Below are 57671 nucleotides of genomic sequence, written 5' to 3' on the forward strand. Positions count from 1 at the left end.
GGCTTCAGTGCGATCAAGCACAGGGATACCCGAAGAGTGGTCACGATCTACTCTGTACTTTCTCCCGGTTATACAGATGCCGGCGCCGCAGTTGCTCAGATCCAGAATGAAATGAGAAATTTTGACGGTGTCCCAGATGAGATCAAGGTAGATTATACAGGACAGATCGAAGAACAAAATAAACAACAGGCGTTCCTGGTTGGAGCATTCTTCAGCGGACTCGGACTCATATTCCTTATCCTGATCTTTCAGTTTAACTCTATCTCGAAACCATTGATCATTATGATTGCAATTTTCCTGAGTTTTATTGGAGTATTTGGAGGAATTGTAATTAGCGGTTCAGCCTTTGTGATTATGATGACCATGATGGGAATTATCTCCCTTGCAGGTATTGTGGTGAATAATGGTGTGGTACTGCTCGATTATGCACAACTCCTTATAGACAGGAAAAAACTGCGGTTGGGAATACCAGAATCTGAATATTTATCACAGGATGAACTCTTGAAAACGATCATTCGATCTGGGAAAGCACGTTTAAGGCCTGTATTGTTAACGGCTATCACCACCATTCTTGGATTGATTCCACTGGCGATCGGGCTTAACCTGGACTTTTTCAGTTTGTTCAGTGAATTTGACGCCAACATTTACTTTGGGGGTGATAACGTGATATTCTGGGGTCCTTTAGCCTGGACGGTGATATACGGCTTGATTATAGCGACCTTCCTAACACTTATCATCGTACCTCTATTATTCTATATCGCGATACGAATTAAGATGTGGATACATTCCAAAAGAAGCTCTTCGGAAGTAACTGAAGAATCAAACAGAATCGAGACATCCAGCTAGATATTTCGAGATCGTACCCAACAAAAAACCCGAAGCAAATGCTTCGGGTTTCTTATTATTTGTGATAAAACGTTTACTCGTTGCTAACCAGTGAGCTTTCGCTTTTCCAGCTATTAACGCTAGCAATTACGCTATCTTTATAGTCCACTTCAGTAAGTTTATCTTCAGTCCAGAAGAACCATTTTCCATCTTTCTGGCCATTTTCGTAATTGGCGATGGCCGTCTTCTCACCGTCTTTATTGTAAGAAATCCATTCTCCGTGGAGTCTGCCGTCCTTGTACGTACCTTCCTGTTTAATATTTCCATCTTCATAATAAAATGTTCCTTTAATTAATTCACCCTGCTTCTCAAAAGCGGGTTTTGGATCATTATCCTGCGCCATTACAACACTTCCTGTTGCCAGAATTGCTGCTACGAATATATTTTTCAAAGTCTTCATGTCTCAATCGGTATTAACGTTTACATCACAAATATACAAAAAGTTTACTTTATAGAAGCATTCAGGTAACATTGAGTTAACATTGAAATTATATTTAGTTGTCTTACAGCGGTTTATATCTTTATTCAAAGTTTACTTTTGGTAACATTTGATGAATTTTCATGCAGAAAAGGTTCAGTAAAACTGTTTAACTTCTTACTTTTGTGCCCATTCAAAATTTATAAGAATTCATGTACAGAAGTCATACCTGCGGCGAACTTAATGCCGGGCATATTGGAAATACTGTAACCCTTTCCGGTTGGGTGCAAAAAGTTAGGAATAAAGGTTTTATGATTTGGGTAGATCTTCGTGATCGCTACGGTCTTACACAACTCATTTTTGATGAAGAGCGATCTTCCGCAGAACTTATGGATAAGGCAGGTAAACTGGCGAGGGAATTCGTCATCCAGGTGACCGGGGAAGTGATCGAGCGCGAAGCTAAAAATCCTAATATCCCAACGGGAGAAATAGAACTGCTGGTACAGGATTTTCAAATTTTGAATTCTTCCAAAACACCACCATTTACTATTGAAGATGAAACTGATGGTGGCGAAGATCTTAGAATGAAATACCGATACCTGGATATTCGTAGAAAACCAGTTCAGGATAAATTAATGTTTCGCCACCAGGTGGGAATGAAAGTAAGAAATTATCTTTCCAATGCTGGTTTTATAGAAGTGGAAACTCCATATCTTATAAAATCCACTCCTGAAGGTGCCCGCGACTTTGTGGTACCTAGCCGAATGAACGAAGGTCAGTTCTACGCACTTCCACAATCTCCGCAAACTTTCAAGCAGTTGCTTATGGTAGGTGGAATGGATAAATATTTCCAGATCGTAAAATGTTTTCGTGATGAAGATCTAAGAGCAGATCGTCAACCTGAATTTACACAGATAGATTGCGAAATGGCATTTGTGGAACAGGAAGATATTCTGAACATTTTTGAAGGTTTGACCAGGCATTTACTGAAGGAAATTCGCAACGTAGAAGTGAACGAATTCCCAAGACTGACCTATGCAGACGCCATGCGTAAATACGGGAACGACAAGCCAGACATTCGCTTTGGGATGGAATTTGCCGAGCTGGATGATGTAACGAAGAACAAAGGTTTTAATGTCTTTGATCAGCAGGAATTAGTAGTAGGAATTGCCGTGCCGGGAGCCGCATCCTTTACCCGTAAAGAAATTGATAAACTCATCTCTTGGGTGAAGCGACCTCAAATTGGGGCAACAGGCCTGGTTTGGGCCAAATACAATGAAGATGGTAGTTTAAAATCTTCAGTAGATAAATTTTACTCTCAGGAAGATCTAAAAGCCTGGGCTAAAGCTTCTTCAGCTAAACCTGGGGGTCTAATTCTGGTAATGGCTGGAGATGCTGATAAAACAAGAAGTCAGTTAAGTGCCTTGAGAATGCATCTTGGTAATGAAATGGGACTTAGAAAATCTGACGAATTTGCACCACTATGGGTAGTAGATTTCCCTCTTCTCGAGTGGGATGAGGAGACTGAAAGGTTCCATGCTATGCACCATCCATTTACAAGTCCGAAGAAAGAAGATTTCGCACTACTTGAAACAGACCCTGGGAAGGTTCGTGCCAACGCGTATGATCTTGTACTTAATGGAAATGAGATTGGTGGTGGTTCCATCAGGATCCACGATAAGGAAACACAATCGCAGATGTTCAAGTATCTTGGATTCACTCCGGAGGAAGCTGAAGAGCAATTCGGTTTTCTTATGGATGCCTTCCAGTATGGAGCACCTCCTCACGGAGGGATCGCTTTTGGTTTCGACCGACTGGTAGCTATACTGGGCGGACAGGAAAGCATCAGAGATTATATTGCATTTCCAAAGAATAACTCTGGAAGAGATGTAATGATCGACGCTCCGGCGAAACTCGACGAACAGCAACTTACAGATTTACACTTGCAGTTGAAATCATAAAAATTTAATCCCGCTTATTGCGGGATTTTTTATCTTCATCCGGTAATTCACTAGCGGTGGCAAATATTAGCAAAACCTTATTGCACAGGTTTCTAACCTGGAAATCCAAGAATCTTTCTCATCGACAGTTCCTCATGTTCCTGAGCGCGGTCATAGGATTTGTTGCAGGAATTTTTGCGGTGATGATCAAAAACCTCACGCATCTTATTCAAAGTTTGCTGGAAGGTGAATTTGTTGCCAATTATCACGATGCTTTTTATTTTATTTTTCCGGTACTGGGTCTTTTGATCGTATACCTCATCATAAAGTTCATACTGCGGCAGAAGGTTGGCCATGGAATTCCAACGACTTTATATGCTATTTCCCGAAAAAAGGGAATCATGAAAAGATTCCAGATGTATGCCTCTCTCATCACTGCACCAATTACGGTTGGTTTTGGAGGATCGGTTGGACTGGAAGGTCCAACAGTAGCCACAGGAGCATCTCTTGGTTCCAATATTTCGCGTATATTTTTAATGAACCAGGCTTCCCGAACCTTGCTGATTGGATGTGCCGCAGCTGGTGCAATGTCCAGCATATTCAAAGCTCCCATCGCCGCGATTATTTTCGCTGTGGAAGTATTTAGCCTGGATCTAACGCTGGCATCCCTTCTACCACTACTCATCGCTTCGGTATCTGCTATACTTACCTCCTATTTTTTCTTCGGAAGCCAGATTATTTTACCTTTTACTTTAGAAGATCAATTTACAATTTCTGAAGTGCCTTATTATATGGTACTAGGCGTGGTAGCAGCAGCATTTTCAGTTTATTTTTCAAAAATTTATTTTGGCACCACCAAATTGCTGGCAAAAATATCCTCACCCTTCGTGCGGCTTATATTTGCCGGTTTAGGGCTGGGAGTTCTTATTTATTTTATACCTCCATTATATGGTGAAGGCTATAATGTAATTAACAACCTGTTACAGGAAAATTATCTTGAAGCCCTGGGTACAAATTTATTTAATGCCTACCTAGAAAATATCTGGGTCGTGGTGATTTTACTGGCAGGACTAGTTATTTTTAAGATCATCGCTTCGGCATTGACCTTTAGTGCCGGCGGTGTTGGAGGGATCTTTGCACCGGTTATGTTTATGGGAAGTGCGATGGGACATTGCTTTGCATTAGTCGTGAACAATCTCGGGATATTTGAAAATAAGATCTCTGTAAGTAATTTTACGCTGGTAGGAATGGCCGGACTCATGGCTGGAGTATTACACGCTCCTCTTACTGCTATTTTCCTTATTGCTGAACTTACTCATGGCTACGAACTGTTTATACCACTCATGATTACGGGGGCGATTTCTTATTTGATCACCACTAAGTTCGAACCTCACTCTGTATATACGATGGAGCTGGCAAGACGTGGTGATTTGTTAACCCATGATAAAGACCAGACTGTGCTAACCCTGATGAATATTAGCCGTGTAGTGGAAAAGAATTTTATCGCCCTGGAAATTGACATGAACCTGGGAGATGTGATTCACAATGGGGTGATGAAGTCCTCTCGAAATATTTTCCCGGTCATTGATGAAAATCAAAATTTTATGGGTATCATATTGCTGGATGATATACGGTCTATCATGTTCAATGAAAAATTATACAATGAAGTCAAGGTACAGGAAATTATGCAGCAGGCTCCGGAAATTATTGACCTTGAAAACGACCGTATGAAGGTAATCATGCGTAAATTTCAGGAAAGTAATGCCTGGAATTTACCTGTGGTAAGGGAAGGAAAATATATTGGATTCATTTCCAAATCAAAATTGTTGACAGCCTACAGGCAGAAATTAATTGAAGTTACAGTATAGTATGAAGATATTTTTGAGAATTCTGGTGATCGCTATTATCATCGCCATTGGTGTAGGGTTCTATTACAGGCTTACAGATGATACGCTTACCGGTGACAGGATCATTGGAATTGCGGTGCTGGCAAGTGCTTTTATACTAATGCCCATATTTTTGGTGGTGCGTTGGCGGGGAAAAAAACTGGAAGACTATACCTTATCAGAAAAAAACATGAAGAAAATGAGGGATAAGGGAATTGACAGGCTCTAAAAGTTACAATATTCCCAAAAAATTCTGATTTCCAGTAGATTCTAAAAATTTTACTGTTATGTTTGTTCTTTATTAATTATCATTATTATGCAAGGCACAGTAAAATTTTTCAATGAATCTAAAGGTTACGGGTTCATTACAAACGACGACACCAAAAGAGACATTTTCGTACACATTACCGGTTTGAATGGGGAAACTATTCAGGAAGGTGATCGAGTAGAATACGAAGAAACTGAAGGAAAAAAAGGAGTGAATGCTACAGATGTACGCATCCTTGAGTAATTAGTTTTCCTGATTAAAAATTAAAAAGCCGCTATAAAGCGGCTTTTGTTATTTAATGGGCTTGCTCTGTAATTTGTCCTACACCTTTAAGCATGGTTTCGGTCATTTTATCCAGATCGAAATCATGATCCCAACCCCAATCCTTTCTTGCTGCTGAATCATCTATGCTGGACGGCCAGGATGCTGCTATAGCCTGTCTGAAATCCGGATCATAAGACATTTTAAAATCTGGCAAATGTTTCTTAATGTTCGCCGCAAGAACTTCGGGAGTAAAACTTATCGCTGATAGATTGTAAGAAGATCTAACTTTAATAGCTTCCGAAGGTGCCTGCATGATTTCCACTGTGGCTTTGATCGCATCATCCATATACATCATTGGTAATGCTGCATCTTTGTCCAGAAAACTGGTATATGCATTTTTCTTTAGAGCCTCATGGAAGATCTCGATCGCATAATCTGTAGTGCCTCCGCCAGGGAGCGTCTTGTAGCTTATGATACCCGGATACCTGATGCTTCTAACGTCCACACCAAATTTATTATGATAATACTCACACCAGCGCTCACCGGTTTGCTTGCTAATCCCATAAACCGTGGTTGGCTCCATCGCTGTGGTTTGTGGAGTATGATCCTTAGGAGTTGTAGGCCCAAACACAGCAATACTGGAAGGCCAGAAGATTTTATTGATCAAACCTTCCTTGGCCATGTCCAGAATATGAAAAAGTGAATTCATATTTAGGTCCCAGGCTTTCATCGGGGCTTTTTCTGCAGTTGCACTCAGCATCGCAGCCATCAGGTAAACTTCTTTAATCTGATAAGTCTCTATAATCTGTCTTATATGAACCTCATCGGTAGCATTCAGGATCTCGAATGGACCTGACCGCATCAACTCATCTGCTCCTTCACGAATATCACTGGCTACAACCTGTTCATTGCCATGGATCTCTCTCAATTTCAGCGTAAGTTCGGTTCCAATCTGTCCGCAAGCACCGATAATCAATATCTTTTCGGCCATAAATTAAATTTTGTGCAAATATATTTAATTATACAGAGGATTTCGTAATCTTAGCTTTTTCTTGATGCTATCCACTATGGATCCTGTAATCTAAAATCTGTTACTGCATTCGTAGAATTATGGATAACTTTGTGCATTCAACTTTTACTTATGAAGTTCCCACTATTCATGCTAATTCTTCTATGCCTCGCTTCCTGTAAGTCTGAAGCAGAAGATGTTCAAAATACCAATGATGCTAAGGATACTATTTCCTTCGACAAAAAGATCGCGATAGATACCCGGGGTTTTGACCTGGAGCCGCAGGCAAAAAAATATGCCTCAAACTGGCTGGAGTTTATCACAGCGCAAAATGAAGTACGTAAACTGGAAAATACTACCACTCGAAAAGTGATGGACAATGCCACGGCAATTTCCCAGATCATGAATTCACTAAGTATTTCCCTTCCCGATAGTCTTCGCGCGGTGCCCGTGGAAGCCAGACTGAATGTTTTAAAAACAAAAGCTAGTTTACTGGAGCAATACGCTAAAAAGCAACAGCCCGATGCACAAGCTGTAAATCGTACCACGCAGGAGATTTACCTGGAATTTAATAATCTCAAACTTCAGATGAATGAATTATTTCTGAAAACTCTGGAGGATTTTGAAAAAGAGCTGGACGAGTTTGAAAGGATGGAGAGGGAAATGGATTCCATATCCACTGAAGATACTGTTGAAAATATAGTATCTTAAAACAAATATTCGACCAATGAAAAATTCAGCTTTAAAAATTCTATTTGTTATCGCATTTCTCACCATGTTGCCATCCCATGCTCAGGTAAAAGATTCAGAAAAAAATAAAACAGCGATCAGGGAAAGAATTGATGAAACGCTGGACAGCTGGCACCTCGCCGCTTCTAATACTGAATTTGATAAATACTTTGGTCTCATGACCAGTGATGCTGTATTTATTGGAACCGATGCAACAGAGAACTGGACGGCAGAAGAGTTTAAAAAGTTTGCCAGGCCATATTTCGATGCCGGGAAGGCATGGAATTTCACTTCGCTCGAAAGATATATATATGTGCACCAGAACTCGAAGATTGCCTGGTTCGATGAACTGCTGGACACCCAGATGGGCATATGCCGTGGATCTGGAGTAGTTGCGAAAGAAAATGGCACCTGGAAGATCCATCACTACGTACTTTCCATCGCTGTGCCCAATGAAAATGTAGAAGAACTCACCAGTTTAAAATCTGAATTCGATAAAAACCTTATTTCAGAACTAAAAAATAAGTAGATCCCAGTCAGTCAAGACAAGATCACTATCACAAGCTTAATTGTTAATTTTCAGCTGATTGTTCTCGATTCAGCAGGGCGCGATTATGGATTATTTTGAGTGTTTTGCTACATTAGCCCTATTATTTTATAATTCTTAATTAAAACGATGAAAAGAATAAACAGAATTTTGTTTTTATCTGTTCTCAGCGTAGGCTTGTTTACCGCCTGTAATGATGACGAAAAAAGAACAGAGGAAAAAGACGATGAAATCCATGGTATCAACCTCGCATACATGGACACCTCAACCACTGCAAAAGAAGATTTCTTTCGCTATGTAAATGGTCGCTGGCTGGATAGTACAGAGATTCCAGGAGACAGAACCCGTTGGGGAAGTTTTGATGAACTGAGACAAAGAACCGATGAGGATGCTCTTGGACTTCTGGAAAAAACTGCTTCCAGTGATAGTCTTGACCCTTCCACAGACCAGGCAAAGGCGGTATACCTATACAAAAGCATTATGGATACCGTTGCCAGAAATGAGCAGGGAATCGATCCGGTAAAACCTTACCTGGCAAAGATCGATGCTATCCAGAACAAAGAAGATCTTCAGGATTTCCTAGTGGAAATGAGCGAATACGGAAGTGCCGGATTCTTTAGCTTTGGTGTTGGGGCAGACAGCAAAAATTCTGATATGAATGCTGCTTACCTGAATCCTACCGGCCTTGGATTACCTGAAAGAGATTATTATCTTCAAAATGATTCAGATTCCAAGGAAACCAGAACAAAATACAAAGCTTACGTAGCAGATATGTTACAATATCTTGACTACACTGAAGAAGAAGCGAAAAATGCTGCTGAAACGATCCTGAAATTTGAAACCAGACTTGCCGAGCCAAAACTGGATAAAGTAGAGCGTCGTGACGCAAGAAATACCTATAATCCAATGACCGTTGCCGAGTTGCAGAAGATGACTCCGGCCATGAACTGGAAAGCTTATTTTGACGGAATTGGCGCTAAAGATCTTGATACGATCATCGTTTCACAGCCAAAATACATGAAAGCTCTGCAGCAGATCATTGCTGAAAACTCTGTTGAAGACTGGAAAACTTACCTGAAGTGGGATCTTTTTAACGGAGCTGCCAGTGCACTTACTACAGATCTGGAAACTGAAAAATGGGAATTCTACAGCAAAACCCTTCAGGGAGCAAAAGAACAACGTCCTCGAAATGAAAGAGCACTTAGTTCTATAAACGGGACTCTGGGTGAAGCGCTTGGAAAATTATATGTTGAAGAGCATTTTCCGGCCCAGGCTAAGCAAAAAGCTCAGGAAATGGTGGATAATATCCTGAAAGCTTATGAGAATAGAATCAATAATCTTAGCTGGATGAGCGAGGATACTAAGAAGAAAGCGCTCGAAAAATTAAGTACTTTTAACGTAAAAATCGGGTATCCTGATGAATGGAAAGACTACGCTGATCTTGAGATCACTTCTCCGGAAGAAGGTGGTTCATATTTCCAGAATATGCTGAACGCTCAAAAATGGAGAGTTGCAGAAAATATGGCAGATCTTGGACAGCCCGTAGATAAGAGCGAATGGTTCATGTCTCCACAGACAGTAAATGCCTATTATAATCCTCGTTATAACGAGATTGTGTTCCCTGCTGCAATTCTTCAACCTCCTTTTTATGATTACAAAGCAGATGCTGCTGTAAATTATGGCGGAATTGGTGCTGTTATTGGTCATGAGATCTCTCATGGTTTTGATGATAGCGGCGCTAGATTTGATGCTGAAGGAAATCTGAATAACTGGTGGACCGAGAAAGATCTTGAAGAATTTGAAACTCTTGGAAACGATCTTGCAGAACAATATAGTGCCATTGAAGTTCTAGACAGTGTTTATATTAACGGGAAATTTACCCTGGGAGAAAATATTGGTGATCTTGGTGGTGTAAATGCTGCTTATGATGGGTTGCAGATTCACCTTCAAAACAATGAAAATCCTGGTAAAATAGATGGGTTTACACCGGAGCAAAGATTTTTCCTTTCATGGGCTACCGTCTGGAGAACCAAAATGAGAGATGAAGCTTTAAAAAACAGGATTAAAACCGACTCTCATTCACCTGGAATGTACAGAGCTTATGTGCCACTTCAGAATATCGATGCCTGGTATGACGCATTTACTATTGAAGAAGGAGATAAGATGTATGTAAAGCCTGAAGACAGAGTACGCATCTGGTAAGAGCTTTAAATTGCTATAACAAAAAGCCGGTCTATCGACCGGCTTTTTTCGTATTTTAATAGAAAGATTTTTAACATGGGAACTAAATTTTTTATTCTTTTTCTACTGCTTTTACCCTGTAAAGACGCGCAAACAAACCAGGATGATTTTAACTGGCTATTGGGGGATTGGATACGAGTGAATGAGGCCGAAGGACTGGAAACTTTTGAAAGTTGGAGGAAAAACTCTGGAAAGGAATATGAAGGGTTTGGCTTTACACTAAAAATGAATGATACCATTTTAAAGAAAAGATGCTTCTCCAGCAAGATAGGGGGCAATGGAGCTTAATAATTACTGGAGGAGATAACCAACCCACAACATTCAAAGTAATTGTTGTGGAGAAGAAAAAGTTTGTTGCTGAGAATTTAGCTAATGAATTCCCTCAAAAGATTCGTTACTTCGAAAATGCAGCTAATTTAAATGCCGTGATCTCTGGAAAGGAGAATGAAATAAGCTTTGAATTCAGAAAAATTCCAAACGATCAGAAATAAAGAAAAGCATCCTGAATATGTTCGATTTCGAAGTTGGATCCAGTTTTTAGGATCGCTATAATATCAAACCTGATCTCCAGATCTGAACGATGTTTTTCGGAATAGTGATTCATTGCCTCTACTAGCAATTTTATCTGTGCAGGTTTTACAAAATCTTCAGGATTCCCGAAATGTGTTGAAGTTCTGGATTTCACTTCTACCGCTATCAAAGTTCTATCGGCTCTGGCAATAATATCTACTTCAGCCTTTCGATAACGGAAATTTCGTTCCAGAATCTCAAAATTATTTTTCAGAAGAAACTGAACTGCCAACTCCTCCCCTTTCTTACCCAGATCATTATGAGCAGCCAATCGTAAAACTAGTTTACCTCATTCATCAACATCACAGAACCTACCTGAAGATCTAGGGCATCAATTTCTTCTTTACTGCCTTTAACGATCTTATCGCCATAAAATTTATTGGGAATGTCCTTGTTAGTTTCCAGGAAAACGCCAATGCCAGATTTCGCCAGTTTTCCACCATTCCAGTCCACAGCACCGCTATAATCCCATCCAAAACCGTAAAAAGACACTGGCTTGGCATTCAATTCGTTCAGATCCTCCAGGCTCATTCCAACCTTGATTCCATCAGCAGTGGTCCATCTACCTTTTCCCGAATAATTGATAGAACTCACCTTTTTCTTCTCCTCAGTTTGCCACGTGATCAAGACCTCGTCTTCAGTTTGAGGAAAAAGGATACTATATGGTTTGGTCTCGGTTCCTTCCTCAAATTCATCCACTCCTTCTTCTGTGTTTGATTGCGGATAATTACGCGAAATATCTTCCGCAGACATTCGGCATAAATTTTCAAGACTATAAATATTATTAGAGCCAGTTACAGCTTTATTACTATTACAGGAAACTATGGCCAGCAGGCCAACAATGGCTAGAATTTTACGCATTGGTTGTTTTTTGTAGTAAAAGTATACAGATAAGTTCCACAAGGTTCCGCTTTTACAAGAATTTAACGCGTAATCGAACGTCTTTGCTTAACTTTACCGCTCTTAAAAATTTACTTATTCTAATGAGCAAAAATCCTCAGAGATTTACGATCACAGCGGCTTTACCTTATACGAACGGGCCTATTCATATTGGACACCTTGCGGGCGTTTACGTGCCTGCAGATATTTATTCCAGGTTTTTACGAATGCAGGGACACGATGTGGCATTTGTATGTGGAAGTGACGAGCACGGTGTGCCAATTACGATCAAGGCTAAAAAGGAAGGTGTAAGCCCACAGGATGTAGTAGACAAATACAATGCGATCATCAAAACCTCTTTTGAAGACTTCGGAATTACCTTCGATAACTATTCCAGGACTTCAGGTGATGTTCACCATAAAACGGCTTCAGACTTTTTCAAAAAAATGTATGAGGACGGTAAGTTTATAGAAGAATCTACAGAGCAGCTATACGATGCGGAAGCAAATCAATTCCTTGCAGATAGATTTGTAACCGGGACCTGCCCAAAATGCGGGAATGAAGAGGCTTATGGAGACCAGTGTGAAAACTGCGGAACTTCATTGAATGCTACAGATCTTATCAACCCAAAATCTGCCATTACCGGTGCAGTTCCAACTCTAAAAGAAACCAAGCATTGGTTTTTACCATTGGACCAGTATGAGGACTGGCTAAAGGAGTGGATCCTGAAAGGCCATAAAGCCGACTGGAAAAGCAATGTGTATGGACAGGTGAAATCCTGGATCGACGATGGATTACGTGCTCGTGCTGTTACCAGGGATCTTGACTGGGGAATTCCGGTTCCTGTAGAAGGTGGCGAAGGCAAAGTACTTTATGTATGGTTCGATGCTCCTATAGGTTATATTTCCTCTACCAAGGAATGGGCTGAGAGAGAAGGAAAAGACTGGGAACCGTACTGGCAAGACGAAAACACCAAACTGGTACATTTTATCGGGAAGGATAATATTGTTTTTCACTGTATCATTTTCCCTACCATGCTAAAAGCTCATGGTGATTATATTTTACCCGAGAATGTGCCGGCAAATGAATTTCTGAATCTTGAGGGTAAAAAACTTTCAACTTCAAAGAACTGGGCGGTATGGTTACATGAATATTTGCAGGATTTCCCAGACCAACAGGATGTATTGCGTTATGTACTGACTGCAAATGCTCCGGAAACAAAAGACAACGATTTTACCTGGAAGGATTTTCAGGCCAGAAATAATAATGAGCTCGTAGCTATCTTCGGAAACTTTATTAACCGTGTGGTGGTTTTGACCAACAAATACTACGATGGGATCATTCCGCAGCCGGGAGAATATACTGAAGTGGATGAACAGACCATTGCTGAATTAAAAGCATATCCATCGGTCATTGCAAGTTCGATTGAAAAATACCGTTTTCGTGAAGCTCAGGGTGAAATGATGAACCTGGCCAGGCTTGGTAACAAATATCTTGCTGATGAAGAGCCGTGGAAACAAATTAAAACTGATGAAGATCGGGTGAAAACGATCATGTATGTGGCACTTCAAATTGCCAGCGCACTCAGCATCATTAGCGAACCTTTCCTGCCATTCACTTCTGCTAAGTTAAAGCGAATGCTGAATCAAACTGGAGAGAATACTTCCAAAACACCAGATTGGGACATTATTGGAAGTCGTGAAGCGCTCATTCCAGCGGGACATCAAATTGGAAAAGCGGAACTGCTTTTTAGTAAAATCGAGGATGAAGCGATGGAGCAACAACTGGAAAAATTAAAAGCGACTAAAGCCGCGAACGAAATGGAAAACCAGAAAGCTGAACCACAGAAAGAGATTGCCACTTTTGAAGATTTCACCAAAATGGATCTGCGTGTTGGAACTATTATCGAAGCTGAAAAGATGGCCAAAACCAAAAAGCTGATGATTCTTAAAGTTGATACTGGAATTGATCAGAGAACGGTAGTTTCCGGTATTGCTGAACATTTTAAAGCAGAAGAAATTATCGGTAAAAAAGTAACTGTGCTGGTAAACCTTGCTCCCAGAAAATTACGCGGAGTAGAAAGCGAAGGAATGATCCTGATGACCGAAAATAAAGAAGGAAAACTTGTTTTTGTGAATCCTGATGAGGAGAATGTCTCCAACGGAATTACGATAAACTAAAACTCAAATCGCCTGGAAATAACTTTCCGGGCTTTTTTTATGCTCAAAATCGCCTTTCATCCCATCTATAAACATCCATTGCCGGAAGGTCACAGGTTTCCTATGGAAAAATATGATCTGCTTCCCAAGCAATTATTGCATGAAGGTACCTGTGAGGAAGAGAATTTTTTTAAGCCTGAGATTATCGAAGAAAGTCTGATCTTGAGAGCCCATATCAGTGAATATGTGCAAAGATTAAAAAACCTGCAGCTAAGTAAAAAAGAGATAAGAGTTTCTGGTTTCCCGCTATCGCAAGAACTTGTGGATAGAGAACAAATTATAGCACAGGGCACGATCGATGCCTGTAAATATGCACTTGAACATGGTATTTCCATGAATATAGCCGGTGGAACTCACCATGCTTTTTCAGATAGAGCTGAAGCATTTTGCCTATTGAACGATCAGGCAATCGCCGCCCGTTATTTACAGGATCAAAATCTGGCTCAAAAGATTCTGATCGTGGACCTGGACGTGCATCAGGGGAATGGCACGGCTGAGATCTTTCAAAACGACGTTTCAGTATTCACGTTTTCCATGCATGGAAAGGGTAACTATCCGTTTCGTAAAGAAACTTCAGACCTGGATATTGAACTGGAAGATGGAACCAGGGACAAAGAATATCTTCAGAAATTAAAAAATACTTTGCCAGATCTCATTCAAAAGGTGAAACCTGATTTCATCTTTTACCTTTGCGGGGTAGACATACTGGATACCGATAAACTTGGCCGACTCTCCTGCACGATAGAGGGTTGTAAAGAGCGCGACAGGTTCGTACTACAAACCTGTCACGATCTTCAAATCCCTGTGGAGTGCAGTATGGGCGGAGGCTATTCAAAAGAGATTAAATATATCATTGAAGCGCATGCCAATACTTACAGAGCAGCCCAGCAAATTTACTTTTAAGTTCTACCGCTTATTTGCCAAGTAGTAAAAGTTCATGGCAAACAACTTCAGTTATATATCTTTTGATCCCATCCTTATCCTCGTAACTCCTGCTGGTTAGTTTTCCTTCAATTCCAATCTCCTTCCCTTTCGGAATATAATTCTCTACAAGCTCAGCAGTTTTACCCCAGGCAACAATATTATGCCATTGCGTATCTGTGATTTTCTCGCCTTTTGAATTTTTGTAACTATCATTGGTCGCCACTGAAAATTTGGCTAACTTCTTACCAGATTCAAGGTTTACGATTTCAGGCTCATTTCCTACATGTCCGATTAATTGTACTGTGTTTCTTAAAGTGCTCATAACTAAAGATTTTGTTGCAGTTGAAAATCATTCGTTCATTTCAACAGGACAAAGATGTAGTGAACTGCAACTAATAATCGGTCGTAAAGCACTTGTAGTTGTTTACTTTCGTTTGTAAGCATTTGAAAATGGGTAAAGCATAATTATAAACTACCACTAGCCACTTTTTGCAGATATGAAAACAATTCTAATTCTATTGGCAGTTTTGACGCTCAACGCTTGTAATTCGCAGGATGCAAAAGAAAAAAGTCAAAATAAAATACGTAATGAAGAACCCTCCTATAGAACTAAAACCAAGGTCTATGGTGATAGTTTAAAAATTAATTACACCTATAGTGGTGACACCATTTTTGAGCAACAAATTGATCTCCAAGCATCCTACGGTGATCCTGATGATAGTAGCCTTAAGATAACCACTGTATGGTCGACAAGAGAAATGCCCGCCCCGGAATGTGATCTAAAGTTATTCCTACCCCAGGATAATATGATCTTCTCTTATTGTTTAGGTGATGTAATACAAAAAATTGAAACCGACATTCAAAATTCCCAGGGAGAATCCTGGAATTCAGACCGCTTACAAAGGCTGAAAAAAGAACTCAAAGAAATAGAAAATGGAGAACGCGATAGTTTAACATTCAAACCATATCATCTCAATTTTATAGTACTAAAAGATTTGGACTATTCTGCATTTGATAAGGTGTCTAAGCAGAAAGCATACAAAATGAAGGTCGGAAAATACTTAATGGAGTTCTCCGGTGGCAATTCTTCCGGGGGCACCCACTACTATTTTATCACCAAAGAAAATGATACCATAGCCGAATTTAGGATTAGAGAGTGGATAACATAAACACTAACCTTGATATCTATCAGCGTCAAAAAAAAGTAACGATCCCTATTTAAAAGATCGATTTTATCAAAAAGTTTGCAACCCACCCGCAACACGTTCGGCAACCACAATCATATACTGCAAGGACATTTGCACGATAATTGTGATAGATAGCTGAAGCTAACCAATTACTCTTCAGTCTTATATTCACAAGATTATCTTTATCTGCCTGTTCACTTTCTTCGGAAGTGAGATGAACTCTCAAACTCATATACAGACATCCGAGGCGTTTTATATCAATATTTTTATTAATGCTGAAGAAGTCTACTATGTGGAATCAGAAAAAACTGAAATTGATAATATTGAGCAAAAGGTTTCGGCAATCATTCGTAACAAGCCCTTTAAAATTGATCAGCCTGTTATCTACAGGATTTTTGCAGACAGGAATTTGCCAATGGCAACACTAATCGACCTGGACCGGAAACTGCAAGAAGCTTACAGCGAAAATATAAGCCGGGAAAGATATTTACTGAATACTGTTGAAATGAATATCGATGGATAACTGGTTCAAATCTATAAATCTTAACAATCTAAACCAGAATGAAGAACTGCACGCACGCAACCTTTTTCTATAACATGGATCTATCTTATAGTGTAACAACACTAAAACCTAATCCCCATGAAAATTTCCACTTACCCAATTAGTAAAATCTTACTCCTATTTAGTTTTGCATTTATATGCAGTTGTGATACCGGGGACGACAGCAATTATGCCGAGTTTGATTATTCCGATGATTCAAAAATAGAGGCAGTGGAAACAGATCGCGGTTTTGACATATCTATTACTGAAGGCGATATGCTGGTTTTCGAATATATATTTGAAACCGAAGGCCGCGAAGAAGTGGCAGATGATGAATTCGCACAAAGGTTATATTTCGAAATTCCCGCAGGCACACAGGAGTTTGAACTTGATTCAGAAAGTTTTGCAACCGCCAGTGCATATTTGGGAAGAAGCTGTTTTTGTGGTATTACAGGTAACTACCCGGTAAATGCCGGATCTATTAGTGGTAGAAAAATCAGTTCCAATACTTTTGCAGTGACCATAGACATTCAGGTAAATTTTGAAGACGATTTTGATACATATCAATTGCAAACTTCCGCAAATTTTAAACGCAGGAATTAGAGTTCCTGGTTTTAGTTTTGCTCTATCGCCAGTGCAGTAAATAATCTGGAAGCCAACCGTTAGATTAAAGGTATCAGCTTTTAATTGATCAAAGTTCTATTTATTCTATCATACAACCTAATTCATCCACTCATAGGTTTACACTTATCACGATGATTGCTCATTCAGAAAAAGAATGTCTTTCCATTAAAATCCAATCTCACTATTTACTCTTAATACCTGACTTACAGTATGTAGTATAGTTCATTGGACTATAAATTTATTTTCAATACTTCATCACAAGTGTTTTGGAAATAACTTTTTTAGTATATTTCCCTATGCAAAAAACTTGCGAGGAGTGCAACGAGAAGATCGTTGGAAGAACAGATAAAAAATTCTGTAGTGATTATTGCCGTAATGCATATCACAACAGGATGAATAAGGATGCGAGTAACCTCATCAGAAACACGAATAATTCGCTGCGTAAAAATTACCGGATCCTGCAGGAATTAAATCCAGGCGATAAAACTTCGGTTGCTAAATCCAAATTACTTTCCAGGGGCTTTAACTTTGAATTCTTTACCAGTATCTATACCACCAAAACCGGGAAGCAATACTTCTTTGTGTATGACATGGGCTACCTGCCACTCGAAAATGACTTTTACGCTTTGGTAAAAAGAAGTTAGGCAGTATTAAAGAAACAATTTGATCAACACAACTCTAAAGTAAATGCGGAATCTAATAGTAATCATCATCTCAATTTTCTACGGAATGACCTTAACAGCGCAGGATCTGCAATCTTATAAATGGGAAAACCGAATCCTTGTCATCTATTCCTCGAAATCTAAATCAGATTTGCTAGCAACCCAATTTGATGTATTAATAAAAGAACCAAACAAGCTTTCAGAAAGAAAACTTTTGCTGATTCAAGCTTCTAAAGATCGATACCGAACTATTTTTCCTGAAGAATCGGCATGGATAAACTCATCTTTAAACGAAGATCTGAAAATTGCCCCGGATACTGGTTTTGAAATATTCCTAATTGGGCTGGATGGCGGGATTAAATTAAGGCAACAGGAAATTGTTCAAACCGAAAAATTATTCAGCCTGATAGATGGCATGCCCATGAGAAAGGCAGAAATACGGAAACAGGATCAATAACTCCAGGTGTGTGCTTTTAATCTTAGCGCAGCTTCCAGAACATCTCGTTGTGATATCTGACCTATTAACTGATTATTTTCTACAATAGGAAATCTCCGGAATTTCTTTTCAATAAATATCTTCGCGGCATCAAGAACATTCATGTTCCCGTCTATGGTCTCCACATCACAAATCATTCTTTTTCCAACCGTTTGATCTTTCATTGGCATATTGTAATACCTGCTGTCTGAAATCTGCTTCATACAATCTCCTTCAGAAATAATTCCCAGCAATTCATTCCTATCGTTGACCACACAACCGCCGGAGATCCTGTGTTTTATTAGTTTCTCCACAACATCCATGATGTTTTCATGTTCCCTGAAGGTGATAAGCTTTTGTGTCATATAGTCTCTAACCAGCATAGGGACTTCCGCAGGTTTTTCCGGCGCTGCTCTCTTACCTGTAAAACTTTTAATACCCATAATTTAATTATTTGATTATCAATTACTTAAATATAAGGCTTTTGAATTTGTTTCTTATGGCACTTATTCCCTTATTCATATTTCAAAAACTTAACTAACTTTAATACTTTGATTCTCATTGCATGAACTCTAAATTTTCAGGCTTAATTGCCTTCTTGCTTATTTTTGTAGCGGTTTGGTTAAGTTTTAATTTTGATGCTCCCCAGGCCAGGCTTTCCGAAGAAATTCCATTAGATCAATTTTCAACCAAAAGAGCTTTCCAGCATGTGGAAGCCATTGCACAGCAACCACATTATGTGGGGAGCAGTGAACATCCAAAAGTTCGAAATTACATCGTACAGGAATTGCAGAAAATGGGTCTGGAAGTACAGACTCAGGAAGGATATTTCCTAAACTCTGATGCTGTTTTGAGCAAACCCCAAAATATTCTCTCCAGAATTGAAGGTGCTCGAGATGGTGATGCGCTGGTACTTATGACTCATTACGACAGCGCCACGCATTCTTCACCAGGTGCAAGTGACGCAGGAAGTGGGGTGGCCACCATTCTGGAAGGCATTAGGGCATTCCGCGAAAAGGAAACTATACCACAAAACGATATCATATTGCTCTTTACAGATGCTGAGGAAATTGGTTTAATTGGCGCCGAGATCTTTGTTCAGGATCATCCATGGGCCAAAGATGCACGATTAGCTCTTAATTTTGAAGCCAGGGGAAGTGGCGGAAATCCTTTTATGCTACTGGAAACAAACGGCAAAAATGCGAAATTGATCGAAGCCTTTGCAGATGCTAAGGTCGAATACCCTGTAAGTAACTCTCTCGCTTACAGCATTTATAAAATGCTTCCTAACGACACAGATCTTACCGTCCTGCGTGCAAAAGGCAATATCAACGGTTATAATTTTGCTTTTATTGATGATCATTTTGACTATCATACGGCGAATGATACCGCCGCCAACCTGGATCCCGAAACCCTTGCTCACCAGGGCAGCTACCTTATGCCCTTGCTTGCTCACTTTAGCGAAGCCAATCTTAAAGATCTATCCAGTGACAGGGATCTTGTTTATTTTAATTTACCATTTGGAGAATTTGTAAAATATCCGTTCGACTGGATCATTCCGATGCTAATCTTCGCCATAGTGGTTTTCCTCCTCCTCGTTGTATACGGAATTCGAAGAGACCGTCTTAATATTACTGAAATCTTTAAAGGCTTTTTACCCATGTTCATCAGCATTGGTTTGTCAGGCCTGCTCAGCTGGGCATTCTGGCAGTTCTGTCTTTTTATATATCCGGAGTACTCTGAAATGGAACATGGTTTTACATACAATGGCTACTGGTACATTGCATTGATCATCTTTCTTGCCCTGTCGGTAAGTTTTATCACCTACCACTGGTTTCGCAAACGTTCGCACAAGGCTTCCGTTTTTATAGCGCCGCTTGCTCTGTGGCTGGTGATCTGTACGCTTATTGCTCTGTATCTCCAGGGAGCCGCTTATTTTATCATTCCCGTATTCTTCGGATTGCTGCAGCTCTTCGTTATGATTGGACAGAAAAGGCCCAACCGCATTTTCATGGTATTGCTAAGCTTCCCAGCGATTATTTTACTACTGCCATTCATCTGGAGTTTACCGGTCGCCCTGGGTCTTAAAATGCTTTTTATTACCGCTATTCTTGTAAGCTTAGTGTTTCTATTCTTATTGCCGCTTTTTGGATACTTCAGAAAACTTAAGTCTTTCGCGGTGCTTTGCTTCCTGGTATTTAATGTGTTGCTCTTCACTGCGCACTATTACTCAGATTTTTCTTCGGAAAGACCTAAACCAAATAGCCTGGTGTATCTGAAGGATCTCGATCTGCAGGCCAGTTTCTGGTATAGTTACGATCTCATGCCAGATCCATGGACGAACTCCTATTTTACTGAAGACTCAGAAAATTCGGGGACAGAGTCGAACTTCAGCAGTAAATATGGTAGTAATTTCCGAAGAAAATCTGCTGCTCCAAATATCGATATTCCGGAACCTACCATCCTACTGGAAGAGCTTGAGAAAGACAGCTTAACGAACCTGAAATCCTATTCTTTAAAGATCGCTCCAAACCGGGATATGAACCGCCTGGAATTGTACGAAACGAGGGATATAGATTTTAAGGATTTCAAAGTCAATGATCTTAGAGCTGAGGATGAGCAACTGGGAGAGCAGTATTTCAATATGCATACGCAGCGCTGGAAAGAAAGAATTCTTACTTACTATGCTTCGAACAGGGATACTTTGAGAATTGAATTCACGATAGCACCAGAAGATGAACCAGAATTTGTACTTTACGAATCGGCTTACGATCTTCTCGAAAATGAAGAATTGAAGCCTGAAAAAAGACCGGAGGACATGATTCCTCGGCCATTCGTTTTGAATGATGCTACTATATTAAAGAAAACAATAAGAATTAAGGAATAAATGAAGATTGCGATTTTAGGATGTGGATGGCTTGGTTTCGAGCTTGGAAAAGAATTGAGAGCATTGAATCATGAAGTAAAAGCTTCAGTAACAAGAAATGAGAAGTTTGTAGATCTTCACGCGGCGGGACTCGTTCCATATACTATCAAATTGTATGAAAAAGGGATACAGGGCGATATCAGGTCTTTTCTGGCGAAGTCTGACTGTATCGTGGTCAATATTCCTCCCGGCCTTCGAAAAAATCCTGAAGCCGACTTCGTTTCGAAAGTGAGGACCATTATTCCTTACCTTGAGAAAAGTTATTGTCCAAGGATCATTTTCGTAAGTTCCACTTCTGTCTATAAAAATGAACCGGGCTTTCCTGAAGTTAGCGAAAATACCGAGACCGATAACTCTTCTAATATCGCAGTACAACTACGCAATGCTGAGCTATTGCTGTTAAACAATGATAACTTTAAATCTGAAATTCTGCGCTTTGGTGGTTTAATTGGAGATGATCGTCATCCTGTGAATCAGCTTTCTGGAAAAAAAGACCTTAGTTCTCCTAAAGCCCCGGTAAACCTGGTGCATCGTCGTGATTGCATCAAGGCCATTCTGGCATTAATTGAAAAACCTGCTACGAATTCTATTTATAACCTTGTATATCCAGAGCATCCTACACGCGAAGAATACTACACGAAGATCGCACAGGACCGGCAACTCGAAGCGCCACATTTTAGTCAGGATAATGCTTCAGCAGGAAAGAAAGTAAGTTCAGAAAGATTTCAGAAGGAATTTGATTTCAAATTTGAGCACTCCATTTATTAGTTTCCGTAATAAGCTTCAGCATAAGATGACCAGATCTCTTTGATAGGATCACCCTTGGAACTTTTCCCTGAATGTACCCAGTTCCCATCCTCGAGTTCGTAATTGAACTCAAGACTCGCTCCCACTCTGCCAGCATCCCTGGAGAAAAATTCTATATTCTCTATATACTGGCCATCTTTTGCGATATAAGTTCCACCGCCGGTACCAAAAAATTCACCGGTGGCTGAGTTAAAGGCTACCCATTGGAAGCGATCGCCGCCCAGCATTTTTATCGTTCTTCGATCGCCTGGCGTTATTCGCTTCATTTCACCGTTTCTTTCTCTGGCTGTGATCAGCCAGTTGCCGGTGAGATCATTTGTATTTGCAGAGATGCGAGTCCATTTTTGAGTTGTTTTTTCATCTTCGATACTAAAGCTGTTTTCATCTTCGAACTCGATCTTATGTACAATGAGTGCTGCTGAAGGTTCTTCCTGCCTTGTGTCAAAATCAATTCGAACCTGAGCCGCTTCCTGGTCATACTCGCCACCTCGAGCCCAAAGGAATTCATCCGAATCCAGATCTTTGGCTCCTTCAGTAAAATAAGCATCAGCATAAATACGAATTACCTCTTTATCGGTCACGGCTTTGCCGTCTTCCGAAGTAAGTTTCCAGGAGCCCTGGTGTATTTGAGCCTGCGTATTCATATTAATTGCTAAAACGAGGAGAAATAGAATGCTTTTCATTGATATAGATTGTATCTTTTAAAAATAAGAAATAATTGATCTCCAGATCTTTCCGAAGTATTAAAAAAACATCGATGAACGAATATCAAAATTCTAATTCACGTCCTGATGAGACACCTGTAGCCATTGTAACAGGAGCTAATGCCGGCCTGGGTTTTGAAACTGCAAAAGCGCTTGCTGCTAAAAATTTCAAAGTGATCATGGCTTGCAGAGATCTTGAAAAAGCTGAACAGGCGCGTAACCAGATCATTGCAGCGCATAGCGATGCACTGGTTGAAATACAGGAACTGGATCTGGCGAGTCTGGATTCTGTAAGATCCTTCTCTTCCATATTTTTATCTTCATATAAAAAACTCGATCTTCTTATCAACAATGCCGGGGTAATGATGCCGCCATATCAAACAACTGAAGACGGTTTTGAGCTGCAATTAGGAGTCAATTACCTGGGGCATTTTCTACTTACCGGACTATTAAAAGAAGCTTTGACGTGTTCCCAGAATTCCCGGATCATATCCTTAAGTTCTATCGCACATAAAAATGCCGAAATTGATTTTAATGATCTTCAAAGTGAAAAATCCTACTCGAAATTTAAAGCTTATGGGCAGAGTAAGCTGGCCTGTCTTATCTTTAGTCTGGAACTGGAACGTAGATTGAAAGCGCATTCTATAAGCCATGTGAGTTCACTTGCTGCGCATCCAGGTGTTTCTTCTACTGAACTGATGCGACATTTGCCAGCATGGCTAATGCTTATTGCAAAACCAATGGAACCGTTCATCTCTCATTCTGCGGAAAAAGGAGCGCAACCTACGCTCAAGGCTGCTTTAGATAAAGAACTGGCAGGCGGTTGCTATATCGGGCCTGATGGTTTCAGAGAAATGAAAGGGCAGCCTGCAGAAGCTGAAATTGCCAGACAGGCTAAAAACAAAGAAACAGCCGCAAAATTATGGGCTGTTTCTGAAAATCTTACCGGCATCAAATTTCTAAGCTAACTATTCCTTAGCCTCGCCATATTTATCATATTCCGGGTATAGGAAATTATTGTACGGAAATCTTGTGATATGTATTTCTCGAACGGCTTCGTATACTCTTTTCCTAAAATGCTCGAAGTTCTCCTTTTCAGTAGCAGAAATAAAGACCACGTTGTTACCCATTTTATTCATCCAGGTTTTCTTCCATTCCTTTAGTGTATAGTGGGCTGAAGTGCGCTCTGTCACCAGATCATCTTCCTCGATCTCTTCAGGCTCGTAAGCATCAATCTTATTAAAAACCATGATGGTTGGTTTGCCCAGGGCTTCGATCTCTGTAAGAATCTGGTTTACGGATGCAATATGATCTTCAAAATTGGCATGAGAGATATCCACCACGTGCAAAAGAAGATCTGCTTCCCGTACCTCATCCAGTGTGGATTTAAAAGATTCCACCAGTTGAGTAGGCAGTTTTCTTATAAAACCTACGGTATCACTCAAGAGAAATGGCAGGTTTCGAATCACTACTTTTCTTACGGTAGTATCCAGTGTTGCGAACAATTTATTTTCAGCAAAAACCTCGCTCTTACTAATTGCATTCATCAAGGTAGACTTCCCTACGTTGGTATATCCCACAAGAGCTACACGAACCAGTTGTCCCCTGTTCCCCCTTTGCACTTCCATCTGCTTGTCGATGGTTTCCAGTTTTTTCTTAAGCAAGGATATTTTGTCACGAACAATACGACGGTCGGTTTCGATCTCTGTTTCTCCTGGTCCACGCATTCCAATCCCACCACGTTGTCTCTCCAGGTGAGTCCACATCCCGGCAAGTCTTGGTAATAAGTATTCATATTGTGCCAGTTCCACCTGTGTACGGGCGTAACTGGTCTTAGCTCTTTGTGCAAAAATGTCTAGGATCAGGTTAGTCCTGTCCAGGATCTTGGCTTTTAATATTTTTTCGATGTTCTTCTGTTGAGCCGGTGTAAGTTCATCATCAAAGATCACGGCACCAATTTCATTTTCTGCCACGAATTCGCGTACCTCTTCCATCTTACCGGTTCCTATAAAGGTTTTAGGATTCGGCATGTCCATCTTCTGCGTAAAACGTTTCTGCACTTCACCACCAGCGGTAAAAGTTAGAAATTCCAGCTCATCCAGGTATTCATCAAGTTTATCCTCGTTCTGGTCTTTGGTAACTATACCTACAAGAACAGCTTTTTCAAAGGACAGGTCGGTTTTTTCAATCATAAAAACAAAGATAATCATTAGATAGCTTCTGCATTAGAAGCCAACATACTTCAACAAAAATTTAACTGAAAAAGCCCGTGAACTTCACGGGCTTTTCATAAATCTATAGCTTTTTTCTAGAATCCGAAATTGATCCCAACTCCAAATACTTCCCGAATCTGGAAAGCTCCCACGGCATTATCATCATAGATCGCCTGGAAGATCAGGTTAGCAGAAAGGTAATCATTGATGCCCATGTTGAGGTTAAGTAAATAATCAATATCTACATTCTCCGGGTTCTCAAGGTAGTTTGAATATAAAGCAAGTGAATGCTCCATTTCTACGTTTTCAAGAATCTCATAGCTTAAGAATGCGGTAAGTGCAGCGCCTAGTTCGAACCTGGTGCTTTTTCCTTCATCAACTCCAAAGTAGTCCCCATCAACATAACCTGCACGACTCGTGAAATCACTGTCTACAAAGATCAATCTTGCCGTGGCCGGTGCAAGGTTCACCATGAAATTATCACCCTTCTTATACATCATCCCGGGCCCGGTTTGTAAATAACCTGGTGAAAGAAAATGAGTGGTTTCGGTTCGAATGGTTTCCCCGGTTTCGGCATCTTCTGAAAATTCATAACCTTTCGCAAACTGGGTTCTGAAATTCAAAAACCAGGAGTAATAAAATTTCGTGTCTTCCACTTGCTTCCCGGCAATACTGTTGAGTTCAAGTCGGTCACTGGTCTTTCTTTCGAATTCATCATCCTTTACTTTTGTAAGTCCGTAATTCGCAAGAATTCTATTATCCCACGTAAAATCATCTTTACGATAATTAAACTGATAGTCTACAGTGAGGTTTCCGGCGATGCTGGAAGTTCCACCACCAGTCCATTCTTTATTGAAGGCAGACTGGTTAAATAATAACTGTACATTTCCTTCTTTCTGCCATCCATTAGGAGGAATGGAATCGTTTTCTTCCTGTGCAAGGGAAGATCCAAACAAGAACAGCGTAAAAGCTGTGAATAAAACTTTCTTCATTACTATTTTCTTGGTTTTTTATAGAGCGGAACTGAAGAACAAGCCTCTCCATACATTAAGCTTTTAACTACAGGTTGTAGTTTCTGCATGATCATGATATAAGCATTCTTTGGAACTGGCTTATTGGAACACCCCTTGATAATAACCGGCTTATCCTCCAGGTCACTCACATCCAGGTGATCGATCACCTCCTGATACAAATGGCTTTCCAGGTTCTCCAGGTCTCCAATAATAGTTTTTTTTGCGATCCCCTGCAGGTAAGAACTTACCAGCATAAAAGCCCATGAAGGTACGATGGCATCTGTAGAACACACCAGTGCAACGTAAGCACCATTGTATTGCTCCCAATTATGATTCCTGGCCTGTTCTCTAAAATCTTTTTCTCTTAGTACAAGGCCTTCAAGTAGCCAGTCACTAATATCAAAAACGATACGTTCTCCCCTGGGATAAAAATCTTCCAGATTAAAGGTTACCAGTTTGCTCTCGGCTACTCTGTTTACAATTTCTTCAGCCATGTCTATGGTTTAAAGCAATCCTAACTCAAGTTTTGCTCCTTCGCTCATGAGATCCTGGCTCCATGGTGGATCGAAGGTAATTTCAACTTCAGCATCCTTAACCATGTCCAGTGACTTCACTTTTTCTTCCACTTCTAATGGAAGGGTTTCTGCTACCGGACAATTTGGTGTGGTAAGGGTCATCAAAATTTTTACGTCATAATCTGTAGATACCATCACGTCATAGATCAAACCTAATTCGTAGATATCCACCGGAATTTCCGGATCATAAATGGTCTTTAAAACAGTTACGATTTTTTCTCCCAGTTCCTGTGTATTTATTTCCTGCTCCATCTTAATTCAATTGTGTTTGATATGCCAAAGCATACATTTTTAATTGTTTGATCATACTTACAAGTCCGTTTGCTCTGGTTGGAGACAAATGTTCCTTTAGACCAATTTCATCAATAAACTGAGTGTCTGCATCAATGATCTGGGAAGGATGTTGATCTGAAAATACTCTTATCAGGATCGCGACAATTCCTTTGGTAATAATGGCATCACTATCTGCCGTGAACAACAAGCGGTCGCCATCCAGCTCTGCATGAACCCATACTTTGCTTTGACAGCCTTTTATAAGGTTCTCTTCGATCTTGTATTTTTCGTCTATTAGCGGAAGTGATTTCCCAAGTTCGATCATATACTCATAACGCTGCATCCAGTCGTCGAACATTGCAAACTCATCAATTACTTCATTCTGTTTTTCCTGAATCGTCATAACTCAATTTTGCACAAAAGTACGACATGCAGGCCTGCTATTCAAGATTTTCTGCCAATCTTAAAATAGCCTCAATCAATGGTTTTATTGCATTGGGTGGATTGCCGTGGTCGAAGGTTGAAGATTTATATTCAGAATCATCCAGTATGAGACTTAACTCGGCATGAGCAGCCGCATCACTGGCCCTGGATTCTGTTGGTGCCTCCAGATTTTCAATTTTAGATACGTCTATTTTCTTAACTTCTGAAATGATAGTATTCCATTGCTCTTCGGAAATTTTAATGGTACGTTCCCTCGCATCAAACCCAGTGCTTATTACTTTGATCACTTCCGGAGTAATAGTATAAGTTGAGGAAGATCCGCGGGTATAAGTTTTATAGCTTACAGATTTGATTTCTTCCTGAGCTTCATTAGAACAGTCATTAATAGCGAAGAATATTAGAATAAAAGATAATATTGAAAGTTTCATAACTGGAATTTTAGATAAGGCATATTACAAAAAAAAGCGCCACGCAGGCGCTTATTTGATGTATTTCAACGGAAGACATTAGGCTGCTGATAAAGATTTTTTCCCGATAATTAAATAAGCAATAGATCCTATGAACGGTACAATTAGGATTGCTAAAACCCAGGCCAATTTGAACCAAAAGGTAGAGTTCATTCTAAAAATAATATACAAAACCAGCAATAAAGCTATAAAGATGTGAGTTTGCTAGATGAATAAGAGAATTGAAGGATCCATAGTAATTATTCGTTCACTAAGATAATCAAATTACTGTAGCATCATCAAAGCCTTTTTCAACGCTTCCATAAATGTATCGATCTCTTCTTTGGTATTGTAAAATGCGAAGGATGCTCGTACTGTTCCGGGAATCTTAAAGAAATCCATTACCGGTTGTGCACAATGATGCCCTGTTCTAACCGCAATCCCCATTTTATCCAGCAAGGTTCCTATGTCGTATGGATGCAATCCATTTACGTTAAAGCTGATTACCGCCGTCTTCTCTGAGGCTTCGCCGTAAATTTTCACACCTTCTATTTCTTTCAATTTAGAAGTCGCGTAGTGAAGTAGTTCTTCTTCGTAAGCAGCAATTTCTTCAAAGCCAATCGCATTCATATAGTCCAGAGCAGCGCCAAAAGCTATACCACCGCAAATGTTTGGTGTACCCGCTTCGAATTTATGTGGCAAGCCAGCGTAAGTAGTTTTTTCAAAGCTTACTGTAGCGATCATTTCACCACCACCCTGGTAGGGAGGTAACTTTTCCAGCCATTCCTGTTTTCCGTAGAGCATTCCAACACCTGTTGGTCCACACATCTTGTGCGCTGAAACTACATAAAAGTCAACATCCAATGCCTGAACATTGGCTTTGATATGAGGTGATGCCTGAGCTCCATCTATTAAGACCGCTGCACCAGCAGCATGAGCAATATCGATAATTTCCTGAATAGGATTCACCGTACCCAATGCGTTGGAAACATGGTTTACAAAAACAAGTTTCGTGCGATCGCTAATCAGATTTCTGTATTCAGAAAGAACCAGTTCCCCTTTTTCGTCCATAGGGATGACTTTCAGCCTGGCTCCGGTCTTTTCTGCCAGCATCTGCCATGGCACAATATTCGAATGATGCTCCATGGCTGAAACCAGAATCTCATCACCTTCCTTCAGCAAAGAAGAAAAACCATTCGCCACCAGATTGATTCCGTGCGTAGTTCCTGAGGTCATGATGATCTCATGAGCATGTTCAGCATTAAAATGTCGCTGAATTTTTATCCTGGCCTGCTCATATTTATCTGTCGCTTCCTGAGAAAGCGCATGAACTCCACGATGAATATTGGCATTGTAGTTCGAATAATAATCCACGATCGCATCCATCACCTGCTTAGGTGTTTGTGCGGTCGCGGCATTATCGAAATATACCAGCGGATAGCCATTCACCTTCCGGTCAAGAATTGGAAAATCCTGACGGATCGTTGCAACATCTATTTTACTGACCTGAGTTGACTGACTCATCCTGAAATATCTTTTTATTATCTATAAATTGAAACCTAGCTCGACTCCAAGTTTTCCTGCGATAAGCTTGTTGATTCGCTTCTTCACTTCTGGAATCTTTACACTTTCCAGTACATTATTCGCGAAGGCGTACATAAGTAACCCTCTGGCTTCCTTTCGTGGAATACCTCTGGACTGCAAATAAAACAAAGCTTCTTCATCAAGCTGCCCGATTGTACAACCATGGCTGCAACGCACATCATCTGCGAAGATCTCCAACTGTGGTTTCGAGTTGATCGTGGCCTTATCATTAGCCAGGATGTTGTTATTAGACTGGTAAGCGTTTGTCTTTTGCGCTTCCTTCTCTACCACTACTTTACCGTTAAAAACTCCAACTGCCTTATCGTCAAAAATACCTTTATAATTCTGGTGACTTTCACAGTTAGGCTCGATATGGTGTACGAGCGTGTTGTGATCTACGTGCTGCTTGTCTTCAATGATCGTAACTCCTTTCATGGTAGAATCAATACGTTCTCCGTTTTGATAGAAGTGCAGGTTGTTTCTGGTTAATTTTCCACCAAAAGAGAAGGTGTGAACAGAAACATTACTTTCACCTTTTTGATTGATAAAAGTATTATCAATGAGTGAAGCAGATGATTTATCATTCTGGATCTTATAATAATCTATAATCGCCCTTTTATCAGCAAAGATTTCAGTAACAGAGTTGGTAAGCACCGGATGATCTGTAAGACTTTGGTGTCTTTCAATGATCTGCACATGCGAATTCTCATCCACGACAACCAGATTTCTAGGCTGTAACATTAGGGCAGACTCGTTTCCAGTAGCAAAATTGATGATTTGTATAGGCTTATCTGCCTGTGTATTCTTATGAATATGAATAAAAGCTCCTTCCCTGGCAAATGCTGTATTCAGTGAATTAAGGCTGGTTTTTGGAGCTACTTTATTGTAGTAATTTTCAATGACCGCACTGTATTTGTCTTTATTGAGAGCAGCAGACATGAGGCAAACATCGATCTTATCGTGTGTCGTTTGCGACAGATGAGAAGAATAGATCCCATCGATAAAAACCAGGTCATACGTATCGATATCATGTATAAGGTACTTCTTGATATCACGATACTCAATCGCGTCTTCTTTCTTCGGAAAAACACTGTAATCATGTTTTAATACCGAATTTAGTGAGGTATACTTCCAATCTTCATCCTTTTTACCAGGAAAACCAAGCGTTTCAAAATTTTTGATCGCTTCATTTCTCAAGGTGTCAAGATTCTCGTTCGGGTCCAAATTTTCCTCAAAGGCTAAAAATGACGAGACCAATTTGTCTTTCAATTCCATTACATTCTAATTTCTAATTCAACAATTCAATTTCTCGATTCGAGTATTAAACTGTTTCCTGCTTAACCCAGTCGTATCCTCTTTCTTCCAGCTCGTAAGCAAGTTCTTTTCCTCCAGACTTAACGATCTTTCCATCTACCAGTACATGTACGAAATCGGGCACGATATAATCAAGTAGTCTTTGATAGTGCGTGATAAGTAATACGGCGTTATCCTCTGAACGAAGTTTGTTCACACCATTGGCAACGATCTTTAACGCATCAATGTCCAATCCACTATCTGTCTCATCAAGAATAGATAATTTTGGCTCTAACATAGCCATCTGGAAGATCTCGTTACGCTTCTTTTCTCCTCCTGAAAATCCTTCGTTCAAAGATCTGGAAAGAAATTTTCTATCGATTTCCAGCATTTCAGATTTTTCACGAATCATCTTCAGCATATCATTGGCTGGCATGTCTGGTTTTCCATGCGCTTTTCTTTGCGCATTAATAGCCGTCTTGATAAAGTTGGTTACAGAAACACCTGGAATTTCCACAGGGTATTGAAATGATAGAAATACTCCTTTATGAGCTCTTTCTTCCGGATCAAGTTCGTTCAGGTCTTCACCTTCGAACATCATTTCTCCCTTGGTCATTTCATACTCTTCTCTTCCTGCAATTACTGAAGAAAGGGTACTCTTCCCGGAACCGTTTGGTCCCATGATCGCGTGAACTTCTCCGGGATTTATTTCCAGGTTAATTCCTTTAAGGATCTCTTTATCTTCAATACTGGCGTGTAAATTCTTTACTTTAAGCATGTCTGTTATTTCTGAATCTGCTTTTGCAGACTGTTTGATATTCTTTTCTTATTTTATTCTATCGTATCTGAAATACTGGCTCCTGAAATTTCCAGGATTTCCTTGATCTCGATAATCTCATCCCAGCCTTCCAGTCTTGGATTTGCGAGAATTTTCGCTCTAACACGAACCGGGATCATTTCAAAATCGTCAGATTTCAGATCGCTCACTTTTTCTGATAGTAGCATCGCAACCGAATCCTGTTTAACTCCGTACACGAAATTTTCACCTCGAAGCACTGCCGCATCGGCTACATAAACATAGTCTCCCTGCAGTATTTCCAGACTATCCTCAACCTTAGCAGTCGCCGGCTCTGTTTGCAGATCCTTTTGCTCATCATCCTGGCAGGATACGAACAAAATAGCTACGATCAGTATTTCAAAAAACCTTTTCATCGATCAAGTTATTTTCCGGATCAATTATCCTACTGAACCTTCCAGTGAGATCTCCAGTAATTTCTGAGCCTCCACTGCAAATTCCATAGGAAGTTTATTTAACACCTCTTTACTGAAACCATTTACGATCAACGCGATCGCTTTTTCAGTATCGATACCACGCTGGTTACAGTAGAAGATCTGGTCTTCCCCGATCTTACTTGTTGTGGCTTCGTGTTCTACCTGCGCAGATTTATTTTTGACTTCGATATATGGAAAAGTATGCGCTCCGCATTCATTCCCCATCAAAAGCGAATCACATTGTGAAAAATTTCTGGCATTCTGCGCTCTACCATTTATCTGAACCAGACCACGATAAGAGTTCTGGGATTTTCCTGCGGAAATACCTTTGGAAATGATCGTACTCTTAGTGTTTTTACCAAGGTGAATCATCTTGGTTCCCGTATCTGCCTGCTGAAAGTTGTTCGTCACTGCGATTGAGTAAAATTCCCCTACCGAGTTATCACCTTTCAGAATACAGCTTGGATATTTCCAGGTAACTGCCGATCCTGTCTCTACCTGAGTCCAGGAAATTTTCGCTCCTTTTTCACAAAGTCCACGTTTAGTTACAAAATTAAAAACTCCACCTTTTCCTTCTTTATTTCCAGGGAACCAGTTTTGTACCGTACTGTATTTGATCTCAGCATCATCCAAAGCGATAAGCTCCACAACTGCAGCATGCAGCTGGTTCTCATCACGCGATGGCGCAGTACAACCTTCCAGGTAACTTACATAACTGCTCTCGTCTGCAACAACCAGCGTTCTCTCGAACTGCCCGGTTCCTGCCTGGTTTATTCTAAAGTATGTGGATAATTCCATTGGGCAGCGAACACCTTTTGGAATATAACAGAATGATCCATCACTAAATACTGCCGAATTAAGAGCAGCGTAAAAATTATCCTTCTGAGGAACCACGGTTCCAAGATATTTCTTTACCAGATCCGGATGTTCTTTGATCGCTTCAGAAATAGAACAGAAAATAATACCTTTTTCAGCAAGTGTCTTTTTAAAAGTGGTGGTTACAGAAACTGAATCCATCACCACATCTACCGCCACACCGGCAAGTTTTTTCTGCTCATCCAGCGAAATACCCAATCTCTTAAATGTGTCCAGTAATTCCGGATCCACCTCATCAAGACTATCATACTTCGGCTTTTTGTTTGGAGCTGAGTAATAAGAGATCGCCTGGAAATCTGGTTTTGGATAATTTACATTAGCCCAATCCGGCTCTTCCATTTTCTCCCATTCCCGAAAAGCTTCCAAACGCCATTGCGTCATCCACTCCGGCTCTTCCTTTTTCTTGGATATTGCTCTTACGATATCTTCGTTCAAGCCCACAGGAAAAGTATCAGATTCTATATCTGTATAAAATCCATATTCGTATTCCTTTGTTTCGAGCTCTTTCTTTAAATCGTCTTCAGTATATGCCATTCTTCGTATTTCTAATTAAATTAAAGATCGGTGATAACCGATACATAATTTTTACAGTGAAAAACTTTCACCGCATCCACAGGTTCTTTGTGCGTTCGGGTTGTTAAAAACAAATCCTTTTCCATTCAATCCTCCGGAATATTCTAAAATAGTTCCAGCCAGATAAAGCACACTGCGTTTGTCAACAACGATCTTTACATCGTTATCTTCGAAGACTTTATCGCCTTCAGCCTGGTTATTGTCGAACGTAAGTTCATAAGACAACCCAGAACATCCTCCGCTCTTCACTCCTACCCGAACATAGTCTGCTGAAGTGTTGAATCCCTCTTCAGTCATGAGGACAGAAATTTTCTTTTTAGCCTCTTCGCTAACTTTAATCATAAGCTATAAAGATTACATCTAAATTGACTGCAAATATACTATAAAACAAGCGGTTTACCATAGACTAAGAATATGTTTTAAGAATTGAATGATAGAAGTCTTCAATAGACATTTCAGTAGTCTCTGCAACGATAATTTCGTAGTTCCAGAAGCTTTACATGCTTTCTTCTGAATTGCATTTTATTCTTGTATTTTTGCAGTCTAAATTTTCATTGCATGTTTGATAATAGTCAGGAAAGTAAGACGAACCTTTCAGAATTAGGTGAATTTGGATTGATCGAACACCTAACCAAACATTTCAGCCCAAAACTTGATTCCACGATCAAGGCGATTGGAGATGATGCCGCCGTTCTGAAGTTTGATGGGGAAGAAACCGTGATTAGTACAGATCTACTGGTGGAAGGAGTGCATTTTGATCTCGCCTATATGCCTTTAAAGCACCTGGGTTACAAAGCACTTATGGTCAATCTTTCAGACATCTACGCAATGAACGCTACCGCGAGCCAGGTTACAGTTTCTATCGCTGTATCAAACAGGTTCCCGGTGGAAGCCCTGGAAGAGTTCTACGCTGGGGTACAATTAGCTTCGAAAGTCTATAATGTTGATGTTATCGGTGGTGATACCACATCTTCGACTTCCGGATTCCTGATTAGTGTGACGGCGATTGGTCATGCAAAAAAGGAAGATATCGCGTATAGAGATGGAGCCAAACCTAACGATCTTCTCGTGGTTACCGGTGATCTTGGAGCAGCCTATATGGGTCTTCAGGTATTGGAGCGTGAGAAAGAAGTTTTTAAAGCAAATCCAAATTCGCAACCAGATCTTGAGCAGTACACTTATCTTATTGAAAGACAATTAAAACCTGAAGCACGAAAAGATATTCCAAAACTGCTGAAGGATCTTGGTGTAAAGCCAAATGCCATGATCGACATCAGCGATGGTTTATCTTCTGAGATCATTCATATTTGCAAAAGCTCAAAAGTAGGAGCCAATCTTTATGAAGAGAAAATTCCGCTGGATCCTGCTGTGATTTCAGTTTGCGAAGAATTCAATATCGATAGCACCACGATCGCACTAAGCGGTGGTGAGGACTACGAATTGCTCTTTTCAATCGCCCAGTCCGATTATGATAAAATCAAAGGAAATCCGCACTTAACCATTATTGGTCATATGACCGAGGAAAATGAAGGAATGCACTTGATCACCAGGGCGAATCAAAAATTACCATTGATTGCCAGAGGATGGAATTCCATGGATAAGGAAGAGGATTAATTTTCTAAAAACCAATTCGGCCAGACATCTAGCATCTAATTCGATTGGGGATTGGCTATAAACTGGACAATTCAACAGAATTTTTTCTCCTTGATTCAGCCTGGAATATGTATTCAGTTAGATAAAAAATTCAAATTAGAAGGATCAAAGTTTAGAATTGAATGCGTTAAGAAGCTTCAGCGTAAAATGCCTGCTGTCTTTTCTGATGAATTTTAGCCAGGTAGGCGTTGGTTTCTTTGAATTTTGGAGTAAGCCTTGCAAGTAGGCCGTCTGCCGTGTCGGTCATTTCCATGCCGCATCTACAGCATTGGTATTCATGCACATGGTTCGTGATGTTTTTAGAAACTTTTAATTTATGACCAAACAAGTTGCATTGCACCTTTGTAATGGAGAACGAGCGAATGTGTTTTGTATTCATAGGTTTATAAATTTCTGATTTCTAAGACTCTAAAGTATAAAAAAAAGTTAATTTTTCGATAAAAAGGTTAAATTAATCGATCAATAGCATGTTTTTGTGTAAATATTCTGACACCTCCATCCAGGAATTATGACCTTTTTCCAGCACTACCAAATCTGAATTCGTTGTCCCTGCCAGCTTCTGAATATCAGCAATATCAATTAAAGTATCCTCTTTGCCCGCAATGATCATTTTTCTACCTGCATATTTTTTTAAGGTATCGGTATGATCTTTTCGGTCTCTCAAAGCTCGCAAAGTCTGCTGTATATTTTCAATATTCAACAGTAATGCGTTCTGTTTTAAGCGATCGATTTCATCCTTAAAAATTTCCCGACTTTCGGCAGAAAATAAATTGGAAATTGCCATACTTACAAAAGCATCCTTGTTGGTCTCCACGATATGTATAGACCTGTCCCGAATCTTTTTTCGTTCTACAGTATCTTCAGCAGGTGTAGAATTAATCAACATGATATCCTTTAACATCATAGGAAAATTATCGAGAAATTCCAAACCAACATATCCACCCATACTGTGACCTGCCAGACTAACCTGCTGTAAACCAGTATTTTTAAGAACAACAGCTACAATATTGGCCATTTCCTGCATGCTATGCGATCCTGAAAAATCTTTGGATCTGCCATGACCGGGTAAGTCTATGCAAATTATTTGCCGTTCCTTTCCCAGGCTATTTATAATATCATCCCAGATCGTCGAATCCTCTAAAAATCCATGGAGTAAGACTAAGGGAATTTTCTTATTGCCAGTTCCCGATATTGTATAAAATATCTCGTTGTTTTTATATTTTAAATTCATCATGCGCTTAAAATTAAAATACCGTGAGCCCCAGAATTAAACCTGGAATTCACGGTATTTCTAAACATTAGTTTTTAAATCCCTTTTATGAATTCATAATATCTTCTATTTCTTCGATTTCGATCGGAATATTCCTCATCAAATTGAAAGGTTCTCCTTTTTCCTGAATTACCACATCATCTTCCAGACGTATTCCGAAGCCTTCATCTGGCAGGTAGATTCCTGGCTCTACAGTGAATACCTGATTTGCCTGCATAGGCTCGGTTAATATTCCGTAGTCATGAGTATCCAGCCCAATGTGGTGCGAAGTTCCATGCATAAAATATTTCTTATACGCCGGCCAGTCTGGATCTTCATTCTGAACATCTGCTTTATCCAGTAAGCCTAAACCTAATAATTCAGAAGTCATCATCTTACCAACCTCCATGTGATATTCCTTCCACATGGTTCCCGGAACAAGCATTTTTGTCGCTTCCTTTTTCACCTTATTCACCGCATTGTAAACCTCTTTCTGGCGATCTGAATATCGACCTGAAACCGGAATGGTTCTACTAAGATCACTGGAATAATTCGCATATTCAGCCCCTGTGTCAAGCAAAATCAAATCCCCGGCTTTACACTGCTGGTTATTCTCCACATAATGCAATACGTTGGCATTGTTCCCGCTCGCAATTATTGGCGTGTAAGCAAAACCTTTGGACCTGTTGCGGATCATTTCATGATAATACTCCGCTTCGATCTCGTATTCCCAAACTCCCGGCTTTACAAAACCTAAAGTTCTACGGAAAGCCTTTTCTGTAATATTACAGGCTTTCTGCATAAGCTCCAGCTCAATTGGATCCTTTACCGAGCGTAGTCTTTGCAGAATAGGGTTTGCTTTTGCCACCTGGTGCGCAGGGTATTTATCCTTACACCATTTGATAAAACGATCGTCCCTGGTTTGAGTATCGTGATTGGCTCGATAATGCTCGTTCGTATTTAAATATACGGTATCACACTGGGTCATTACTTCAAAAAAAACTTTTTCAAAGTCCTTCATCCAGTAAACGGTACGAATACCGCTAACATCAAACGCATCTTCTTTCGTAAGCTTCGCGCCTTCCCAAACTGCAATATGCTCATTGGTTTCAGTAAGAAAAAGGATCTCCCTGTGCTTTTCTTCCGGAGCATCCGGAAACAACACCAGAATACTTTCGTCCTGGTCTACTCCACTCAGGTAAAATATATCTCTGTTCTGCTGAAAAGGCATCGTGCTATCTGCGCCAATCGGGTAAATATCATTTGAGTTGAAAACCGCCAGACTTTTAGACTTCATTTTGTCCATAAAGTTCTTACGGTTTTTTATAAAGAGTTTCGAATCTATTCGATCATATTTCATAAAAAGTATTTTTCAATTTCTTCAAAATTAAGAGATTTGACTCCAAAAGCCATTAAAGCCGTTTAAAATTTTAGGTATGCGCGGGTTTTGCTATTTTTAAGCACTACAATATCAATTATGAAAAAAACTTACCATTTTCTTGGTGCTTTTTTAATAGGGATCTCTCCTATTATTGCACAACAAACTGCCACAAGCGGAGAAGCTTTACAGGAAGGCTTCGAACAAAAGCAGGAACTTAACCAGCAATCTATTGTTAAGAACATTCCGCTGCAAAACATTGGGCCTAGCGTGATGAGTGGCCGTATCACCGATTTCGCGGTAAATCCTAAAGATCCAACCGAGTTTTATGCGGCTTACGCAACCGGCGGTCTTTGGTACACCAATAACAACGGGATCTCGTTTACGCCGGTAATGGACAACAGCCCTTCGCAGAATATTGGTGATATCGCTGTTGACTGGAATTCTGGAACTATCTGGGTTGGAACCGGGGAAGTGAATGCCTCTCGTTCTTCCTATGCCGGGATAGGTTTACTGAAGTCGGCAGACCAGGGAAAAACCTGGGAATTCATGGGACTTCCAGATTCTCACCATATCAGCCGGATTCTCATCAATCCTGAAAATCCCGATGAGGTGGTAGTGGGCGTCACCGGTCATTTATATTCCAGCAACCAGGAAAGAGGAATTTACAAAACCAAAGATGGTGGTAAAAACTGGAACAAAAACCTTTTTATCAATGAGCAAACCGGGATCATCGATGTAGCGGTAAATCCTGAAAACTATAATGAAATGTACGCGGCGGCCTGGGACAAGGATCGTAAAGCTTGGGATTTTAGAGAAAGCGGGAAGAACAGCGGAATTTATAAAAGCACCGATGCCGGGGATAGCTGGACAAAAATTTCTACGGAAGCTTCCGGGTTCCCAACGGGCGAAGGAGTAGGAAGAATTGGACTATCTGTCTACGACTCCAATACGATCTACGCCATCGTGGATAACCAGGATCGAAGAAAGTCTGAAGGCAAAAAATCTTCAGAAAAAAACGGACTCCAGAAAGATGATTTCAGAAACATGAAAAAATCTGCTTTTCTAAAGCTTGACGATAAGGAGCTGGAAACATACCTGCGATCCAATGATTTTCAGAAGAAATATTCCGCAGAGAAAGTGAAGGAATTGATCCGGAAAGATGAGGCAAGACCTCAGGATCTGGCCACGTATCTCGAAGATGCCAACACCCAGCTTTTTGATACTCCGGTGATTGGAGCTGAAGTTTATAAAAGTACCGATGCCGGGAAAACCTGGAAAAGAACTCATGAAGACTACCTGGATGACCTTTATTATAGTTATGGTTATTATTTCGGGATGGTACACGTAGATCCTCAGGATGAAAATGCGATCTATATATATGGAGTGCCAATTTTAAAATCCAAGGATGGCGGGAAAACCTTTACCTCCATCGATGCTCAGAATGTGCATGCAGATCATCACGCTTTATGGATCAATCCGGAAAAAAGCGGACATCTTATTGATGGAAATGACGGCGGAATCAATATTTCCTATGATGACGGTGAAAACTGGGTGAAGAACAACTCCCCTTCAGTTGGACAATTCTATACGGTCAATGTAGACAATGAAAAACCTTATAATGTCTATGGCGGTCTTCAGGATAACGGCGTTTGGGTAGGACCACACACGAATACTGAAGGCAATGGCTGGGCCGCTTCCGGAGATTACAACTACAAAAGTATCATGGGCGGTGATGGAATGCAGGTGGAGATCGATTCCAGGAATGCAGATATTGTATATACCGGGTTTCAGTTTGGAAATTATTTCAGAATAAACAGGGAAACTGGCGAACGTCTATACATACATCCTAAACACGAATTGGGCGAAAGTCCTTATCGTTACAACTGGCAAACGCCTATTCTTTTATCTTCTCATAACCAGGACATTTTATATATGGGTGGAAATAAACTGATGCGCAGTATGGATCAGGGAGAAACCTGGACCAGTATTTCCAAAGATCTTACCGGTGGTGGCAAAGAAGGGAATGTTCCTTATGGAACGCTGGCCACCATTGCTGAGTCTCCATTTCAATTCGGAAAACTTTATACTGGAAGTGATGACGGATATATCTACGGAAGTGACAATGCCGGGGCAGACTGGAAATTATTAAGCGCTAATCTTCCGCAGGACCTCTGGGTTTCGCGTGTGATCGCTTCTGAACATTCTAAGGATCGCGTTTACGCCAGTTTAAATGGTTACAGGTTTGATGATTTCAAGCCTTATGTATATGTGTCTGAAGATTCCGGAGAAAACTGGAAAGACATCAGCGCGAACCTGCCAACCTCATCTGTAAATGTAATTCGAGAAGAGCCCACAAATGAAAATGTGCTTTATTTAGGAACCGATAATGGGCTGTATGTAAGCCTGGATCGCGGTGATAGCTGGCAGGCATTCAGCACCAATTTTCCAAATGTAGCAGTTCACGATCTTAGAGTTCAGGAAGAAGAACAGGATCTGGTAGTGGGAACTCATGGACGCTCGCTTTATATCGCAGATATTTCTGCCATTGCCGCCATGAACATGGACGATATCAAAAGTGCACTAACGGTTTCTTCGGAAAAGGAAATCAGATTTAGTAACAGATGGGGGAATTCCTATAATAAATGGACGGATCCTTACACTCCAGAACTTGGGTTCACCTATTATACTTCGAAGAAAGGGAATGGCACCCTGAAGATCCTGGCAGAGGATGGAACTTCCCTGCAAACAATGAATGTGAAGGCAGACCAGGGTTTTAACACCGGAACTTACGATCTTAGTATTACCGAAGATGCTGCGAAAAAATTAGAGAAGGCTGATAAAATCAGTATTTCGAAAGCTCAGGATGAGAAATTCTATATTCCGAAAGGCACCTATAAAATGGTGCTTGACCTGAATAGGGCTACTACCGAATCTACTTTTGAAGTAAAATAATAACCTGGCTAATTGGGAGAATTTCGAAGTTTTGAGTCCGATCGATTATTGTTGAGACCTATGTCTCTGGATGATGATGCCTTTATTCTCGAGCTTTATAATTCTCCCAAATGCCTTCAGTTTATAGGTGATCGCAATCTTCAAAATACTGAGGATGCGCGATTATATATAAAAGATAAAATGTTGTCTCAGTTACATCGACTGGGCTTTTCCAATTATTGCGTGATACGAAAAGTTGATCATGCGAGGCTTGGAGCCTGTGGCCTGTATGATCGGGAAGGACTGGATGAAATTGATCTGGGTTTCGCTTTTCTTCCGGAGTACGAAGGAAAAGGCTATGCTTGTGAAGCTGCTGCCGCTTTGGTCGATGCTACTAATAACGTTTTTAATTTGCAGGCGCTTCAGGCAATTACTAGAAAGGATAATTTTGGATCTCAAAAATTACTGCAGAAATTAGGCTTTAGCCACATCAGGAATATCCAGATTCCGCGTGATCCGGCAGACCTTATGCTTTATCGTATGGAATTCTAGATTATTCGTAGAGACCTAATCTGTTTTTTAGCATGATATTTTCAGATTGTAATCGCTCTACCTTACCCAGGAGATGACTAATCGCTTCAAGTCCCTGCACATTAATTTCAAGCTCCTTATGCAGCCGGCGCATTTTTTCAAAGCGGGCAAGATGATCACAATGAATATATTCAGTTTCCTGTACCGTTACGATCTCAATGATTCCGCTATCCTTTAGTGATGTGACAAATTGCCGTTCCACCTGGTAACGTACACAAATTTCCTCTGCCGGGATTAAATCTTCCTCTTTCATAAGCCCGTATTTTTAAGTTTCTGGAACAGCTCCTTCTGTTCCTCTGTTAAGTTCTTCGGAATGTCCACCTGGTAAGTGATATAGAGATCGCCATATTGATCTTTCTGCTTATACTTTGGAAAACCTTTCCCTTTCAATTTCACCTTACTCCCGTTTTCGGTTGCAGGTTTAACTTTCAATTTCACTTCGCCATCAAAGGTTTTTACAGTGATCTCTCCTCCAAGAATTGCCGTGGTTAGCGCGATCCTTTCTGTAGCATAAAGATGCTCTTTTTCTCTGCGGAAGTTGGTATCATTTAAAACCTGAAACGTGATAAACAGGTCACCTTTTGGACCACCCTGTACTCCCGGGCCTCCATGACCCTTTATTTTAATTGTCTGGCCGTTTTCAACACCTGCAGGGATGGTTAGCCTTATGGATTTGCCATTTACAGTAAGCGTTTGCTTTTGATCTTTGTAGATCTCACTTAACCGCAACTGCAGCTCTGCATTAAAATCCTGACCTTTAAAATGTGCGCCTCTATTGGCTCCCTGCGCCCGGGCTCTTCCTCCAAACATCTGCTCAAAAAAGTCTGAAAATGTATCGTCTTCAAAATTTCCTGAATATGACTGCTGGCCACCGCCCTGAAAACCTCCACCAAAGCCACCTCCAAATCCACCAGCTGCCTGCTGTTGTCGTCTGGCTTCCTCGAATTGATCGGCATGTTTCCAGTCTTTCCCGTATTCATCGTATTTCTTACGCTTTTCTGGATCACTCAATACCTCGTGAGCTTCGTTGATCTGCTGGAATTTTATCTGGGCTTCTTTATCATCCGGGTTTAGATCTGGATGGTACTTCCTGGCGAGCTTGCGATAAGCCTTTTTGATATCTGCCTGAGAAGCCGATCTTTCCAGTTCCAGCAATTTGTAATAATCTATAAAGTCCATGCTCTATGCTTTAAATACACCAGTATCCGGTTCAGTTCTATTTAACTGACTTTCTATTAGACCGATCTGTCCCAGGTGATAAATATCATGTTGAAGGATTCCCAGAATAAGATGCTCCATATCATATTCCCGACCGCTAACCATCACTGAGAGATAGGAATCATCTGGCTTTTCCCGCAAGGCTTCGTAAATCCTGCATTGCGCTGCCACCAGGTTTCTCTTGAGTTCCTCCCACTCTTCTTTGTTGTGGATCTTGATTTCCGGCCAGTCCATTTCAGAATCTATTGTGATATCAAAATCATCATTGTTCTGTAATTTTTCGTGAACGAATTTTTTCCAGCAAATAAGATGAGCGACAATTTCTGCAACGCTATGTGAATCTGGAACACAGGTTTTATAACCGATGATGTAGGGTACATTTTCCAGTTTTCTCATAAGGGACTGCCCGAACCATGGGTCTCCCTCAAAAGTTTCAGACAATTTCCGGATCAATTCCTCGGTTCTTTTTTTCATAAATTTTTTAGTGAAAAGTGAAATTACAAAATTTTGATATGGAGCTTCAGTTAAGCTTTTGCTAAAACACTAAGTATCATCCACGGTTTCAATTTAACAATCGTTGAAATTCAATTTCCAAAAGCCGCTGTAATTCAAAGATTCAACAAATTATAAAGTACTTTAAATTAAGTCTAAATAGACTGGAAAAAGCTTTGTAAAGCTTGTTAAAAATTAGAATGAAGCGTATTTTTGTTGCACTTATATAAAAAAATAATTCTAAACATTTATGGCGAAATCTGCGCTTTTAAAGTCATCACTGGCAAAAAAATACTGGATGGCTTTCACCGGCCTTTTTCTGTGCCTGTTTTTAGTAGGTCACTTATTTGGAAATCTGCAACTTTTACTACCCGTTAGTGAAATGGCAAAAGACCAGTTCAACGAATACGCGTTATTCATGACCACCAATCCTGCGGTTAAAGTGTTATCCTACGTCACGTACATTAGTATCATTTTTCACGCAATCGATGGATTACTATTAACAATCCACAATCGCAAGGCAAGACCACAGGGATACGTTAACTTCAAACCATCTACGAACAGTAAATGGTCTTCAAGAAACATGGGGATTTTAGGAACTGTGATCCTCGCTTTTATTGTTATCCACATGAGCATGTTCTGGGCAGAAATGAAGTTTGGAGGTCTTGATGATACTTTATACACCACGGCAAACGGCGAAGAAGTAAAGGATCTTTATACCCTTACGATCAAAACCTTTCAGGACGCGCAATACGGTCTTCTATGGGCGATCGCTTACGGAGTAGCAATGCTGGCGATAGGTTTTCACCTGTCTCACGGGTTTGCAAGTGGATTTCAATCACTTGGTGTTAATCATCCTAAGTACAATGGATTTATCAGAAAAACAGGTTATGCCTTTGCGGTTTTAGTACCACTCGCATTCGCTGTTATTCCTTTTTATATTCATTTTGTACTAGAAAAAATTTAAGCTATGGGAATATTTGAATCAAATGCACCTAAAGGCCCATTGGCAGAAAAGTGGGTTAATCATAAAAACGATATCAATCTGGTAAATCCTGCGAACAAGCGTAATATAGACGTGATCGTAGTAGGTACAGGACTTGCCGGGGGAAGCGCAGCGGCAACGCTTGCAGAACTTGGATATAATGTAAAAACATTCTGCTACCAGGATTCTCCACGTAGAGCTCACTCGATCGCAGCTCAGGGAGGTATCAACGCAGCGAAAAACTACCAGGGAGATGGTGACTCGGTTTACCGTCTGTTCTACGATACTATTAAAGGTGGAGATTATCGTTCCAGAGAATCCAACGTTTATCGTCTGGCTGAAGTATCTGGGAACATTATCGACCAGTGTGTGGCGCAGGGAGTACCTTTCGCCCGTGAATATGGTGGATTGTTGGATAACAGATCTTTTGGTGGAGTACTTGTATCAAGAACTTTTTACGCAAAAGGGCAAACAGGACAGCAATTACTGCTGGGAGCCTATTCTGCAATGAACCGCCAGATCAACCGTGGAAAGATCCAGACCTTCAACAGGCATGAAATGCTTGATGTGGTAAAGGTGAATGGGAAAGCTCGCGGAATCATCGCAAGGGACCTAGTTACAGGAAAACTGGAAAGACATTCAGCACACGCTGTGGTAATCGCTTCGGGAGGATATGGAAATGTATTTTTCCTGTCTACCAATGCGATGGGAAGCAACGTGACGGCAAGCTGGAAAATTCATAAAAAAGGAGCGTATTTCGCAAATCCTTGCTTCACTCAAATTCACCCAACATGTATCCCGGTTTCAGGAGATCATCAGTCAAAACTGACCCTGATGTCTGAATCACTTCGGAATGATGGTAGGATCTGGGTTCCGAAGAAAAAAGAAGATGCTGAAGCGATTCGTGCCGGAAAGAAAAAACCGACAGAACTTTCAGAAGAAGAAAGAGATTACTACTTAGAAAGAAGATATCCTGCTTTTGGTAACCTGGTGCCGCGTGATGTTGCATCCAGAGCAGCTAAAGAACGTTGTGATGCAGGTTTTGGAGTAAATAAAACCGGAGAAGCGGTATACCTGGACTTTAGCTCGGCTATCATGAGATATGGTAAGGAAGCTGCTACTACCAGAAAACTGGATAATCCTTCAGACGCAGATATTAAGAAACTAGGAAAGGAAGTTGTAGAAGCCAAATACGGTAACCTTTTCCAGATGTATGAAAAGATCGTTGATCAAAATCCATACGAAACGCCAATGATGATCTACCCGGCGGTACACTATACCATGGGTGGTGTCTGGGTTGATTATAATTTACAAACTACTATTCCTGGTTGTTTCGCAATTGGTGAGGCTAACTTCTCAGATCACGGAGCAAATAGGCTTGGAGCTTCTGCATTGATGCAAGGTCTTGCAGATGGATATTTTGTGCTGCCTTATACTATTGGCCACGCGCTTTCAGAAGATATTAGAACCGGAAAGATCCCAACTGATACTCCTGAGTTTGAAGCGGCGGAAAATGAAGTGAGAGCACAACTGGAAAAACTGATCAATACCAAGGGAACAAAATCTGTGGATCATTTCCATAAGATTCTTGGGAAGATCATGTGGAACAAAGTAGGGATGGCCAGAAACGCTACTGGTTTAAAAGAAGCGATCTCTGAAATCCAGGCTTTAAGAGAAGAGTTCTGGAAAGATGTTAGAGTTCCTGGAACTGCAAACGAAATGAATGCTGAACTTGAAAAAGCAGGGCGTGTGGCAGATTTCCTTGAACTTGGAGAACTTTTCGCAAAAGATGCGCTACACAGAGAAGAGAGCTGTGGTGGTCACTTTAGGGAAGAACACCAGACTGAAGAAGGAGAAGCGCTTAGAGATGACGAGAACTTTATGTACGTAGCGGCGTGGGAATATACCGGGAAACCGGCCGATGCCATACTTCATAAGGAAGAACTTGATTACGAGGATATCGAAGTAAAAACAAGGAGTTATAAATAGATTTGAGATCTGGGATTCTTTTCGAACAATCTCATTTCTAATTATTCAATACTAAAAGTATGAACCTTACATTAAAAATATGGCGTCAAAAAAACGCCGAAGCAAAAGGAAAAATGACCACTTACCAGGTTTCCGACATTTCTACGGATATGTCTTTCCTGGAAATGATGGACGTGCTGAATGAACAGTTGATCGCTAAAGGTGAAGAACCTGTAGCTTTTGATCATGACTGTCGTGAAGGTATTTGTGGTTCATGTAACCTGCAGATCAATGGAGAGCCGCACGGTCCAGACCGTGGAGTGACCACCTGCCAGTTGCATATGAGAAAATTTAAGGATGGGGACACGATCGTGATCGAACCATTTAGAGCAAAAGCTTTTCCTGTAATTAAAGATTTAGTGGTAGACCGTACCTCATTTGATAGAATTCAGCAGGCTGGTGGATATATTTCTGTAAATACTTCAGGAAATACGCAGGATGCGAACTCTATCCCGGTAGACAAAGAAAGTGCAGACATGTCTTTCTATGCTGCTACCTGTATTGGTTGTGGTGCCTGTGTTGCTGCATGTAAAAATGCGAGCGCGATGTTGTTCACCTCAGCCAAAGTGAGTCAGTTTTCATTATTACCTCAGGGTGAGGTTGAAGCAGACCGTCGAGTACTGGCCATGGTTGAGCAAATGGATAAAGAAGGTTTTGGTAACTGTACGAACACAGGGGCCTGTGAAATTGAATGTCCAAAAGGAATTTCTCTTGAAAACATCGCAAGAATGAACAGAGATTACCTGAAAGCATCGGTGAAATAAACCATTGCATCAAGATAAACACAGATCCCGGGCTAGTTTAGTCCGGGATTTTTTATACATTAAAATCAGTAATTGAAATACTCGATATGAAGCTGGAATCAAAACTACCGGGAACTAAAGCAAGCATATTTTCTGTGATGAGCAGGATGGCCATGGAACATGATGCCATTAATCTTTCCCAGGGGTTCCCGAATTTTGAAACAGATCAAAAGCTTAAGGATTTAGTGACAAAGGCTATGAATGATGGTTATAATCAATATCCACCTGATGCCGGGATCATGGAGCTGCGCGAGTTAATTTCTCAAAAATTCAATAATCTCTACGGAAGGTATTACAAACCGGAAACTGAAATCACGATCACTTCAGGAGCTACGGAAGCCTTATATAACAGCATTACCGCTTTCGTACAGAAGAATGACGAAGTTATTGTACTGAAGCCGGCTTACGATTCCTACGAGCCATCCATTAAACTGGCAGGAGGTACACCAGTACTAGTGCAACTAAAGGGTAACGATTATCAGGTCGACTGGGAAGAAGTGGCCAGTGCCATTACGAACCGTACCAGAATGATTATCATCAATACTCCACATAATCCAACTGGCACGGTACTTTCAGAAGAAGATATGCTCAAATTGCAAGGTCTTCTGAAGGACACGAATATCATATTACTAAGTGATGAAGTGTACCAGCACTTGATTTTTGATGGAACAATCCACCAAAGTGCTTCCAGGTTTCCAGGACTTGCAAAAAGAAGTATCATCTGCGGCTCCTTTGGAAAGACTTTCCACAACACCGGCTGGAAAACCGGGTACTGTGTAGCACCAGCAGAATTGATGAAAGAGATAAGGAAAATTCACGAACTCACTACATTTTCTGCAAATCATCCTATGCAAAGGGCTTATGCAGAATATCTGAAGCAACCTGAACATTACCTGCAACTGGCAGCATTCTATCAGGAAAAAAGAGATACTTTTTTGAAGCTGATTTCCGGTTCAAGATTTAGTAGCAAACCATCGAAAGGCACTTATTATCAATTACTGGATTTTTCAGAAATAACCACAGAAAAAGATACCGATTTCGCTGAGAGACTGGTAAAAGAGCATCAACTTGCCGCGATCCCGGTTTCAGTATTCAATATTAACGAGAAAGATCACTCGCAGCTTCGCTTTTGTTTTGCAAAGACCAATGAAACACTGGAGAAAGCAGCCGAAATCTTATGTTCACTTTAGCATGAATATAAATATTCGAATCCTTACCCAGGACTTTGTTTTGCATCCACTCGGCGTGATTTACTGGCCAGAACAGGAAATACTACTGGTCGCAGATGTACATCTTGGAAAAGTGACTCACTTCAGAAAACATGGAAGCGCAGTGCCTTACCAGGCGATCGTAGAAAACTTTGACAGGCTGGACCGAATTCGGAAAGACTTTGATCCGGAACATATTATTTTCCTGGGAGACCTGTTCCATTCTTCTCTCAATATGGAATGGCAGATCTTTTCAGAATGGATATTTTCCATAGATAATCAGGTACATCTTGTTGCCGGGAACCACGATATTATATCTCCCCTGCGGTACCAGGAACTGGGAATACAGATTTACCAGGAATTACGTATCGATAAATTCATACTCACGCATCACCCTGAAGAACACGCAGGTTTCTTTAATATTTGCGGTCATATTCATCCCGGTTATAAATTGTTTGGATTTGGGAGACAAATGCTTAAACTTCCATGTTTCTACAAAAGCGCTAACCAAATGATACTTCCGGCCTTTGGTGAATTTACCGGGAACTATTTTATGGAACCTGAGGATGGAGATCGTATATTCGCCATTACTGGCAAAGAAGTGATTCCAATTCAATAACGCCCCCATTATTATGATCAAGAAACTAGCTGTAGCCAATTTTATTTCTGTAATTATCACCATCGCCTTTACTTATTACACACAAACAGGAAATATCAACGGCAGGACGATTGGAGAAATTAGTGAACAGTATTCCAATTTATTTACACCTGCCGGCTACGCTTTTTCGATTTGGGGATTAATTTTCCTATCGCTGGTTGTTTTTAGTGGTTATATGCTTGTCCAGGCCTTTGGTAATGGCAAACACACGGAATTTATCAAAAATTCGAAATTCTGGTTTGTTCTGGCAAATATTGGTACCTGTTTATGGAGTATAGCCTGGCTGTATGATTTTCCAGGATTTTCAGTAGTGATCATGTTTCTGATCCTTGCGAAATTATGTAAGATCATCATCAATACTGAAATGGAACTTACCGATCCACCTTTTAAAATCATCGCATTTTACTGGTGGCCTATTTGCCTGTATTCCGGTTGGATCGCAGTTGCAGCGATTGCCAATACCGCGGCCTGGTTAAAAGAAACTGGCTGGGAAGGGGCATTTTTATCCGAAGTGCAGTGGACCCTGGTTATGATTCTGGCAACGGTGATTTTAAATATTATGATGATTTACCGCAGGAATATGCGCGAGTTTGCGGCAGTTGGAGTCTGGGCACTTATCGCCATCTATGTAAAGCAAATTGGAGCCTATGATATCATCGCATATTCCGCTGCAGCAGGTGCAGTTCTTATATTTCTGAACATTTCCTACCACGGCTTTATAAATAGAAAGCAGCAGCCTTTATATAAATTGATGAAAGGAGATAACGCCTAGATCATCGATTTGATATCGCTGGACCAACTTGGATACGTAAAGATCATTCCTTTCAAAGTAGAACAATCCAGTTTACCGCACATCGCCATCACGAACATATTAATGGTTTCACTAGCTTCGTTACTTACCAGGTGAGCACCAAGCACCAGTCCTGTCTTATTATCCACGAGGGTTTTGTACGCATAAACATCATCATTGATCCTTTTGGCATTGAACCATTCTGGAGCATTCTTTGCCTCTACCCTAAAATCATAACCTTTTTCTCGTGCTTGCTTTTCATTTAATCCTACGGAAGCCAAATTAGGAAGTGTAAATACAACGGAAGGTTGAGGCGGATAATCATATTCATGAGGTCTGTCCAGATCCATGATATTGGCCGTTACTACCCGTGCTTCTTGGGAAGCAAGCGGTGTTAACGGTAAACCTTCACTGGCAGAAACATCTCCACAGGCATAGACATTAGGATTGGATATACTCTGAAGGTTTTTATTCACCAGAACTCCTTTTTTCGAGAATTCTACATTTCCTTTTTCCAGTTCGAGTTCATCTATGGAAGGAACACGACCGGCAGCATTTACAACACACCTCGCCTTTAGTTCTATTTTTTTACCTTTTTGGTCTGCAGTGACGCGATAATTCTTCTGGAGTTTTTCAATTTCTTCTACCCTGGCATTCATCACGAATTTGATTCCCAGACTTTCAGAGCATTCCTTTAGATATTTTACCATATCCTGATCAAAGTTGCTCAATGGAGCTTCTTCCCCATCAACAATAGTCACGTCAACTCCACAACGTGCGGCGATATGAGCGAATTCCATTCCTATATAACCGGCTCCTATAAAAATCATACTCTCTGGCAATTCGTCTAACTCCAGGAAGTCATCACTGTTAATAGCGAGATCCCGACCTGGGATTGGTAATTCCAAAGGTTTCATTCCTGTTGCAATAACGAGTTTATCGAACTTCACAGTTTTGCCTTCTACGGAAATTGTAGACTCATCCAGAAACTTTGGAGATTGGTGATACATTTTGATTCCCAATTTCTCCAGGTCCTTTTCGGTAGCTGCCGGCACGGCATCCACGAACTTCTTCTTGAAATGCTGTAAATCTTTCCAGCTGATTTCCGGCATTTCTACAATCCCGTTTCCAACCATTTTTTGAGCACGGTTAAGAATTTCTGTAAGCCCTACAAGAACTTTTTTGGGATCGCAGCCTCTATTGGCGCAGGTACCACCAAATTCACGATTATCGGCAATAGCCACTTTCAAACCAGCCTGCACACATTCCTTGGCGACACTTTTCCCGGCAGTTCCGGTTCCAATAACAAATACATCAAATTTCTCGATTCCCATAATGATATTTCTCTACTTCTAATTCTTTAATTGATTTTCTTACTGGCTATTAAGCTCCACTTGTCATTTTCCTGAAAATAGATCAGGAAAAATATATACAGAGCATATACCATCTGGGTGCTGACTGCACCCCAATCTTCCTTAAATGCACTGCCGGCTATTAAGACGATCATTAATAGCGCGGAAGCTGTCAGCGCTTTTTGAGTATAAAGTCCAAGCAACAACATAATGCCCAAGATTAATTCAACAATAGGAATTGCATAAGCGAAAGGGATTACTAAAAACTCTGGCAGCATGCTGCCTTCAAAACCTTTTAAGATGCCCTGAGCAAAACCTTCCAGCTTTGGCAGCCGAACCAATCCATGAATTCCAAAATTGACTCCAAGAGTGATCCTGGCAAGATAGTACGCCAGCTTCTTATGATGCATGTCTAATTTTCAGGGGAAGTTATAGAAAGCTCTGCGGTTCTTGTGTTATGAATTTGGTAAAATCCAACGTATGCTATTTAATCGTTAAAAATGAGTCATCTGGTTGTAAGGCAGCACTCTTGAAATTATATTTGCGGCAATGAGTACAAAACTTATCGCCCAGAATTTTGCACAATCCCCCCAACAACGGGAATTGCAAAATGCTCTTGCCTATTCTGAAAATAAAACTTCCAACATTCACCTCAAAGGCCTTGTTGGTTCTGCCCTTTCTTTTGTGACTGCGGAAGCTTTCAATAAAATTGAAAGACCGTTTTTACTAATTTTCAATGACAAGGAAGAAGCAGCCTATTACCTCAATGATCTTGAACAGCTTGTAGGTGAAAAGAATGTTCTTTTCTACCCGGGTTCTTACCGAAGACCTTACCAGATTGAGGAAACAGACAATGCCAACGTCTTATTACGTGCTGAAGTGCTCAACCGCATTAACTCACGTAAGAAACCTGCGATCATTGTTACCTATCCAGATGCGCTCTTTGAAAAGGTCGTGACACGGAAAGAACTTGATCGTAGCACCCTGAAAATTGCTGTAGGCGATGAGCTTTCTATCGATTTTGTCAACGAAGTATTATTCGAATACCAGTTCAAGCGAGTGGATTTTGTAACTGAACCAGGAGAGTTTTCGGTTCGAGGTGGAATTATAGATGTCTTCAGTTTTAGTCATGATGAACCTTATAGAATTGAATTTTTTGGCGATGAAGTAGACAGTATTCGAACTTTCGATGTGGAAACTCAGCTTTCCACCGACAAAAAGAAAAAGATTTCAGTCATGCCAAATGTTGAGAACAAACATCTCAACGAGGTTCGTGAAAGTTTTCTGAAATATATTTCCCCGAATACCGCGGTATTTATTAAAAACCTGGATTTACTTTCTGCTCAGGCAGACAAGCTTTTCAGTAAAGCGAAGGAAGCATTTGAGAAACTTTCAGAAGATGTACAACACAGTGAGCCCTCAGAATTGTTTGCTAATGGCGAACTCATCAAAAAACAATTGCTGGAATTTACAGCGATAGAACTTAGTAACACGGCATTTCTCCAGCCTAAAACTGAAATCCAGTATCACACAAAACCGCAACCTTCCTTTAACAAACAATTCGACCTGCTTATTGAGAATCTGGTAGAAAACCAGGAAGCCGGTTATAAGAATTTCATTTGCTGCGTTAGCGATCAGCAAGCGCGAAGATTCAAGGATATTCTGGAGGACCAGGATCAAAAAGTAGATTATCAGACTCCTGTTTTTTCAATGTTCCAGGGTTTTATCGATGATGATTCTAAAATGGTTTGCTACACAGATCACCAGATCTTTGAACGTTACCATAAATTTAATCTGAAGAACGGATACGCGAAAAAACAGGCGATCACGCTGAAGGAGCTTACCAATCTTGAAGTTGGGGATTATGTAACGCATATTGACCACGGGATTGGGAAGTTTGGCGGGCTCCAGAAGATCGATGTGGAAGGGAAAAAGCAGGAAGCGATCAAATTAATATACGGGGAGCGCGATATTCTCTATTTGAGTATTCATTCTTTGCATAAGATCTCTAAATTTAATGGTAAAGACGGGAAGCCGCCCAAGATCTACAAACTGGGAAGCAACGCCTGGAAAAATCTGAAGAAGAAAACCAAAGCCCGGGTCAAGCACATTGCTTACGATTTAATCAAACTCTACGCGAAGAGAAGACTTGAAAAAGGGTTTAAATATGATCCTGACTCCTATCTTCAGCATGAACTGGAAGCTTCGTTTATGTATGAAGACACGCCAGATCAAAGTTCGGCAACCGCTGCGGTGAAGGAGGATATGGAAAGTGAACGTCCTATGGACAGGCTAGTATGCGGGGATGTTGGCTTCGGAAAGACTGAAATTGCCATTCGTGCAGCTTTTAAAGCTGTTGATAACAACAAGCAGGTCGCAGTACTTGTTCCAACCACCATACTTGCTTTTCAGCATCACCAGACCTTTTCAGAAAGACTGAAGGATTTTCCGGTGAGAATAGATTATCTAAACCGTTTTAGAACTGCCAAAGAGCGTAAGGAAACTCTCGCTGATCTTGCCGAAGGTAAGGTAGATATCATTATTGGAACACACCAACTGGTTAGTAAAGCAGTAAAATTTAAAGATCTTGGTTTATTGATCGTTGATGAAGAACAGAAATTCGGGGTTGCGGTAAAAGATAAATTAAAAACAATTCGTGAAAATGTAGATACCCTTACCCTTACGGCGACGCCAATTCCAAGAACATTACAATTTAGTTTGATGGCAGCGCGAGATCTATCTACGATCACGACTCCACCGCCAAACCGTTATCCTATAGAAACGAATATCATCCGATTTTCAGAAGAAATAATTCGTGATGCCGTATCCTATGAGATTCAGCGTGGCGGACAGGTTTTCTTTATTCATAACCGGGTAGAAAATATCAAAGAAGTTGCCGGTATGATCCAGCGACTCGTTCCCGATGCGAAAATTGGAGTTGGTCATGGCCAGATGGAAGGTAAAAAGCTGGAAAAACTGATGCTAAGCTTTATTAATGGTGAATTTGATGTACTGGTATCTACAACCATCGTGGAAAGCGGACTCGATGTTTCTGAAGCAAATACCATATTTATTAATAATGCGAATAACTTCGGACTTTCAGATCTCCACCAGATGCGTGGTCGAGTTGGAAGATCCAACAAAAAGGCATTTTGTTACTTCATCACTCCGCCATATTCAGCAATGACCGAAGATGCGCGTAAAAGAATTACTGCATTGGAGCAATTTTCAGAATTGGGAAGTGGATTTAATATTGCCATGAAAGATCTTGAAATCCGTGGTGCCGGAGACCTTCTTGGAGGAGACCAAAGTGGTTTTATCAACGACATTGGATTCGACACCTATCAAAAGATCCTGAATGAAGCGATTGAAGAACTTAAAGAAAATGAATTCCGTGATCTTTATGCTGAAACAGAAGACGTGGAGCTCAAGGATTTTGTCAAGGACACGCAGATAGACACCGATTTCGAGTTATTATTCCCAGATGATTATATTAATAATATCGCGGAAAGACTGAATTTATATACCAAGTTAAACGAACTTTCTACGGAAGAAGGCCTGCAGAAATTTGAAGCAGAACTGGAAGATCGGTTTGGTGAATTGCCTACCCAGGCGGTCGATCTTTTAAATTCGGTTCGAATCAAATGGATCGCTGCCAAGATCGGTCTGGAAAGAGTGGTGCTGAAAAAGAATAAAATGGTGGGCTACTTTATCGCAGATCAAAACTCAAGATTCTATCAAACAGCGAATTTTACGAAGGTATTGCAATACGTGCAAACACATAAGCAAAACTGCACCATGAAGGAGAAACAAACCCGAAACGGATTGCGCCTCTTACTTACTTTTGACAGGATAAATTCCATCGATAAAGCTTTAAAAGTACTTGAGCCTTTGGATTTTAGAGAACGAAAAGAAGAATTGGCGTAAAGCTTGCAAAGAACAGATTAGATTTTATAATATTGAGCCGGCATGAATTTAACCTTCACGCTTATCGTGACATGCTCATTTCAATAGAAAATTGCTTAAGAGGTTTGATTTAATTTGTTGAATATCCCCAAATATTCTATCCATTTCAACAGGACCATGATTAAAATTCTTTGGTCCGTCTGTACTGTGCTCTGTTTTAGCCTACAACTTCAGGCACAGGAAGAAAATCCAACCGGGGAAAAGGACACCACAAACATCTATTCACGTTTGGAACGTTTTTCAGAAAAAAGAAAAATTACCAAAAGGGTTCATAAATTATTATTCAGGTCTACTACTGAAAAACCAAAAAAGGAGGTTAAGAAGAAGTTCAGGGATTATTCGAAACTGGAAGGAAGGCCCATCAGACATGTGATCATAGAAACAAAAGATCCTTTTGGTTTCTCTTTTACAGATTCTACGGAAACCGCCAACAGTTGGGTGGAGAGAACCGGAAACCAGATTCACATCAAATCCAAAGATTTCGCGATCAGGAATTTTCTTTTACTGAAGGAAAACGAGGATCTGGACACTTTGCTTCTCGATGAATCTGAAAGATTGCTACGTTCACAGCGCTATATAAGAGAAGTTAAAATCACCGCTCATCCCATTAAAAATTCAGATTCTGTAGACGTTAGAATCCTGGCACTGGATTCATGGAGTTTGACTCCGCAGGGAGTTTTTTCGACTAATGAAAACAAGCTGACTCTCAAAGAATATAACATTGTAGGAATTGGCCACCAGCTAAATTTTAGTTTTGCGAACAGGCTAAGTGATGGTAAAAATGCCTATTCTGGCATCTACCGTGTTCCGAATATCAAGAACACCTTCATAACAGGAGAAATTCGGTACCAAAGCGACTTCAACGAATTCTATCGTAAAAGCATTTTTATTGAAAGAGAGTTCTACTCTCCATTTGCCAGATGGGCAGCAGGATTGTATGTGGATGAACAGTATAGACAGGTAGAACTTCCCGATGAGGCTATGGTGTTTGATGATCAGAACTTTAAATATATATCTCAGGACTACTGGGTGGGGCACTCCTATCGCCTGTTTAAAGGTAATTCTGAAAAAGAGAGAAGTACCAATCTTATCACCAGCCTCGGCTTTCTGGATGTGAACTTTAAAGAGTCTCCTGCTGCTGCGTATGACAGTATCAATTTTTTTTCAGATGAGACGCGGTATCTCGCCAGCGTAGGGATCTCCTCAAGACAGTTCGTTCAGGACCAATATATCTTTAATGATGGTATTACTGAAGATGTCCCGGTAGGCAAAGTTTACGCTTTAACAGGAGGCTTCCAGAACAAGAATGACCAAACCAGAATGTATCTGGGTGCGAGAGCTTCCTTTGGAAATTACTTCGACTGGGGATATGTTAGCACTAACTTTGAAGCTGGCAGTTACTTCAATGGTTCAAGAGCAGAGCAAACTGCTTATTCATTCCAGGCTAATTATTTTACAAATCTCATAGGTTTAGGAGAAAAATGGAAGATGAGACAGTTTGTAAAACCGCAATTCATAATTGGGACGAACCGGATGAATTCGATAGGGGACCGTTTGAGCATAGACGATAACAACCTGTTTACCGGTAACTATGGAAGTGATTACCGGAGAACAACCGGAGCTCGCATCGCAGGTTTCGATAGTGATCTTACGGGAACAGAAAAATACGTACTGGAATTGCAAACTCAATTCTATTCACCATGGGACCTTTTTGGTTTTAGATTGAATCCGTTTTTAAACTATACCGCCGGTATCCTGAAGGATACGAATCTTGGCAGCAATAACCTGTATTCTGCGATCGGTGTTGGTTTTATCTTTAGAAATGATTACCTGGTTTTCAACAATTTTCAGCTTTCCTTTTCTTTTTATCCTGAAATTCCTGGTCAGGGACCTAACATTTTTAAAACGAATTCTATTGAAACCAACGATTTTGGCTTTCAGAATTTTAATTTAGGTAAACCCAGAACTGTATTATTCAACTAGCACATCTCCAGCCATCTACTGCAAATAATCAGATTAAAATTATGAATATTCAAAGATTACATCATGTTGCCATTATTTGCTCCAACTATAAAAGGTCTAAACAGTTTTATACAGAAGTGTTAGGTTTTAAAGTTGAGAAGGAAACCTACAGGGAAGAACGTGCATCTTTTAAACTTGACCTTTCCTTAAACGGAGAATATATACTGGAACTGTTTTCATTTCCCAATCCACCTGCCAGACTAACCCAACCGGAAGCGGCAGGATTGAGACATCTAGCTTTTGGCGTGCAGGATCTTGAGGCTTCTATTGAAGAACTGTTAAGCAAAAAATTAGAGACCGAGCCCATACGCACCGATGAATTCACTGGCAAAAAGTTCACTTTCCTTTATGATCCGGATCAATTACCTATTGAATTATACGAACTTTAAAAACAATTCACCTTCTATTCGATAAATGCCAGAAGCAGGCTTAGAATGCTTATACCTTTCAATTTCAAAGTACCCGAGGGCTATTTTTAGAATTTTAGTTACCTAAAACTCTGAAATTATCCAGATCGTAAGTGGTAGTTTTATCTGGAGCAGCTCCCAGGTATCTAAAGCCTATCCAGACCTCGCCCTCCAAACAGGAAATATCCAGTTCTGAAGTTTTGAATACATTTCCAGATCCTCCCGATGGACCGTATGGAATTGCGGCATCAAGCAACTTCCATTCTGTGGTTCTGGGATCACCAGTAAAATCCTGAGTAAAAAACACCTTTAAAAATATGCCGTTATCATAGGACGCAAGCAAATCAAAACTTACCAGATTCGCCCCTGTCGAGCTAATATCTATGACAGGAGAGACTAGCCATGCCTCCAGCGGATTCTCAAGTGTATTGTAAGCAGAAATTCGTAGTAGCCGGTTGCCGTTTACCATCGTGGGCGTAAAGCGTTTTTCACCTCCGCTCACATTAATATTGGTCCATTTTCTTGCCGAGAGGGTCGTATTGGATGTTACACCATCAAAATTCTCTTCCGAGATTACATTTCTGCTGAAATTTCCTCCTGAATCACATTTGAAAAACTGGTCATCACATCGTTCAGCATCAAAATCCAGCGCGGTTGGATCGTTTACGAT

Annotated in this window: 61 protein-coding genes (2 of these 61 cut by a window edge); 32 read left to right on the forward strand and 29 right to left on the reverse strand. The window is 40.5% G+C overall.

Annotated features, from left to right (window positions below; translation table 11 throughout):
- Positions 1 to 846: the 3' end of an efflux RND transporter permease subunit gene (locus tag G529_RS0106090; RefSeq protein WP_026914697.1), read on the forward strand. It extends 2664 nt beyond the left edge of the window; the window shows 846 of its 3510 coding nt (coding positions 2665-3510); its start codon lies off the left edge, out of view; it ends in the stop codon at positions 844 to 846.
- 73 nt (positions 847 to 919) lie between these two features.
- On the opposite strand, the gene G529_RS0106095 is transcribed toward G529_RS0106090, so the two are convergent.
- Positions 920 to 1285 (reverse strand): toxin-antitoxin system YwqK family antitoxin, encoded by a 366-nt coding sequence (locus G529_RS0106095; RefSeq protein WP_026914698.1) that lies wholly within the window; start codon positions 1283 to 1285, stop codon positions 920 to 922.
- 230 nt (positions 1286 to 1515) lie between these two features.
- Between G529_RS0106095 and aspS the strand changes: the two genes are divergently transcribed.
- The 4 genes from aspS to G529_RS0106115 all read left to right on the forward strand — a co-directional run bounded on the left by aspS (position 1516) and on the right by G529_RS0106115 (position 5640).
- Entirely contained in the window at positions 1516 to 3264 is a 1749-nt protein-coding gene (gene aspS / locus G529_RS0106100) for an aspartate--tRNA ligase (protein ID WP_026914699.1), read from the forward strand.
- A 56-nt stretch (positions 3265 to 3320) separates the two neighbouring features.
- Positions 3321 to 5111 (forward strand): chloride channel protein, encoded by a 1791-nt coding sequence (locus tag G529_RS0106105; RefSeq protein WP_026914700.1) that lies wholly within the window; start codon positions 3321 to 3323, stop codon positions 5109 to 5111.
- 1 nt (position 5112) lies between these two features.
- Positions 5113 to 5358, forward strand: a complete 246-nt coding sequence (locus tag G529_RS0106110; protein WP_026914701.1) for a hypothetical protein — start codon at positions 5113 to 5115, stop codon at positions 5356 to 5358.
- 87 nt (positions 5359 to 5445) lie between these two features.
- Positions 5446 to 5640, forward strand: coding sequence for a cold-shock protein (locus G529_RS0106115; protein WP_026914702.1), 195 nt, complete (start codon positions 5446 to 5448; stop codon positions 5638 to 5640).
- 52 nt (positions 5641 to 5692) lie between these two features.
- Here the strand turns inward: G529_RS0106115 and G529_RS0106120 are convergent, their stop codons facing one another.
- A complete protein-coding gene (locus tag G529_RS0106120; protein ID WP_026914703.1) occupies positions 5693 to 6652 on the reverse strand; it encodes an NAD-dependent epimerase/dehydratase family protein in 960 nt (319 codons plus the stop codon).
- 150 nt (positions 6653 to 6802) lie between these two features.
- Here G529_RS0106120 and G529_RS0106125 point away from each other — a divergent pair, with 150 nt between their 5' ends.
- The 5 genes from G529_RS0106125 to G529_RS16485 all read left to right on the forward strand — a co-directional run bounded on the left by G529_RS0106125 (position 6803) and on the right by G529_RS16485 (position 10678).
- Positions 6803 to 7381 (forward strand): hypothetical protein, encoded by a 579-nt coding sequence (locus G529_RS0106125; RefSeq protein ID WP_157514546.1) that lies wholly within the window; start codon positions 6803 to 6805, stop codon positions 7379 to 7381.
- A gap of 16 nt (positions 7382 to 7397) precedes the next feature.
- A complete protein-coding gene (locus tag G529_RS0106130; protein ID WP_026914705.1) occupies positions 7398 to 7928 on the forward strand; it encodes a nuclear transport factor 2 family protein in 531 nt (176 codons plus the stop codon).
- 147 nt (positions 7929 to 8075) lie between these two features.
- Positions 8076 to 10148 (forward strand): M13 family metallopeptidase, encoded by a 2073-nt coding sequence (locus G529_RS0106135; RefSeq protein WP_026914706.1) that lies wholly within the window; start codon positions 8076 to 8078, stop codon positions 10146 to 10148.
- A gap of 75 nt (positions 10149 to 10223) precedes the next feature.
- The gene (locus G529_RS15545; RefSeq protein WP_026914707.1) at positions 10224 to 10475 is read left to right on the forward strand and encodes a hypothetical protein; all 252 of its coding nucleotides are present in this window, start codon (positions 10224 to 10226) and stop codon (positions 10473 to 10475) included.
- Between the two features lie 47 nt (positions 10476 to 10522).
- Positions 10523 to 10678 carry a hypothetical protein gene (locus G529_RS16485; protein WP_157514547.1) on the forward strand — a complete coding sequence of 52 codons (156 nt, stop codon included), beginning with the start codon at positions 10523 to 10525 and terminating at the stop codon, positions 10676 to 10678.
- On the opposite strand, the gene G529_RS0106150 is transcribed toward G529_RS16485, so the two are convergent.
- Both G529_RS0106150 and G529_RS0106155 read right to left on the reverse strand, forming a co-directional pair.
- Positions 10669 to 11028, reverse strand: a complete 360-nt coding sequence (locus tag G529_RS0106150) for a YraN family protein (RefSeq protein ID WP_026914708.1) — start codon at positions 11026 to 11028, stop codon at positions 10669 to 10671. The genes G529_RS16485 and G529_RS0106150 overlap by 10 nt on opposite strands.
- A gap of 8 nt (positions 11029 to 11036) precedes the next feature.
- The gene (locus G529_RS0106155; protein WP_026914709.1) at positions 11037 to 11618 is read right to left on the reverse strand and encodes a hypothetical protein; all 582 of its coding nucleotides are present in this window, start codon (positions 11616 to 11618) and stop codon (positions 11037 to 11039) included.
- Positions 11619 to 11740: 122 nt separating this feature from the next.
- Here G529_RS0106155 and metG point away from each other — a divergent pair, with 122 nt between their 5' ends.
- Positions 11741 to 13816, forward strand: a complete 2076-nt coding sequence (metG, locus tag G529_RS0106160; RefSeq protein WP_026914710.1) for a methionine--tRNA ligase — start codon at positions 11741 to 11743, stop codon at positions 13814 to 13816.
- A 39-nt stretch (positions 13817 to 13855) separates the two neighbouring features.
- Positions 13856 to 14758: a histone deacetylase family protein gene (locus G529_RS0106165; RefSeq protein ID WP_026914711.1), complete on the forward strand. Its 903-nt coding sequence runs from the start codon at positions 13856 to 13858 to the stop codon at positions 14756 to 14758.
- 10 nt (positions 14759 to 14768) lie between these two features.
- On the opposite strand, the gene G529_RS0106170 is transcribed toward G529_RS0106165, so the two are convergent.
- Positions 14769 to 15101, reverse strand: a complete 333-nt coding sequence (locus G529_RS0106170; protein ID WP_026914712.1) for a single-stranded DNA-binding protein — start codon at positions 15099 to 15101, stop codon at positions 14769 to 14771.
- 175 nt (positions 15102 to 15276) lie between these two features.
- Here G529_RS0106170 and G529_RS0106175 point away from each other — a divergent pair, with 175 nt between their 5' ends.
- The 5 genes from G529_RS0106175 to G529_RS0106195 all read left to right on the forward strand — a co-directional run bounded on the left by G529_RS0106175 (position 15277) and on the right by G529_RS0106195 (position 18250).
- Positions 15277 to 15948 (forward strand): hypothetical protein, encoded by a 672-nt coding sequence (locus tag G529_RS0106175; RefSeq protein WP_026914713.1) that lies wholly within the window; start codon positions 15277 to 15279, stop codon positions 15946 to 15948.
- 232 nt (positions 15949 to 16180) lie between these two features.
- The gene (locus G529_RS0106180) at positions 16181 to 16489 is read left to right on the forward strand and encodes an ExbD/TolR family protein (RefSeq protein WP_026914714.1); all 309 of its coding nucleotides are present in this window, start codon (positions 16181 to 16183) and stop codon (positions 16487 to 16489) included.
- Positions 16490 to 16606: 117 nt separating this feature from the next.
- Entirely contained in the window at positions 16607 to 17110 is a 504-nt protein-coding gene (locus G529_RS0106185) for a hypothetical protein (RefSeq protein WP_026914715.1), read from the forward strand.
- A 317-nt stretch (positions 17111 to 17427) separates the two neighbouring features.
- Complete coding sequence (locus G529_RS0106190; protein ID WP_026914716.1) at positions 17428 to 17775, forward strand: hypothetical protein; 348 nt, start codon at positions 17428 to 17430, stop codon at positions 17773 to 17775.
- 43 nt (positions 17776 to 17818) lie between these two features.
- Complete coding sequence (locus G529_RS0106195) at positions 17819 to 18250, forward strand: DUF4174 domain-containing protein (protein WP_026914717.1); 432 nt, start codon at positions 17819 to 17821, stop codon at positions 18248 to 18250.
- Here the strand turns inward: G529_RS0106195 and G529_RS0106200 are convergent.
- On the reverse strand, positions 18244 to 18711 hold the full coding sequence (locus tag G529_RS0106200; RefSeq protein ID WP_026914718.1) for a CBS domain-containing protein: 468 nt from the start codon (positions 18709 to 18711) through the stop codon (positions 18244 to 18246). The two genes, G529_RS0106195 and G529_RS0106200, sit on opposite strands and share 7 nt — an antisense overlap.
- Before the next feature lie 155 nt (positions 18712 to 18866).
- On the opposite strand from G529_RS0106200, the gene G529_RS0106205 reads away from it, so the two are divergent.
- Positions 18867 to 21155, forward strand: coding sequence for a M28 family peptidase (locus G529_RS0106205; protein ID WP_245566897.1), 2289 nt, complete (start codon positions 18867 to 18869; stop codon positions 21153 to 21155).
- Entirely contained in the window at positions 21156 to 21962 is an 807-nt protein-coding gene (locus G529_RS0106210; protein ID WP_026914720.1) for an NAD(P)H-binding protein, read from the forward strand.
- Here G529_RS0106210 and G529_RS0106215 read toward each other — a convergent pair.
- The gene (locus tag G529_RS0106215) at positions 21959 to 22684 is read right to left on the reverse strand and encodes a hypothetical protein (RefSeq protein ID WP_026914721.1); all 726 of its coding nucleotides are present in this window, start codon (positions 22682 to 22684) and stop codon (positions 21959 to 21961) included. The genes G529_RS0106210 and G529_RS0106215 overlap by 4 nt on opposite strands.
- A gap of 74 nt (positions 22685 to 22758) precedes the next feature.
- Between G529_RS0106215 and G529_RS0106220 the strand changes: the two genes are divergently transcribed.
- Positions 22759 to 23673: an oxidoreductase gene (locus tag G529_RS0106220; protein WP_026914722.1), complete on the forward strand. Its 915-nt coding sequence runs from the start codon at positions 22759 to 22761 to the stop codon at positions 23671 to 23673.
- On the opposite strand, the gene hflX is transcribed toward G529_RS0106220, so the two are convergent.
- From hflX to G529_RS0106285, 13 genes are all read right to left on the reverse strand, one after another.
- Positions 23674 to 24897 carry a GTPase HflX gene (hflX, locus tag G529_RS0106225; RefSeq protein WP_026914723.1) on the reverse strand — a complete coding sequence of 408 codons (1224 nt, stop codon included), beginning with the start codon at positions 24895 to 24897 and terminating at the stop codon, positions 23674 to 23676. It abuts the gene before it with no gap.
- A 116-nt stretch (positions 24898 to 25013) separates the two neighbouring features.
- Positions 25014 to 25910 (reverse strand): DUF3078 domain-containing protein, encoded by an 897-nt coding sequence (locus G529_RS0106230; RefSeq protein WP_026914724.1) that lies wholly within the window; start codon positions 25908 to 25910, stop codon positions 25014 to 25016.
- A 2-nt stretch (positions 25911 to 25912) separates the two neighbouring features.
- Complete coding sequence (locus tag G529_RS0106235; RefSeq protein ID WP_026914725.1) at positions 25913 to 26425, reverse strand: DUF2480 family protein; 513 nt, start codon at positions 26423 to 26425, stop codon at positions 25913 to 25915.
- A gap of 9 nt (positions 26426 to 26434) precedes the next feature.
- Positions 26435 to 26758 carry an iron-sulfur cluster assembly protein gene (locus tag G529_RS0106240; RefSeq protein ID WP_026914726.1) on the reverse strand — a complete coding sequence of 108 codons (324 nt, stop codon included), beginning with the start codon at positions 26756 to 26758 and terminating at the stop codon, positions 26435 to 26437.
- Between the two features lies 1 nt (position 26759).
- The gene (locus G529_RS0106245; RefSeq protein ID WP_026914727.1) at positions 26760 to 27182 is read right to left on the reverse strand and encodes a SufE family protein; all 423 of its coding nucleotides are present in this window, start codon (positions 27180 to 27182) and stop codon (positions 26760 to 26762) included.
- A 37-nt stretch (positions 27183 to 27219) separates the two neighbouring features.
- A complete protein-coding gene (locus G529_RS0106250; RefSeq protein WP_026914728.1) occupies positions 27220 to 27651 on the reverse strand; it encodes a hypothetical protein in 432 nt (143 codons plus the stop codon).
- A 78-nt stretch (positions 27652 to 27729) separates the two neighbouring features.
- A complete protein-coding gene (locus tag G529_RS16845; RefSeq protein WP_422678724.1) occupies positions 27730 to 27870 on the reverse strand; it encodes a PLDc N-terminal domain-containing protein in 141 nt (46 codons plus the stop codon).
- Between the two features lie 84 nt (positions 27871 to 27954).
- Positions 27955 to 29193 carry an aminotransferase class V-fold PLP-dependent enzyme gene (locus tag G529_RS0106260; protein ID WP_026914729.1) on the reverse strand — a complete coding sequence of 413 codons (1239 nt, stop codon included), beginning with the start codon at positions 29191 to 29193 and terminating at the stop codon, positions 27955 to 27957.
- A gap of 21 nt (positions 29194 to 29214) precedes the next feature.
- Positions 29215 to 30528, reverse strand: coding sequence for a Fe-S cluster assembly protein SufD (sufD, locus tag G529_RS0106265; RefSeq protein ID WP_026914730.1), 1314 nt, complete (start codon positions 30526 to 30528; stop codon positions 29215 to 29217).
- 46 nt (positions 30529 to 30574) lie between these two features.
- Complete coding sequence (gene sufC, locus G529_RS0106270; protein WP_026914731.1) at positions 30575 to 31324, reverse strand: Fe-S cluster assembly ATPase SufC; 750 nt, start codon at positions 31322 to 31324, stop codon at positions 30575 to 30577.
- 53 nt (positions 31325 to 31377) lie between these two features.
- Positions 31378 to 31758, reverse strand: coding sequence for a hypothetical protein (locus tag G529_RS0106275; RefSeq protein WP_026914732.1), 381 nt, complete (start codon positions 31756 to 31758; stop codon positions 31378 to 31380).
- Positions 31759 to 31782: 24 nt separating this feature from the next.
- Positions 31783 to 33228, reverse strand: coding sequence for a Fe-S cluster assembly protein SufB (sufB, locus tag G529_RS0106280; RefSeq protein ID WP_026914733.1), 1446 nt, complete (start codon positions 33226 to 33228; stop codon positions 31783 to 31785).
- A 51-nt stretch (positions 33229 to 33279) separates the two neighbouring features.
- Positions 33280 to 33609 carry a HesB/IscA family protein gene (locus G529_RS0106285; RefSeq protein WP_026914734.1) on the reverse strand — a complete coding sequence of 110 codons (330 nt, stop codon included), beginning with the start codon at positions 33607 to 33609 and terminating at the stop codon, positions 33280 to 33282.
- Positions 33610 to 33825: 216 nt separating this feature from the next.
- On the opposite strand from G529_RS0106285, the gene thiL reads away from it, so the two are divergent.
- Positions 33826 to 34881: a thiamine-phosphate kinase gene (thiL, locus tag G529_RS0106290; RefSeq protein ID WP_026914735.1), complete on the forward strand. Its 1056-nt coding sequence runs from the start codon at positions 33826 to 33828 to the stop codon at positions 34879 to 34881.
- Between the two features lie 166 nt (positions 34882 to 35047).
- On the opposite strand, the gene G529_RS0106295 is transcribed toward thiL, so the two are convergent.
- The 3 genes from G529_RS0106295 to G529_RS0106305 all read right to left on the reverse strand — a co-directional run bounded on the left by G529_RS0106295 (position 35048) and on the right by G529_RS0106305 (position 37529).
- Entirely contained in the window at positions 35048 to 35299 is a 252-nt protein-coding gene (locus G529_RS0106295; RefSeq protein ID WP_026914736.1) for a DUF1660 family phage protein, read from the reverse strand.
- A gap of 72 nt (positions 35300 to 35371) precedes the next feature.
- Entirely contained in the window at positions 35372 to 36154 is a 783-nt protein-coding gene (locus G529_RS0106300) for an alpha/beta fold hydrolase (RefSeq protein WP_026914737.1), read from the reverse strand.
- A gap of 82 nt (positions 36155 to 36236) precedes the next feature.
- Complete coding sequence (locus G529_RS0106305; RefSeq protein WP_026914738.1) at positions 36237 to 37529, reverse strand: aminopeptidase P family protein; 1293 nt, start codon at positions 37527 to 37529, stop codon at positions 36237 to 36239.
- 117 nt (positions 37530 to 37646) lie between these two features.
- On the opposite strand from G529_RS0106305, the gene G529_RS0106310 reads away from it, so the two are divergent.
- Both G529_RS0106310 and G529_RS0106315 read left to right on the forward strand, forming a co-directional pair.
- Entirely contained in the window at positions 37647 to 40502 is a 2856-nt protein-coding gene (locus G529_RS0106310) for a VPS10 domain-containing protein (protein WP_026914739.1), read from the forward strand.
- Between the two features lie 12 nt (positions 40503 to 40514).
- Entirely contained in the window at positions 40515 to 41033 is a 519-nt protein-coding gene (locus G529_RS0106315; protein ID WP_026914740.1) for a GNAT family N-acetyltransferase, read from the forward strand.
- 1 nt (position 41034) lies between these two features.
- On the opposite strand, the gene G529_RS0106320 is transcribed toward G529_RS0106315, so the two are convergent.
- The 3 genes from G529_RS0106320 to G529_RS0106330 are packed head-to-tail and all read right to left on the reverse strand — an operon-like array spanning position 41035 to position 42764.
- A complete protein-coding gene (locus G529_RS0106320; RefSeq protein WP_026914741.1) occupies positions 41035 to 41325 on the reverse strand; it encodes a chaperone modulator CbpM in 291 nt (96 codons plus the stop codon).
- Positions 41322 to 42251, reverse strand: coding sequence for a DnaJ C-terminal domain-containing protein (locus G529_RS0106325; RefSeq protein WP_026914742.1), 930 nt, complete (start codon positions 42249 to 42251; stop codon positions 41322 to 41324). The genes G529_RS0106320 and G529_RS0106325 overlap by 4 nt, the downstream gene beginning before the upstream one ends.
- Positions 42252 to 42254: 3 nt before the next feature.
- Positions 42255 to 42764: a DinB family protein gene (locus tag G529_RS0106330; protein ID WP_026914743.1), complete on the reverse strand. Its 510-nt coding sequence runs from the start codon at positions 42762 to 42764 to the stop codon at positions 42255 to 42257.
- 268 nt (positions 42765 to 43032) lie between these two features.
- On the opposite strand from G529_RS0106330, the gene G529_RS0106335 reads away from it, so the two are divergent.
- The 6 genes from G529_RS0106335 to G529_RS0106360 all read left to right on the forward strand — a co-directional run bounded on the left by G529_RS0106335 (position 43033) and on the right by G529_RS0106360 (position 49236).
- Complete coding sequence (locus G529_RS0106335; protein WP_026914744.1) at positions 43033 to 43749, forward strand: succinate dehydrogenase cytochrome b subunit; 717 nt, start codon at positions 43033 to 43035, stop codon at positions 43747 to 43749.
- 3 nt (positions 43750 to 43752) lie between these two features.
- Positions 43753 to 45756 (forward strand): fumarate reductase/succinate dehydrogenase flavoprotein subunit, encoded by a 2004-nt coding sequence (locus G529_RS0106340; RefSeq protein WP_026914745.1) that lies wholly within the window; start codon positions 43753 to 43755, stop codon positions 45754 to 45756.
- Positions 45757 to 45815: 59 nt separating this feature from the next.
- The gene (locus G529_RS0106345; RefSeq protein WP_026914746.1) at positions 45816 to 46559 is read left to right on the forward strand and encodes a succinate dehydrogenase/fumarate reductase iron-sulfur subunit; all 744 of its coding nucleotides are present in this window, start codon (positions 45816 to 45818) and stop codon (positions 46557 to 46559) included.
- Positions 46560 to 46645: 86 nt separating this feature from the next.
- Entirely contained in the window at positions 46646 to 47788 is a 1143-nt protein-coding gene (locus tag G529_RS0106350; protein ID WP_026914747.1) for a methionine aminotransferase, read from the forward strand.
- Positions 47745 to 48425: a ligase-associated DNA damage response endonuclease PdeM gene (gene pdeM, locus G529_RS0106355; protein ID WP_340139879.1), complete on the forward strand. Its 681-nt coding sequence runs from the start codon at positions 47745 to 47747 to the stop codon at positions 48423 to 48425. Before G529_RS0106350 ends, pdeM begins: the two co-directional genes overlap by 44 nt.
- Positions 48426 to 48438: 13 nt before the next feature.
- Positions 48439 to 49236 (forward strand): hypothetical protein, encoded by a 798-nt coding sequence (locus tag G529_RS0106360; protein ID WP_026914749.1) that lies wholly within the window; start codon positions 48439 to 48441, stop codon positions 49234 to 49236.
- Here the strand turns inward: G529_RS0106360 and G529_RS0106365 are convergent.
- Together G529_RS0106365 and G529_RS0106370 are read right to left on the reverse strand one after the other, a co-directional pair.
- Entirely contained in the window at positions 49233 to 50588 is a 1356-nt protein-coding gene (locus tag G529_RS0106365; RefSeq protein ID WP_026914750.1) for a dihydrolipoyl dehydrogenase family protein, read from the reverse strand. The genes G529_RS0106360 and G529_RS0106365 overlap by 4 nt on opposite strands.
- Before the next feature lie 26 nt (positions 50589 to 50614).
- Entirely contained in the window at positions 50615 to 51016 is a 402-nt protein-coding gene (locus tag G529_RS0106370) for a DoxX family membrane protein (protein WP_026914751.1), read from the reverse strand.
- A gap of 139 nt (positions 51017 to 51155) precedes the next feature.
- On the opposite strand from G529_RS0106370, the gene mfd reads away from it, so the two are divergent.
- The 3 genes from mfd (at position 51156) to gloA2 (ending at position 56983) form a co-directional block, all read left to right on the forward strand.
- Positions 51156 to 54533: a transcription-repair coupling factor gene (gene mfd, locus G529_RS0106375; RefSeq protein ID WP_026914752.1), complete on the forward strand. Its 3378-nt coding sequence runs from the start codon at positions 51156 to 51158 to the stop codon at positions 54531 to 54533.
- 156 nt (positions 54534 to 54689) lie between these two features.
- On the forward strand, positions 54690 to 56555 hold the full coding sequence (locus G529_RS0106380; RefSeq protein WP_026914753.1) for a hypothetical protein: 1866 nt from the start codon (positions 54690 to 54692) through the stop codon (positions 56553 to 56555).
- 41 nt (positions 56556 to 56596) lie between these two features.
- A complete protein-coding gene (gene gloA2 / locus G529_RS0106385; protein WP_026914754.1) occupies positions 56597 to 56983 on the forward strand; it encodes an SMU1112c/YaeR family gloxylase I-like metalloprotein in 387 nt (128 codons plus the stop codon).
- A 94-nt stretch (positions 56984 to 57077) separates the two neighbouring features.
- Here the strand turns inward: gloA2 and G529_RS0106390 are convergent, their stop codons facing one another.
- Positions 57078 to 57671 carry the 3' end of a DUF5689 domain-containing protein gene (locus G529_RS0106390; RefSeq protein ID WP_026914755.1) on the reverse strand. Its footprint extends 786 nt past the window's final position, so only the last 594 of its 1380 coding nucleotides appear in the window; its start codon lies off the right edge, out of view; it ends in the stop codon at positions 57078 to 57080.

It is taken from the genome of Christiangramia portivictoriae DSM 23547, assembly GCF_000423045.1.
GTDB lineage: Bacteria > Bacteroidota > Bacteroidia > Flavobacteriales > Flavobacteriaceae > Christiangramia > Christiangramia portivictoriae.

Excerpts from the sequence above, each read along its gene's own strand:
- G529_RS0106095 (WP_026914698.1), bottom strand. The coding sequence starts at position 1,285 with ATGAAGACTTTGAAAAATATATTCGTAGCAGCAATTCTGGCAACAGGA.
- aspS (WP_026914699.1), top strand. The coding sequence starts at position 1,516 with ATGTACAGAAGTCATACCTGCGGCGAACTTAATGCCGGGCATATTGGA.
- G529_RS0106110 (WP_026914701.1), top strand. The coding sequence starts at position 5,113 with ATGAAGATATTTTTGAGAATTCTGGTGATCGCTATTATCATCGCCATT.
- G529_RS0106115 (WP_026914702.1), top strand. The coding sequence starts at position 5,446 with ATGCAAGGCACAGTAAAATTTTTCAATGAATCTAAAGGTTACGGGTTC.
- G529_RS0106120 (WP_026914703.1), bottom strand. The coding sequence starts at position 6,652 with ATGGCCGAAAAGATATTGATTATCGGTGCTTGCGGACAGATTGGAACC.
- G529_RS0106125 (WP_157514546.1), top strand. The coding sequence starts at position 6,803 with ATGAAGTTCCCACTATTCATGCTAATTCTTCTATGCCTCGCTTCCTGT.
- G529_RS0106130 (WP_026914705.1), top strand. The coding sequence starts at position 7,398 with ATGAAAAATTCAGCTTTAAAAATTCTATTTGTTATCGCATTTCTCACC.
- G529_RS0106135 (WP_026914706.1), top strand. The coding sequence starts at position 8,076 with ATGAAAAGAATAAACAGAATTTTGTTTTTATCTGTTCTCAGCGTAGGC.
- G529_RS15545 (WP_026914707.1), top strand. The coding sequence starts at position 10,224 with ATGGGAACTAAATTTTTTATTCTTTTTCTACTGCTTTTACCCTGTAAA.
- G529_RS0106155 (WP_026914709.1), bottom strand. The coding sequence starts at position 11,618 with ATGCGTAAAATTCTAGCCATTGTTGGCCTGCTGGCCATAGTTTCCTGT.
- metG (WP_026914710.1), top strand. The coding sequence starts at position 11,741 with ATGAGCAAAAATCCTCAGAGATTTACGATCACAGCGGCTTTACCTTAT.
- G529_RS0106165 (WP_026914711.1), top strand. The coding sequence starts at position 13,856 with ATGCTCAAAATCGCCTTTCATCCCATCTATAAACATCCATTGCCGGAA.
- G529_RS0106170 (WP_026914712.1), bottom strand. The coding sequence starts at position 15,101 with ATGAGCACTTTAAGAAACACAGTACAATTAATCGGACATGTAGGAAAT.
- G529_RS0106175 (WP_026914713.1), top strand. The coding sequence starts at position 15,277 with ATGAAAACAATTCTAATTCTATTGGCAGTTTTGACGCTCAACGCTTGT.
- G529_RS0106180 (WP_026914714.1), top strand. The coding sequence starts at position 16,181 with ATGAACTCTCAAACTCATATACAGACATCCGAGGCGTTTTATATCAAT.
- G529_RS0106185 (WP_026914715.1), top strand. The coding sequence starts at position 16,607 with ATGAAAATTTCCACTTACCCAATTAGTAAAATCTTACTCCTATTTAGT.
- G529_RS0106190 (WP_026914716.1), top strand. The coding sequence starts at position 17,428 with ATGCAAAAAACTTGCGAGGAGTGCAACGAGAAGATCGTTGGAAGAACA.
- G529_RS0106195 (WP_026914717.1), top strand. The coding sequence starts at position 17,819 with ATGCGGAATCTAATAGTAATCATCATCTCAATTTTCTACGGAATGACC.
- G529_RS0106200 (WP_026914718.1), bottom strand. The coding sequence starts at position 18,711 with ATGGGTATTAAAAGTTTTACAGGTAAGAGAGCAGCGCCGGAAAAACCT.
- G529_RS0106210 (WP_026914720.1), top strand. The coding sequence starts at position 21,156 with ATGAAGATTGCGATTTTAGGATGTGGATGGCTTGGTTTCGAGCTTGGA.
- G529_RS0106215 (WP_026914721.1), bottom strand. The coding sequence starts at position 22,684 with ATGAAAAGCATTCTATTTCTCCTCGTTTTAGCAATTAATATGAATACG.
- G529_RS0106220 (WP_026914722.1), top strand. The coding sequence starts at position 22,759 with ATGAACGAATATCAAAATTCTAATTCACGTCCTGATGAGACACCTGTA.
- hflX (WP_026914723.1), bottom strand. The coding sequence starts at position 24,897 with ATGATTGAAAAAACCGACCTGTCCTTTGAAAAAGCTGTTCTTGTAGGT.
- G529_RS0106230 (WP_026914724.1), bottom strand. The coding sequence starts at position 25,910 with ATGAAGAAAGTTTTATTCACAGCTTTTACGCTGTTCTTGTTTGGATCT.
- G529_RS0106235 (WP_026914725.1), bottom strand. The coding sequence starts at position 26,425 with ATGGCTGAAGAAATTGTAAACAGAGTAGCCGAGAGCAAACTGGTAACC.
- G529_RS0106240 (WP_026914726.1), bottom strand. The coding sequence starts at position 26,758 with ATGGAGCAGGAAATAAATACACAGGAACTGGGAGAAAAAATCGTAACT.
- G529_RS0106245 (WP_026914727.1), bottom strand. The coding sequence starts at position 27,182 with ATGACGATTCAGGAAAAACAGAATGAAGTAATTGATGAGTTTGCAATG.
- G529_RS0106250 (WP_026914728.1), bottom strand. The coding sequence starts at position 27,651 with ATGAAACTTTCAATATTATCTTTTATTCTAATATTCTTCGCTATTAAT.
- G529_RS0106260 (WP_026914729.1), bottom strand. The coding sequence starts at position 29,193 with ATGAGTCAGTCAACTCAGGTCAGTAAAATAGATGTTGCAACGATCCGT.
- sufD (WP_026914730.1), bottom strand. The coding sequence starts at position 30,528 with ATGGAATTGAAAGACAAATTGGTCTCGTCATTTTTAGCCTTTGAGGAA.
- sufC (WP_026914731.1), bottom strand. The coding sequence starts at position 31,324 with ATGCTTAAAGTAAAGAATTTACACGCCAGTATTGAAGATAAAGAGATC.
- G529_RS0106275 (WP_026914732.1), bottom strand. The coding sequence starts at position 31,758 with ATGAAAAGGTTTTTTGAAATACTGATCGTAGCTATTTTGTTCGTATCC.
- sufB (WP_026914733.1), bottom strand. The coding sequence starts at position 33,228 with ATGGCATATACTGAAGACGATTTAAAGAAAGAGCTCGAAACAAAGGAA.
- G529_RS0106285 (WP_026914734.1), bottom strand. The coding sequence starts at position 33,609 with ATGATTAAAGTTAGCGAAGAGGCTAAAAAGAAAATTTCTGTCCTCATG.
- thiL (WP_026914735.1), top strand. The coding sequence starts at position 33,826 with ATGTTTGATAATAGTCAGGAAAGTAAGACGAACCTTTCAGAATTAGGT.
- G529_RS0106295 (WP_026914736.1), bottom strand. The coding sequence starts at position 35,299 with ATGAATACAAAACACATTCGCTCGTTCTCCATTACAAAGGTGCAATGC.
- G529_RS0106300 (WP_026914737.1), bottom strand. The coding sequence starts at position 36,154 with ATGATGAATTTAAAATATAAAAACAACGAGATATTTTATACAATATCG.
- G529_RS0106305 (WP_026914738.1), bottom strand. The coding sequence starts at position 37,529 with ATGAAATATGATCGAATAGATTCGAAACTCTTTATAAAAAACCGTAAG.
- G529_RS0106310 (WP_026914739.1), top strand. The coding sequence starts at position 37,647 with ATGAAAAAAACTTACCATTTTCTTGGTGCTTTTTTAATAGGGATCTCT.
- G529_RS0106320 (WP_026914741.1), bottom strand. The coding sequence starts at position 41,325 with ATGAAAGAGGAAGATTTAATCCCGGCAGAGGAAATTTGTGTACGTTAC.
- G529_RS0106325 (WP_026914742.1), bottom strand. The coding sequence starts at position 42,251 with ATGGACTTTATAGATTATTACAAATTGCTGGAACTGGAAAGATCGGCT.
- G529_RS0106330 (WP_026914743.1), bottom strand. The coding sequence starts at position 42,764 with ATGAAAAAAAGAACCGAGGAATTGATCCGGAAATTGTCTGAAACTTTT.
- G529_RS0106335 (WP_026914744.1), top strand. The coding sequence starts at position 43,033 with ATGGCGAAATCTGCGCTTTTAAAGTCATCACTGGCAAAAAAATACTGG.
- G529_RS0106340 (WP_026914745.1), top strand. The coding sequence starts at position 43,753 with ATGGGAATATTTGAATCAAATGCACCTAAAGGCCCATTGGCAGAAAAG.
- G529_RS0106345 (WP_026914746.1), top strand. The coding sequence starts at position 45,816 with ATGAACCTTACATTAAAAATATGGCGTCAAAAAAACGCCGAAGCAAAA.
- G529_RS0106350 (WP_026914747.1), top strand. The coding sequence starts at position 46,646 with ATGAAGCTGGAATCAAAACTACCGGGAACTAAAGCAAGCATATTTTCT.
- pdeM (WP_340139879.1), top strand. The coding sequence starts at position 47,745 with ATGAAACACTGGAGAAAGCAGCCGAAATCTTATGTTCACTTTAGCATG.
- G529_RS0106360 (WP_026914749.1), top strand. The coding sequence starts at position 48,439 with ATGATCAAGAAACTAGCTGTAGCCAATTTTATTTCTGTAATTATCACC.
- G529_RS0106365 (WP_026914750.1), bottom strand. The coding sequence starts at position 50,588 with ATGGGAATCGAGAAATTTGATGTATTTGTTATTGGAACCGGAACTGCC.
- G529_RS0106370 (WP_026914751.1), bottom strand. The coding sequence starts at position 51,016 with ATGCATCATAAGAAGCTGGCGTACTATCTTGCCAGGATCACTCTTGGA.
- mfd (WP_026914752.1), top strand. The coding sequence starts at position 51,156 with ATGAGTACAAAACTTATCGCCCAGAATTTTGCACAATCCCCCCAACAA.
- G529_RS0106380 (WP_026914753.1), top strand. The coding sequence starts at position 54,690 with ATGATTAAAATTCTTTGGTCCGTCTGTACTGTGCTCTGTTTTAGCCTA.
- gloA2 (WP_026914754.1), top strand. The coding sequence starts at position 56,597 with ATGAATATTCAAAGATTACATCATGTTGCCATTATTTGCTCCAACTAT.